Here is a 55361-nt window from a genome sequence, read left to right as displayed (position 1 = left end):
CGGGGGCGGCTGGGTGGTCCGGCACGACGAGTGGCTGCGTACCTCGGTGCCGCGGATCGCGGTGGCCGGCGAGCTGACCGGCGTCGCGGGCGCCGAGCAGGCGGCGGTCGAGGGCCGGCTGGCCGCCCTCGGCGTGCTGTGCGACCTGGGGCTGCTCGACGAGCGTCGGTCCGCCGCGCTGGCCCGCCCGGTGCGCCGGGAACTGCGCCGCCGGCACCGCTTCGTCACCCAGGTACTCGACCGGTTCGCGCCGGACCGGGCGGCCCTGGGCGGCCTCGTCACCGACGACACCGTGCTCTGCCGCTGCGAGGAGGTACGCGTCGGGGACGTGCGCCGCGCGCTGCGGGCCAACCCGCACCTGGGCACCGCGAACGCGGTGAAGCTGGTGACCCGCGCGGGGATGGGTCTGTGCCAGGGCCGGTCCTGCCAGCCGGGCCTGTGTCAGCTCATCTCCACGCTCACCGGTCGCGGGCCGGAGGAGGTCGGGGCGTTCACCGCGCAGGCGCCGGTCAAGCCCGTACCGCTGCGCGCCCTCGCGGTCGGCGAGGCGCCGCGCGGTACGGACTGACCCGCCGACCCGCCGGCCCGCGCCCATGGGCGGCAGTGCATTCGTGAATGTCAATCACTGGATCGGTGGGGCGGGGCGGGCCGGCCGGGCGGACGTACTCGCGGATCATCCGATTTCTCCGCCGGGGACGCTCCACGGGACCACCTCGACGCCCGCGCGTGCGTAGGTTGCCCAGCACATCCGCCTCGCCGAAGAAGGTGGCCATGGGGAACACGCCGCACCCGCACGGCATGCCGCGCCGACGACTGCTGCGCCACGGCGCCGTCATCGCCGCCTCCGTGCCGCCGCTGCTGCTGGCGGGCCCACCCGGCGCGTCGGCGGCCGTGCCCCGGTACGACCCGCAGCAACGGTTCGTCCGTCTGGTGGGCGGCGGGTACGGCGTCATTTTCGCGATCCAGGCCGACGGCGCGTTGTACTGGTACCGGCACACGGGCTGGCAGACCGGCGCGTTCCGGTGGGCGAGCGGGTCGGGCCGCCGGATCGGCTCCGGCTGGCACCAGTTCCGGGCGGTCTTCGGCGGCCTCGACGGCTCGCTCTACGCCGTACGCGGCGACGGCACCATGCACCACTACCGCTACCGGCTGACCAACTCGACGACCGGCGCCGGCACCTGGATCAGCGGCGGGCGGATCGGCGCCGGATTCGAGCGCTACCCCCGACTGTGCGGGTTCCACGGTGCGTTCTACGGGCAGAACGCCGAAGGCGAGCTGTTCCTGCACCAGTACGACCTGGTCGGCAAGGCGTGGACCGTCCAGGGGGCGCGGATCGGCGGCGGCTTCGTCGGCGCCGTGTTGCAGGCCGACACCTCCGGCGTCCTCTACGCCTACCACTACGGCGACCTCCGCTGGCACCGGCACCTCGGCGGCGGCACCTGGGCGGCGGGCTCGGGCCTGCGCATCGGCTCCGGCTTCCGCAACTTCTTCCTCAACGACGGGGTGTGGTTCACCGGCCAGGGATCGCTGTACGCGATCCCGCCGAACGCGGCCAGCGTCCGGCAGACGGGCGTGCTCACGCAGTACCGGTTGACGAACCACACCACCGCCGGCCCCGACCGGCGGGCCGCCTGGATGAACAGCGGTACCGGGAAGAGGGTCGGCTCCGGCTGGACGGTGCAGACCCAGGCCGGCCTCCAGGGCTACGCCAACACGCCGAGCGTGGCGCAGGGCGAGGTGGCGCGGATCGCGGTGTCGACCGGGTTCCCGTCGCTCACCGCGTCGATCGTACGGTTGGCACCCAGTCCCGGCGATCCCGTGGTCGTCTCGCAGCCGCTGCCCGTGACCGGTGGCGTGCAGCCGCTGCCGGTGGGGTTCCTCCGGGTCGGTTGCGGCTGGTCGGACCGGTTGCGGTTCGCGGTCCCCGCCGACTGGCAGCCCGGCCTCTACGCCGCCCGCCTGGAGGGCCCCGACGGGCTGCGCCGGTACGTGCCCTTCCTCGTGCGGCCGACCCGCCCCACCAACCCGATCGCGGTGTTGCTGCCGACCTTCACCTACAACGCCTACAACAGCTGGGGCGGGCACAACCAGTACTGCCCGGACTGGACCGGCCGGCGGCCCCTGTCCGTACGCCGGCCGTCGACGGAGCTGAACGTCGACGACCCCGGCATCCGGGACCACACCCTCTTCTCGGACCTCCTGCTGACCCGCTGGATGTCCCGCCAGGGGCTCGCCTTCGACGTCTACGAGGACGCCGACCTGCACGGCTCCAACGGCTGGCTGACCAGGTACCGGGTGCTCGTGCTGGGCAGCCATCCCGAGTACTGGTCCGACACGATGCGCCAGCGCCTGGTCAACTTCCAGGCCGGCGGCGGCCGGGTCATCTACCCGGGCGGCAACGGCATGTACGAGCGGGTGCAGGTCGACTCCGCCCGTACGGTGGTGACCTACCGTCGCTCCGACGGCAGGCGGGACATCTACACGGAGCTGGGCCTGCCCGCCTCGCAGCTGCTCGGCACCAACTACACCGACGCCGGCACGTACGCCCCGTACCAGGTGCTGCGCGAGCATCCGCTGCTGGCCGGCACCGGCCTGGTGGCCGGCAGCAGGTTCGGCCGCACGGGCTACAACGGCGCCGCCAGCGGTTGGGAGACCGACGGGCTGCGCGGGCTGGCCGGCGAGGCGTCCCCGGCGCAGGTCATCGCCCGGGGCGAGAATCCGGGGGGCGGCGGCGCGACGATGGTCTTCCTGGAACGGCCCGGCGGCGCGCTGGTCTTCAGCGCGTCCTCGGTCTCGTTCGTCGGCGCCCTGGCCGACGATCCGGCGATGTCGACGCTGTTGCGCAACGTCTTCGACCGGATGCTGGCCTCGGCCCCGGCGGTCCGGGCCACCGAGGTCCCGATGCCGCGCACCACCCCCGCACCCGCCATCCCGGAGCCGTCGACGATGGAGTGACCGCGCTCAGAGCCAGCCCGAGCGGCGGAAGAGGCGGTGCAGGGTGAATGCGGCCAGCGCCATCAGGCCGAGCGCGGCGGGGTAGCCGTAGCGCCACTGCAGCTCCGGCATGACGGCGAAGTTCATGCCGTAGATCCCGGCGATGCCGGTCTGGGTGGCGGCGATGGCGGCCCACGCCGCGATCTTGCGCATGTCGTTGTTCTGGTCCACCGCGAGCTGCGCCAACCGGGACTGCAGGATCGAGTTGAGCAGGTCGTCGTATGCGGCGACCCGTTCCACCGCCCGGGTCAGCCGGGCGTCCACGTCGACGAACCACCGGTGCAGGGCACGCGGTGGGTTGTCGGGGCGCTGGTCGAGCAGTGAGCGTAGCGGCGCCTGTAGGGGCTGCACCGCCCGCTTGAACTCGACCACCTCGCGCTTGAGCTGGTAGATGTGCTGGATGTCGGCCGAGCGGTCGCGGGCGAACACCGCTTCCTCGATGCGTTCCAGGTCCCGCTCGACGTGCCCGGCGACTTCCAGGTAGAGGTCGACCATCCGGTCGCAGACGGCGTACGCGACGGCCCACGGGCCCTGCGCGAGCACCGCTTGGCGCTGCTCGACGTCGGCGCGGACGCAGGTGAGCGCGCCCGCGGCGCCGTGCCGCACGGTGATGGCGAAACGGTCGCCGAGCAGCACCATCACGTCGCCAGTGTCGATCACCTCGGAGGTGTCGGTCAGCTCGGCGTGCTCGACGTAACCGGCGGTGCGCAGCACCAGCAGGGTCACGTCGCCGTCGCGGCGCACCGTGGGGCGGTGGCCGTCGGCGAGGGCCTGCTCGACGGTCAGGTCGTCGAGCCCGAAGGTGCGCCCGACCGCCGCCATCACCGTCGGATCCGGCTCGTGCAGGCCCAGCCAGACGAACCCGTCCCGGGCGCGACGGCTGCGGGCGTACGCGTCGGCGTAGTGCGGGCGGCCGGGCTCGCGCCGCCCGTCCACGTAGACCGCACAGTCGACCACGGCGTCGGGATTGGCGCGTCGGGGCTCGGGCTCGCGCTGCCCCGGTACCCGCCGGCCGAGCAGCCGGTCGAACACGGCAGACAGTCTCACCCGTTCTCCCACCCGCAGAACCACCCGTCCGCCCTCCGCCGCGCCGGCAACCGCGCGGACACCGTACTCGCCTCGGGTGGTTCCGGGGTCACGGCACCCGGGTGGCGAACACGACGACGTTGTCGACGTAGCTGCCGGTGTCCCGGTCGAACCGGCCGCCGCAGGTGATCAGCCGCAGGCCGGTGGCGTCGCTGGGCCCGTAGACCAGGTCGGTGGGGAAGCGGTCCTTCGGGTACGACCCGACGCCGTCGACGGCGAACGTGGCGACGCTGGCGTCGGCGCGGGTGACCCGTACGGTGTCGCCGGCCCGCAGTCGGCCGAGGTCGAAGAAGACGGCCGGGCCGGCGGCGGAGTCGACGTGCCCGACGATCACGGCGTTGCCGCTCTCGCCGGGGCTGACGCCGTGGCGGTACCAGCCGGCCAGGGCGGGCCGGTCCAGCGGTGGCACCTCCAGGCGTCCCTCGGCGTCGGCGCCCACCGGGACGATCCGCGCCCGCACGTCGATGGCCGGGATCCGCACGTCCACCGGCTCGGCCCGGTGCAGCGGCGGCACCGCAGGCGCGGAGCGGGCCCGGGTGGGGGCGTCGGCGGCCTCCGGCCGGGGCGGGCGGGGCGGGATCGTCGCCACCCCGGTGGCGATCAGTCCGAGCCCCGTCGTGGCGAGCAGGACGATGACCGTGACCGCCCAGCCGGGCCTGCGCCAGGACACGATCCCACCTCCGTACGCGTTCGCCCGGGTGCCCGCTCCGGTGCGTGACCGGTGCGGGCACCCGTTGCAGGGATGGACGGTTCCAGGATGGACGGCGCGGGGCCGCCGGTCAGAGCGTGGCCGCCGCCATGTGGCGTCGGCGGCGGGCCAGGATCAGGGCGCCGCCCGCGGCGGAGCCGAGCAGGACGCCGCCGGCCGCCAACGCGCCGGTCCCGTCCGTGCCGCCGCGCCCGCCGGCCTGGGCCCCGCCGATCGGGGTGACGGTGAACGTGGCGCTGCCGGCCGCGCTGCCGTCGCCGCAGGTGGCGGCCACCGTGTAGGTGCCCAGGGTGAAGCCGGCGGTGAAGAGTTCGGCGCTCAGCCCGCCCCCGGCCGCCGCCGTGGTGGACCGGACGTTCTGGTCGCGGTCGGGGCCGGTGACGCGGAAGATCGCGTCGCCGGACTTCGGGTTGCAGGTCGTCGCGGTGAGCACGACCGTCCCGCCGACCGGCGTGGTGGCCGGTGACACGACGGTGTCGGCCAGCGCCGCGCCGGGGAGCAGGAGCGTGCCGAGACCCACGCCGAGCGCCGCCGATACGAGAACTGTCTTTGCCTTCATACGCGTCTTCCCTCACTTTTCGTCCGCTGACTGCGTGGGACGTCGTTCGGGTGGCCAACTCCGTGACTAGCACCGGTGTGACCAACCCTAGGAGGGTTGGGGCCCCCATCCGGTGAAAATGAGAAATCTTCGTTGCCGTCACGTGTCCACCCGGGAGGCGGAGGGAGCAGCGGAAATGCCGGCACGGCCCACCCGCGAGGGTTGGCCGTGCCGATGTCACCGGGGGTCGTGCTGTCGGGGCTGGGCCGTCTCGGCCCGTCTCGGGAATCGTGCCCCGCGGCGGGCCGTACGCGTCCGGCCCGCCGCGTTGGCCCGGTCCTGGCCGGTTTGCTCCGGGCGGACGCGTCCGTGCTCCGGGCGGGACGCGCCGCCGGTGCCGGCCCGCGTGCCGGGGCAGGGGTGGGTCAGCCCTGTGCGGTGGCGCTCTCGGGGCGCGGCTCGGGCAGCGGCTCCCCGGTCTCCAGCAGCGACTTGAGGCTGGCCAGGAGCTCCGGCCAGCCGCCGCTGCCGTCGAGCTGGCCGCTGACCGCCCGGTACATCTCGCTGCCCGGGGAGAAGTCCTCGTGGGTGACGGTCAGCTTGACGAACCCGCCGTACGGGGCGATGTCGAAGGTGACCCGGGACCTCCGCTCGCCGAGCCGGGCCGCCAGCTCCTCGTCGGACCAGCCGAAGTACGCGGCGTGCTCCGGCTGGAAGCCGTGCCAGCTGTAGGAGAGCCGGCGGAACGGCTCGGCGACCAGTACGCGTTGGCCGAGGTCGCGGAACTCGCCGCCCGGCTCGTCCTGCCACAGCACGGGGGAGCCGACCCGCCAGTCCGAGCGCAGCGCGACGCCGCCCCAGTAGCGGCGGGTGAACGCCGGTTCGGTCAGCGCGGCCCAGAGCTTCTCCGGGGTGGTGTTGACGTAGGTGGTGTAGACGAAGGTGGGACTGTCCATCGGCTCACGCTCCAGAGCTGTCCGTAGGTCGGCGAGTGCGCGCACCCGCTCGCGGTCGTAGCGGTCGATCCATCGTTCGGCGACGGCGTTGATCGGGACGGGGTTGAGGTAGTGCAGCTTCTCCCGGCCGCGTCGCACGGTGGTCACCAGGTTGGCCGCCGCCAGCACCGCCAGGTGCTTGCTGACCGACTGCCGGGTCATGTCGAGCCCGGCGCACAGCTCGCGCAGGCTCTGCCCGTTGCGCCGGTTGAGGTCGTCGAGGAGTCGGCGCCGACTCGCGTCGGCCAGCGCCCGGAACACGTCGTCCACCCTGCTCACCTCGCACATGCAGCCATCCGGCTGCCTGTCAGGTTAGGCAACCGGACGGATGCATGTCCAGCGTGTCGCCGCCTTCACCCGTCGAAGGCGGCAGGAGCGGTCAGGCCGGGCGGTCGACGTCGTCGTGCAGCAGCCCCACCAGCGCGGAGATGCCCTCCTCGCCGTGGCCCCGGGCGACCGCCTCGTCCAGCAGGTCACGTACCGGTCGCATCAGCCCGGCGTCGACCCCCATGTCCCGGCAGGCTGCCAGCAGGTTGCCGAAGCTGGCGGCCTGCATCCGCAGCGAGGACCCGTCGGCGTCGTGGGTGCCCGAGTCGACGGCCGCCGCCATGGCGGGCAACTCCCCGAGCATGGCGGTCAGCCACCCGGTCGCCATCGGCGCGAACTGGCCCGCCGGCGCGCCGGCCGCGCGGAGCATCGCCGTGGCGTGCAGGAATCCACCGAACATCCCGTACATGGCGGCGAGCAGGGCCAGGTCGTGCAGGGCCGCCCGACCGGGGTCGGTGCCGAGCCAGTGGACGTCGCCGAACGCCGCGAGGGTGTCCCGCCAGTCGAGGAAGGCGTCCTCCGCGCCGCTGTAGAGCACGAACGCGCCGGGCTTGCCGATCATGAACGGAACGGCCATGATGCCGCCGTCGACGTACCTCGCGCCCCGCGCGGTCACCCATTCCGCGAGCCGGCGGGCCTGCGCCGGAGTGCTGTTGGTCAGGTTCACCACCGTCCGGCCGGCCAGGGCCGGCGCCGCCTGCTCGAGCACCCGACGAGTGACGTCGTCGTCGAGGAGGCACACCACGACCAGTTCGCCCGCGGCGGCCGCCTCGGCGGCGGAGCCGGCCACGCCCGCTCCCGCCCCGGCCAGCGCGGCGGAGCGCTCCGGCGACCGGTTCCACACGGTCGTGGGGTGGCCGGCGGCGAGCAGCGCACCGGTCAGGGCCCTCCCCATCGCGCCGAGCCCGAGCACGGAGACGGGTCGGCGGCGTGGGGCGCTCACGCGCCCGTCTCCGCGTACACCCGGACCAGCCGGGAGAAGTCGTCGTCACCGTGCCCGGCGTCCACCGCACGGGCGGCGACGGCGTTGGCCGCCCGTAGCGTGCCGGTGTCGATGCCGTGCCCCTCGGCCGCCTCGACGATGTGCGCCATGGTGGCGGCGGCGGAGGCGATGGTGGAGACGTCGGCGGTGTGGTTCCCGACGTCGATCCGCCCGGCCAGGTCGTCGACGAGGTCGGGCAGCAGGCCCGAGATTCCCTTGGCGTACGGCGCGAGCTCGGTCGCCGTGATCCCCTCCGCCCGGGCCAGGGCGAAGGCGTGCGCGATGCCGCTCATCGCGGTCCAGAAGACGTCGAGCAGCGCCACGTCGTGGGCGGCCGCACGAGCCGGGTCCGGGCCCAGCCAGTCGGCCGAGCCGCCCAGGCTCAGCAGGGTGTCCCGGTGGGCGTGCCAGACCCGTTCGGGCCCGCTGTAGAGCACCAGCGCCTCGGCCCCGCCGATGGTGGGGGCCGGGGTCATGATCGCGCCGTCGAGGTAGTCGACGCCCTGCGTGGCGGCCCAGGCGGCCATCGCCCGGGCCCGCTGCGGGGTGTCGGCGGTCAGGTTCACCAGCGTGCGCCCGGCGAGGGCTTCGACCGCGGGCTCGACGACGGCGCGGACGGCGGCGTAGTCGATGACGCAGGCGAGTACCAGTGGGCTCGCCCGGACCGCCTCCGCCACGGTCGGCGCCCGCCGCGCGCCACGTGCAACGAGGGGATCGGCCCGGGCGGCCGTGCGGTTCCAGACGGTGGTCCGGTGGCCGGCGGCCAGCAGCGCGCCGGCGAGGGCCTGGCCCATCGGCCCGAGGCCCAGCACGGTCACCGGGGACAGGTCGCGGTCGGTCACGGAACTACTCCTTCGTGGATGGGGTGGCCCGGCCCTTGCGCGTGCCGCCGGGCCGGTCCCATCCTGTTTCCGTACGCGCGAAGCATCAAGTACCGACTATTTCCTCAGGTACTTACCTTTTTGTAAGTGAGAGCGGGGCGACGTGAAGAAGCGGACCTACACGTGCGGGCTCGACGCCGCGATCGACGTCGTGGGCGGCAAGTGGAAGGCGCTGATCCTGTGGGAGCTGGACCACGGCCCCCGCCGCTTCGCCGAGGTGCGCCGGGGGATCACCGGGATCAGCGAGAAGATGCTGATCCAGCAACTGCGCGAGATGGAGGCGTACGGCCTCGTGCACCGCGAGGTCTACCGGCAGGTCCCGCCGAAGGTGGAGTATTCGTTGACCGACTTCGGCCGGTCCCTCAACGAGGCGCTGATGCCGCTCGGCGACTGGGGCGAGCGGCACATGGCGACCATCGAGGCCATCCCCCGGGACTGACCGGTCAGGGCAGGGCGGTCGTCGTGTGGAACTGCCGTTCGACGACGGCCAGCAGGGCGGCGTGCGTCTCCGCGTCCGCCGCCACGAGCAGCCCACCCCCCGACCCAGTGTGCAGGGGCTGACCCCGCAGCCCGGTCACCACGCACCCGGCCGCCTGGCACAGGGCGATGCCGGCGGCGAAGTGCACACTGTCGCGTACGTCCCCGTCGGTGACGTAGGCGGCCCGCCGGCCGGCGGCGACCCACGCGACGGCCAGCGTGGTGGAGAGCACCCTGGGCCCGAACCGCGCGGCGAACTCCGCGTCCGCGAGCAGACCGGTCGCCCGGAACCCGGGGGCGTTCGGGAACGGCGGGTCGAGGTTGACGTCCACCAGCCGCGAGAGGGCCGACGGCGTGAGGGGTTCGTCGACGCCGTCGCGACGGACTTGTGCCCGGCCGTTCCCATGCCAGAACACCTCCCCGGCGAACGGATCGGCGACGGCCGCCGCGGTGATCCCGGCCTCGGTGCGCAGCGCCACGTTCACCGCGACCAGCGGGGTGCGCGCCGCGTAGTTCAGCGTGCCGCAGAGGGGGTCGACCAGCCACGTGCGCCCGGCCGAGCGGGAGCCGGTGTGCCCGGTCTCCTCACCCAGTACGGCGTCGCCGGGCCGGGCCCCGCGCAGGATGTCGAGGACGGCCCGTTCCGACTCCAGGTCGGCGGCCGTGGCGAAGTCACCGGGCGACTTGTCGAACCGCCGCAGCGGGCCGCCGAACCGGTCGCGTACCACCTCGGCACCCGCCTGCGCCGCGACGACGGCGGGCTCCGGGTCGGTGAGCACCATGCAGGGCACGGTAGACCAGGCCGGGCCCGGCGGCACGCCCCGACCTCAGGCGGGTCCGTCGGGATCGGTCACCCAGCCGGCGAGCAGCACCAGCCCGGAGGGCCGGTGCACGGCGAGGAAGCCGAAGGGGCGGTCGATGTCGAGGCGTACCCGTCGCTTGCGCGCGGTGACCGGCCGGGGCGCCGAGCCCGCCCGCGTGGAGACGGCGGTCACCGCGGCCGCGCGGAACCCCGTCGCGCCGAACGTCGCCGTCACGCTCTGCCGCGCCTGCGACACGGCCAGCGGGCGGGCGATGCCGGGGAAGTGGTCGCCGTCGCCGACGGCGGTGGCGAGACCGAACAGCGCGGCCCGCGCCAGCAGGTCGTGGTCGGCGCGGACGGTGAAGCCCACGGTGGAGACGAGCAGCTCGGGCCGGTCGTCGTACGCGTCCACGACCTGCTCGTCGACGCCGGGGCCGGCGGCGACGGGCAGCGCGGACGGTGCGCCGATCGCGCCGATCGCGGCCGGCAGCACCTGCGCCGCCCCGCGCCCCGGCGTGCCCAGGGCGAGCACCACGTCGACGTCCTCGGCGCCGCGTACGGTCAGCAGGCTCACCGGGCCGGCGGCGGTGTCGACGGCCCGTAGCGCGTCGAGGTCGTGGCCGATCCGGCTCAGCCCGGCCAGCCGGCGCCCGCGCCACGGCCCGGTGGCCGGCTGGCGCCAGGCGTCGCGGAACGGCTCGGCCCACCCGGTCCGCAGCGACAGGGCGCTGGCCAGGACCATCGCCGTGGCCGGGGTGACCCGCACCGGCATCCGGCGGATCAGGCCGTCGGTGTGCGTGGCTGCCCACTCGTCGAGGGCGGCCTGGTCGTGCGTCGGGTCGCCGGTCAGCTCTCCGCGCATGGCCGCCGGCACCTCGCGCAGCCACCGGTCGGTCAGCGCCAGGTCCCGCCGTGCCCAGGCGGCGAGGGCCAGCCGGGTGGTGGGGGAGCGGTCCAGGTCGACGCGGGCCGGGTCCGGCGCGACCGCGAGCAGCTCGTCGCGGGCCGGGCCGGCGGCGTAACGGGCGAGCAGCGCCAGCAGCGGGTAGACGCCGGCGCCGGAGACGACCGTCTGGCCGCCGTCGAGGGCGGACGTCCAGCGGGCGGTGAGCGCGTTGGTGGCGTCGGTGCTCATGGGGGCGGCGTCCTCCGGGGGCGAGGTGACCGTCGCCCGGCGGCGACCGCTGGCACCCTACCGCCGCCCGCCGCCCGCCGCCCGCCGCCCGCCGCCCGCCGCCCGCCGCCCGCCGCCCGCCGCCCGGCCGGAGGGCCGGAGGGCGGCCGGGCCGGTCGGTGGGGGGACGGCCCGGGCGGTGTGGCAGCGTGGGCGGCGTGAACACCTGCCCACCGCTGGACGTCGACCTGGCGCTGGTCGGTGGCGGCGGCGCCGCGTCGCTGGTCCTCGCGGCCCTGGACCGGCACGGCGTGCGTGACCTGCGGGTCGCCGTCGTCGACCCGGTCCACCGGCGCGGCCAGGACCGGACCTGGGCGTTCTGGGACCGGCCCGGCAGCGACCTGGACCCGCTGCTGGCCGCGAGCTGGCCCCAGGTCGAGGTGGCGACGCCCGCCGGCCGCCGCGTCCTCGACCTCGCCCCCCTGCGGTACGCCATGCTGCGCTCGGGCCCCGTCTACGACCGGGCCGCCGAGGCCGAGCGGCGGCTCGGGGTACGGCGGATCGTGGCACCCGTCGACGCCCTGCACGACGACGGCGATCGCGTGCTGGTGCGTACGGGCGGGGCCGGCCCGACCGTCCGTGCGTCCTGGGTGCTGGACTCCCGGCCCCGGCCGCCCCGGCGACCCGGGCGCACCAACTGGCTCCAGCACTTCCGTGGCTGGTGGCTGGAATCCGACGCGCCGGTCTTCGACCCGGCACGGGCCGTCCTGATGGACTTCCGCACCCCGCAGCCCGCCCGGGGCGTGTCGTTCGGCTACGTCCTGCCGGTCAGCGACCGGTACGCCCTGGTGGAGTACACCGAGTTCGGCCCCGACCTGCTCACCGACGCGGGCTACGACGCGGCCCTGGCGGGCTACCGGGACCTGCTCGGCCTCGACCCGACCGGGCTCACCGTCCGCGAGGTGGAGAACGGGGTGATCCCGATGACCGACGGCCCGTTCGAGGCCCGGCCCTCACCCCGGGTGGTCCGTCTCGGCACGGCCGGTGGCGCCACCCGACCGTCCACCGGCTTCACCTTCTCCGCCATGCACCGCCAGGCCGAGCAGGTCGCCCGTGCCCTCGCCGCCGGCCGCCCGCCGGTGCCCGGCCCCGCGTACCCCCGTCGGCACCGCTGGATGGACGCGGTCGCGCTGCGGGCGCTGGACGCCGGCGGCGTCGGCGGGCCGGACTTCTTCGGTCGGCTCTTCGAGCGCAATCCCGCCGAGCGGGTGCTGCGGTTCCTCGACGGCGCCACCAGCCCGGCGGAGGAGGTGGCGCTGATGAGTTCCACCCGGCTGGTGCCGATGGTCGCCGCCACGGTCGGCGACGCCGCGGCCCGGCTGCGCGACCGCGTCGATCCGGCCCGCCGCTCCGCGACGTGGACGGTCCCGCCACCGGTGGTCGGGGGCCGGGCCGACGCCGACGGCTGAGCGCCCGCCGCCTCAGCCGGCGCGGACGGCGTCGCGGACGAGGACGCGCAGCTCCTCCATCGGGTCGCCGTCGCCCGCGCTGAGCAGCGTCTTCGTCGCGGCCACGGTCAGGCCGAGCTCCGGATAGGCGTACGCGAGGCTGCCGCCGCTGCCCGCGCAGCCGAACGCCCCGTCCGGCTCGACCGCGTATCCCAGGCCGAAGCTCGCCTCCTGGCCGAAGACCCACTCCGTGCCGCGCACCGCCACGGCACCGACCTCCCGCAGCCGCGCGGGCGAGATCAGGCGTACGCCGTCGACCTCGCCGATCAGCGCGGCGAACATCCGGGCCACGGCCCGGGCGGACATCGTGCCGGTGGCCGGGACGTCGGCGCGGAGGAACTCGGGTCGGCTGCCGACGGAGGCGTCCGGCCGGAGACCGGGCGGGGCGACCCGGTCGAAGTTCGGCAGGTTGGCGGCGGCCCAGTCCAGCGTCGCCGACAGGTTGCGGTCGGCGACCGGGGCCAGCCGGTTCAGATCGGCCGCGGGCACCCCGAGGAACAGCTCGCCGGGTACGCCGAGCGGCCCGGCGACGTCCTCGGCGAGCACCCGCGAGATCCGCCGGCCGGTCACCCGCCGGACCACCTCGCCGATCAGCCAGCCGAAGGTCCAGGCGTGGTACGCGAGCACGTCGCCCGGAGCCCGCAGCGGCACGCTGTCGGCGACGATCCCGCACATCCGGTCCCAGTCGCCGGCGTCGGCGACGGTGACGTCGGACGGCAACGCGGGCACGCCCGCCGTGTGGGTCAGCACGTGCCGCAGGGTGACGCCGCCCTTGCCGTGGCGGGCGAACTCCGGCCACACCTCGGCGATGCGCAGGTCGTAGTCGAGCACGCCCCGCTCGGCGAGCACGTGCACCACGGTCGCGGTGAGCCCCTTGCCGGTCGACGCGCTCCAGATCGGCGTGCCGGAGGTCAACGGGCGGCCCGTGGCGCGGTCGGCCACGCCCGCCACCTCGTCCACCACCTGCGTGCCGTGCAGGTACGCGGCCACCTGCACGCCGTCCTCCCGGCCGGCGGCCACCAGCTCGTCGATCCGCGCGCGTACCTCGGCCCGCAGGCCGTCCCAGCTCCCCGTCACGGGAGGCCATCCTGCCAGCGGCCGGATGGCGGATCACACCCATTTTCCGCCGGCCACGCCGCGCCCCCGACAGCGGTGCCGGCGACGCCGATTCGGTAGGTTGCCGCCATGGTGGACGAGACGGCCGGCAGGGTCGTGCAGATCTGGACCGACGGCGCGTGCAGCGGCAACCCCGGCCCCGGCGGGTGGGGCGTGGTGCTGCGCTACGGCGCGCACGAACGGGAGCTGTGCGGGGGCGAGGCGACCCCCACCACCAACAACCGGATGGAGCTGATGGCGGCCATCCAGGCCCTGGAGAGCCTGACCCGCTCCGTCACCGTGGAGCTGCACACCGACAGCACGTACGTGCGCAACGGCATCACGAGCTGGCTGGCGTCGTGGAAGCGCAACGGGTGGCGTACGGCCGCGAAGCAGCCGGTCAAGAACGCCGACCTGTGGCAGCGGCTGGAGGCCGCCTGCGCCCGCCACGAGGTCACCTGGTTGTGGGTGAAGGGGCACAACGGTCACCCGGAGAACGAGCGCGCCGACGCGCTGGCCAACCGGGGCATGACCGAGGCCCGCGCGTCGGCGGTGCCCGCCGGACGCTGACCGGTCCGGCGGGCGGCGGTCAGATCACTCGGTACGGCTCGGGTCGACGGTGCCGGAGACGGCGTCCACGTCGTAGCCCGCGCGGCTGACCTCCCTGGCCGGGCGTCGGTCCTCGGCCGGCAGGTCGGCGAAGTCGTCGCCGGTGTCGTCGGTGGTGTGCAGGGACTCGCCCGGTGGTCGCAGCGACGCCTGCATGGCGGTCGCGCCGTCCGGCTCGTCGGTGGCGGCCTGGTCGAAACGCTTCTGTTCGGTCATGCCGCACTCCTGCCCCCGTGGCCTGCCGCCAAACGCGAGTCCTTCCCGGGCCTGCCGGCTGCACAAGCGCCCGACTGCCGCTCGGCGTCGTGGTGTTCCGCCCCGTGGTTGGTCAGCGTGGCGCGTCCGGGTGGCCCGGCATGGTGGAGCCGCCGCTGGAACTGCCCGACGCGCCGCCCGCCATGCCGGAGCCGTCGTCCTCGGTGACCAGGTCGGGCTTCTGCGTCGTATCGGCCGGCGCCGGGACGTCGGTGTCCGCCTCGACCTGGACCAGCCGGGCCTGGCCGGCCTCGTCCTCGGCGTGCGCCGGGTCGACCGGCAGTTCACCGTCGCGCGCCCGATACCCCACCGCTGCCTCCCCGTCCCGTCCACCGCTCCGTCGAGCCCCCGCCTACCCCCAACCCCCCCACCCGAAACCCACCCGCCCCGAGACGACGGGTCCGCGTTGCAGGCGGGGGCGCACACTCGCTCGTTGGCAGACGAGCTACTCGTTCGCCGGCGTGTCGAGAAGCCCGACCGCCAACCGACCAAGGGGCGGGGCGACCGGGGAGTTCCGAGCCGCGTCAAGAAGGTGACGGGCGGGAACGGCGGGGGGTCAGCGACAGGGGTGACCAGTGGTGGGGGCGGGTACGGCCGTGCGGCAGGGCGGTGTGTCCGTCGCCCCGGGCCGCGTCGAGTTGCGCCTGATGCAGGAACAGGGCCCCCGAGAGGTCCGCGCCGCGCAGGTCGGCCCCGCGCAGGTCGGCGCCGGTGAGGTCGGCCAGGCCGAGGTCGACGCCGCGCAGGTCGGCGCCGATCAGCAGGGCCCCGCGCAGGTTCGCCCGGCGCAGGTCGGCCCGGCGCAGGTCGACGCCGAACAGTTGGGCGCCCCGCCGGTCCGCGCCCGGCCGGCCACCCCGGCTCCGCGCCGCGTCCCCGGCGCGCGACAGCAGCGGGTTGACCCGCCCCCGGTACGCGTCCACGTCGAGCGCCACCAGCGTCTCGGCGGGCTCCCGGGCCAGCCGCTCGGTCTCGCCGAGCGCGACGGACAACTCGCCGCGCAGCGGCTGCGGTGGGCGCGTCGCGAGGGCCTCGGTCAGGTACCAGAGCAGTTCGTGCAGCGGCCGCATCACCGCGAACGTGTCGAACATGAGCGGCGCGGTCTGCGGCGCGTCGCGCCAGTCCCGGCCAGCGAAGGTGGTCTGGGCCACCCGTTGCCCGGCGCCGAAGCAGTCGAAGACGGTGCAGCCGGGAAAGCCCCGGTCGCGCAGGTCGGCGTGGATGCCGCAGCGCGAGTCGGCCCGCAGGTTCGGGCAGGGCTGGCCGGCGGGCTTGTCGATGGCGAAGTCGGCGGACGCGGAGAAGGCCGGTGCGACGCAGCAGAGCCCGAAGCACCGGGCGCAGTCGGCGCGCAGCCCGTCCGCCACCGACGCCGCCTCGGGGGTCTCCGACACGCTGACCGTTCTCCTGCCGTTCGGGGGCTTTCCGCCGGCGGCCTCGCGGGCGGAGGCACCCATTGTCCCGCCCCCGCGAGACCACCGGGCCGCAGGGTGCGCGGCCCACGCCCGGGCGCGGGGGAGCCGCAGCGCACCGGCTGCGCTGCCGGCGGGGGTCACGCCTGCGCTCAGCCCTCCACCGAACGCCAGTCGTGCGATTCCAGCGCGTTGGCCTGCGGGCCCATCATCAGCATGCCGCCGTCGACCGGCCAGGACGCGCCCGTGACGTACGCGGCGGCGGGCGAGGAGAGCAGCGCGACCACGGCGGCCACCTCCCGCGCGTCCCCCGGGCGCCCGACGGGCACCCCGGGGCGTTCCTGCGTGAACGGGTCCACGTCCTCCTGGCCGGTCATCGGGGTGGCGATCTCACCCGGGGCGACCGCGTTGACGGTGATGCCGTCCGCCGCCAGTTCCTGCGCCATCACCCTGGTCAGCAGGCCGAGCCCGCCCTTCGCGGCGCAGTACGCGGCCGAGCCGACCCGGGGCGCGTGCTCGTGCACGCTGGTGATGTTGACGATCCGGCCGCCCAGGCCCGCGGCGCGCATCCGCCGGGCGGCCCGCTGCCCGCACAGGAACGGCCCGTCTAGGTCGACGGAGAGCACCTCGCGCCACTGCTCCCAGCCGGTGTCGACGAACGGTGTGGACGCCCCGGTGCCGGCGTTGTTGACGAGTACGCCAAGGCCGCCGAGGCGGTCGGCCAGCTCGTCGACGACCGCGTCGGCCCCCGGCAGCCGGGTCAGGTCCAGGTGGGCGACCTCGCAGCGCCGGCCGGCGGCGCGTACCTCGGCGGCGGTCCGCTCGGCGCCCCCGGCGTCGCGGTGCCAGGTGACGCCGACGTCGAAGCCGGCCCCGGCGAGGGCGACGGCGCAGGCCCGGCCGATGCCGGAATCGGCGCCCGTGACGATGGCGATCCTCGGGTAGTTCTCGTAACGCGATGGCATGTCGGCGCACTACCCGTTCCATGCGAATGCAACCATGCGTCGATCCCCGTCCATGCAGGGGATTGTCTGCGTCGATGCGCTCTGACATTCTCCACCGTGGACGCTGCCAGCGACGGTCGCCAATCCGGAGGGCCGCACTGTGGTGGCGCCTTTCATCTGCCGGAGGGACCTCGTGAAGCGCAGACGTCGCCATCTGCTCGCAGGACTGGCGGTCGGTGCCCTGGTGGCATCGACCGGTCTCATCGGAATCCACTTCGCCGGCGCCGAGGTGCCGACCCCCGTCGCCGCGGCCGGCGACGGGGAGATGCCGGGGGCGCTCGGCGCCCACATGGAACGGCTGCGCCAAGCCGTGCCGGGCAGCGACGGCATGTCGCCGGACGGGCCCGGCAACGCCGCGCAGCAGGAGTTCCTGGAGCGCGCGTACCCGGCCAACACGATCAGCATCGCCCAGGTCGACCGCTCCAAGTCGGCGTACGCCGCCGCCGAGCGGCGCGCCGGCGGCACCCGCGGCTGGACGAACATCGGCCCGAGCGAGGCCCTCTACCCGTTCACCGAGTTCCGCAACGCCTCCAACTACGTGCCGAACGCGTACGTCGCGGGCGGCCGGGTCACCTCCATCGACATCGCCCCGGACTGCAACGCCCTGCTCTGCCGGGCGTACGTCACGCCGGCCGGCGGCGGCGTCTGGGGCACCCTGAACATCCTCGCGGCCGAGCCCAAGTGGTTCTACCTGGGCGGGCCGCTGGGTATCAACGCGGCCGGCTCGGTCAAGATCGACCGCAACGACAAGACGGGGCTGACCATCTACGTCGGCACCGGTGAGGCCAACACCTGCGCCTCCGGCTGCGTCGCCGGCGTCGGGCTCTACAAGTCGACGAACGGCGGCGTCACCTGGAAGGGACCGCTGGGCAAGGACGCCCTCGCCGGCAAGGGCATCGGCGAGATCACCGTCAAGCCGGGCGACCCGAGAACGCTCTACGTCGCCACCACCACCGCCCTGCGCGGCATGTCCAGCTCCTGCTGCACGGGCGTCACCCGGCCCGTGCCCGACGCCGAGAAGTGGGGCCTCTACAAGTCCACCGACGGCGGCGCGAACTGGAAGTTCATCCACAACGGCTCGGCCGACGCCACCCAGTGCACGGGCAGCGCCGCGGAATACAACAACACGGCCGCCTGCTCGCCGCGCGGCGTGCGCTACGTCAAGCTCGACCCGCGCGACGCGAACACCGTCTACGCCTCCTCGTACGCCCGGGGGGTCTGGCGCTCCGCGGACGCCGGCGCCACCTGGACGCAGATCAAGCCGTCGCTGAACCCGGCGGTCTTCCAGACCCGGGCCGCGATCGACGTGACCGCCCTGCCGAACGGCAAGACCCGCATGTACGTCTACGAGGGCAACCTCGGCAACCCGTACTCGCGGCTGTTCCGCAGCGACGACGTGGCCGGCGACGCCCCCGCGTTCGCCGACCTGACCAGCGCCAACCCGGCCGACCCGGGCTACGCCACCTACAACCAGTGCACCGGCCAGTGCTGGTACGACGTGTTCGTGCACACCCCGGCCGGGCACCCCGACATCGTCTACACGGGCGGCTCGTACGTCTACGGCGAGACCGTCGCCCACAAGCGGGCCGTGGTGCTCTCCACCGACGCCGGCGTCAGCGGCACCGACATGACCTTCGACGGCACCGACGAGGTGCACCCCAACGGCCTGCACCCCGACCAGCACGCCCTGGTCACCAACCCGCGCAACCCGTACCAGTTCTTCGAGGCCAACGACGGCGGCGTGATGCGCTCCAGCGGCCAGTTCGTGGACCGGTCGGCCTGGTGCGACAACCCGGACCGCAACCTGACCACGCAGGCGCAGAAGGACCGCTGCAAGCAGATGCTGTCGAAGATCCCGTCGAAGCTGGACGGCATCAACAAGGGCATGAACACGCTGCAGTTCATCAGCCTCTCGGCCAGCCCGCACGACCACCGGCTGCTGCAGGGCGGCACCCAGGACAACGGCACCTGGGAGAACAAGGGCGAGCGCCGGCGCTGGGTCAACACGATGATCGGTGACGGCGGCGCGTCCGGTTTCGACGTCGGCAGGCCGGAGTTCCGTTTCCACACCTTCTACGACGCCTCGCCCGAGGTGAACTTCGCGGGCGGCGACGTCGGCAGCTGGATCTCGATCTCGGACCCGATCTTCGGGCAGCCGGGCACCCTGTTCTACGCCCCGGTGATCAGCGACCCGAAGGTGAGCGGCACGATGTTCGCCGGCACCTCGCGCACCGTCTACCGGACGAAGACGTTCGGGCTGGGCGACCGGAGCATGGCCGAGGCCAACCGGATCTGCAACACCTGGACCGGCACCTTCGAGGCGCAGTGCGGCGACTTCGCGCCGCTGGGCACGGTCAACCTGACCGACGCCGCGTGGGGCGACCGGGCCGGCGGCGCCGTCTCGGTCGTCGAGCGCGTCGCCTCCGACTCGTCCACGGCGTACGCGGCCACCAGCACCGGCCGGGTGTTCGTGTCCCGCAACGTCGACGCCGAGCCGGCGTCGGCGGTCACCTGGACGCGCATCGACACCGCCGCCACGCCGAACCGCTTCGTCACGAGCGTCCACGTCGACCCGGCCGACCCGGCGCGGGCGTGGGTCTCCTACAGCGGGTTCAACTCGAACACCCCGGCCACCCTGGGGCACGCGTTCGAGGTGCGGCTGGCGGGCGCGGGCGCGACCTGGACCGACCGGTCGTACGACTTCGGCGACCAGCCGATCACCGACCTGGTCCGCGACGACGTCACGGGCACCCTCTACGCGGCCACCGACTTCGGCGTGCTCCGGCTGGCCAAGGGCGGCACGACCTGGGTGAAGGCGGCCCGGGGCATGCCGAACGTGGAGGTCGCCGGGCTGACCATCGTGCCGGGCAAGCGGGTGCTCTACGCCGCCTCGCACGGCCTCGGCGCCTGGCAGCTCACGCTCTGAGGCAGGTGACCATCGGCAACGACACGGTGAGGGGCCGCGCGCGCGGCCCCTCACCGCTGCCCGCGGCGGCCGGCCGCGCCTGGCGCACCCTCGGCGCGGCCTTCGTCCTGCTCGTCTTCGTCCCGCCGCTGCTGCTGCTGGTCTCCGGTTCGCTCACCGAGCCGGGCCTGCCGCCGCCGCCCACCCCGCAGCTCGTACCGGAGCCGGTCTCCACCACCGGCTACCAGCAGGCCGTCGAGCTGGGCGGGCTGCTGCGCGCCTCGCTCAACTCGGTCCTGGTCGCGGTCGTCGCCGTGCCGCTGAGCGTGCTCGTCGCCTCCCTGGCGGGCTTCGCGCTGACCCGGATCGCCCCGCGCGCCACCGGCGTGGTCGTGGCGGCCTCCCTGGTCGCGCTGATGGTGCCGGCCACGGCGCTGCTCGTGCCCCGCTTCGCGATCTTCCGGGCGCTCGGCCTGACCGACACCCTGGTGCCACTGATCGCCCCGGCGCTGCTGGGCACCTCGCCGCTCTACGTCCTGGTCTACCACCTGGCGTTCCGGGCGCTGCCGAGCGACCTCTACGACGCCTGCCTGGTGGCGGACCTCTCGCCGCTGCGCACCTGGTGGCGGGTGGCCCTGCCGCTGGTGCGCCCGGTCACCGCCGGCCTCACCGCGCTGACCTTCGTGCTCACCTGGTCGAACTTCCTCGACCCGCTGGTCTACGTCTACGACCGCGACCTGTTCACCCTGCCGCTGGCGCTGCGCTCCCTGTCGGTGCTGGACCCGACGAACTTCCCGGTGTTCCTGGCCGGCGCGGTGCTGGCCACGGTGCCGGCGCTGGCCGTCTTCGTGCTCGCCCAGCGGCGCTTCCTCCACCACGACGACCCGACGGGACGGGACTGACGATGCGACCGACGACGCGACCGAAGGCGCTGCTCGCGCTGCTGCTCACCGCCGTGCTGGCCGCCACCGGCTGCGGCTCCGGCGCCGGGTCGTCCGCCGATGCTCCGGTGCGGCTGCTGGTCTTCGGCGCCCCCGAGGAACTCGCCGCCTACCGCACCCTCGTCGAGGCGTACGAGAAGGCCCGCCCCGGCGCCGACGTGCAGCTCGTCGAGGCCAGCGACCGCAAGGACCTGCTGGCCCGGCTGGCCACGTCGGTGGCCGGCGGCGCCCCGCCGGATCTGTTCCTGATGAACTACCGCTTCTACGGCCAGTTCGCCGCCAAGGACGTCATCGAGCCGCTGGACGACCGGCTGGCCGCCTCCGAGGCCGTCGACCCGGCCGACTACTACCCGGTGGCCTGGAACGCCTTCCGCTGGCAGGACCGGCAGCTCTGCCTGCCGCAGAACGTCTCCAGCCTGGCCGTCTACTACAACCGCACCCTGTTCACGAAGTACGGCGTGCCCGAGCCGAGGGCCGGCTGGACCTGGAACGACCTGGTCGCCACCGCGACCGCGATGACCCGCGACTCCCGCGGCGTGGTGGTCAAGGCCACCGAGAGCGAGGGCGCGGCGCTGCGCCCGGCCGTGCACGGCCTCGGCGTCGAGCCGTCGATCATCCGGCTCGCCCCGTTCGTCTGGTCCGGCGGCGGCGAGATCGTCGACGATCCGGCGAGGCCGACCCGGCTCACCCTGGACGGCCCGGCAGCCCGGGAGGCGCTGAGGAACCTCGTCGACCTGCGGCTGGCGTACGGGGTGGTGCCCACCGACGAGGAGGTGGAGGCCGAGGACGACGAGTCGCGCTTCGCCAACGGCCGGCTCGCCATGCTGATGAGTTCCCGCCGCTCCACCACCACGTTCCGCTCGATCACCGGCTTCGAGTGGGACGTCGCCCCGCTGCCCGTCTACAAGGAGCAGGTCGGCGTGCTGCACTCCGACGCGTACTGCATGACGCGGGGCGCGAAGCACAAGGACGCCGCGTGGCGGTTCCTGGAGTTCGCCATCGCCGAGGAGGGGCAGCGGATCGTCGCGGCCACCGGCCGTACCGTCCCGTCGCACATCGGGGTGTCGCAGTCCCCGGCGTTCCTCGGCCCCGCCCAGCCGCCACGCAGCGCGAAGGTCTTCCTCGACGCCATCCCCACCGTCCGGGCGCTGCCGACCGTCTCCACCTGGCCGGAGATCGAGGACGTCACCTACGGCATCCTGGAGAACGCCATGCACCGGGGCGACCGGCTCGACGACGTGATCCGCGAACTCGACCGGCAGACCCGCCCGATCTTCGCCCGCGGGGAGCACGGATGAGCGACCCTGGCCTGGCCCTGGCCGGGGTCTCGGCCGCCTACCGGGGCGCGACCGTGCTGCACGAGGTGGACCTGGCCGTCGCCCGGGGCGAGCTGCTGGTGGTGCTCGGCCCGTCGGGCGCCGGCAAGTCGACCGTGCTGCGGGTCGTCGCCGGCCTGGAGCCGGTCACCGCCGGCCGCGTCCGCATCGCCGGCCGCGACGTCACCGCCGAGCGCCCGGGCCGGCGCAACGTGTCGATGGTGTTCCAGTCGTACGCGCTCTTTCCGCACCTGAGCGTCGCCGAGAACATCGCGTTCGGCCTGGAGGTGCGTGACACGCCCCGCGCGGCGGCCCGCGAGCGGGCCCGCGCGGCGGCCGAGACGGTCGGCTGCGCCGGGCTGCTGGACCGGCGGCCCGCGCAGCTCTCCGGCGGCGAACGGCAGCGGGTGGCACTGGCCCGGGCGCTGGTGCGCGAGCCGGACGTGTTCCTGCTCGACGAGCCGCTGTCCAACCTCGACCAGGCGCTGCGGGTGCAGATGCGCGCCGAACTGCGGGCCCTGCACGACCGGCTGGGCGCGACGATGGTGCACGTCACCCACGACCAGACCGAGGCGCTGGTGCTGGCCGACCGGATCGCCGTGCTGCGCGACGGGCGCATCGAGCAGGTCGGCACCCCCGACGAGATCTGGCGCACCCCGGCCACCACCTTCGTGGCCCGCTTCGTCGGATCCCCGGCGATGAACCTGCTCCCGGCCGACGGTCCGCTGCGCCCCGACGGCGCCGCGGCCCCGGGTGCCGACCACGACGGTATGGAGATCGGCTTTCGTCCCGAGGCGGTCGTCCTCGACGCCGCCGTGGGCACGGACGCCACCGTCGAGCGGGTCGAGGTGGTCGGCGAGGACGCGTACGCGTACCTGACCCTCGCCGGCGGGCACCCCGTGGTCGCCCGGGTGCCCGCCGCCCGCCGCCCCGAGCGCGGCGTGCCGGTACGCGTCGGGGTGCGCTGGGCCGACGCGCACGTCTTCCACGCCGGCTCCGGGCGCCGGTACGCCCCGTGACGAGCCCCGACCGTCGCTCGCGCCGGCAGCTGGCGCTGATGCTCACGCCGTACCTGGTGGGGCTGGTGGGCCTGGTGCTGCTGCCCGCCGCCGTCACCCTGGGGCTGGCGTTCACCGAGTACGACCTGCTGCGCCCGCCCCGCTGGGTGGGGCTGGACAATCTCGCGGCGCTGGCCGACGACCCGGTGTTCCGGGTGTCGCTGACCAACTCGCTGGTCTTCGCGCTGGTGGCCGTACCGCTGCGGATGCTGCTCGCCCTCGGCCTGGCGCTGCTGCTGCACCGCCGGGCGCTCGGCGTCGGCAGCGCCCGCACCGCGGCCGTGCTGCCGACCGCGGTGCCGGAGATCGCCTACGGGCTGCTCTGGCTCTGGCTGCTCAACCCCCTCTACGGCCCGATCAACCAGCTGCTGCGCACGGGCGGGGAGAACGGCCTGACGGCGCTGGGGCGCACCCCGCCGCAGTGGCTCACCGACCCCACCGACGCCCGGACGGCGATCATCGGAATGAGCCTGTTCACCATCGGCGAGACCTTCGTAGTGCTGCTGGCCGCCCGCCGCGCGCTGCCCCGCGACGTCTACGAGATGGCGGCGATCGAGGACGCCACCGGCTGGGACGTGTTCCGCCGCGTGACGCTGCCGCTGATGGCGCCCGCGCTGGCGCTGCTGGCGGTGCGCGACGCCATCCAGAGCCTGCACTTCTCCTTCGTGCCGGCGTTCGTGGTGACCGACGGCGGCCCGCCCCCGTACGCCACCACCTACCTGTCGCTGTTCGTCTACCGCACCGGCTTCGAGTACCTGCGCTACGGCTACGCGGCCGCCGCGACCCTGGTGATGATCCTGCTGACCGTGGCGGCGGTGCTGGTGCAGTGGCGGCTGATCCGCCGCTACCGGGCGTTCTACCGGCTCTGAGCACCCCCGATAACCGCGGGCGCCGGCCCCGGGTGTCGTGGCATGATCGCGCACTGCGCCGACGCGGGTGGCGGCGCGCGAGGAGGACGACATGGAGTTCGAGGTACGCCGGATCGGGCCGGAGTCGACCGCCGAGGCGGCCGACGTGCTGGCCGACGCCTTCGACGGGTACCCCTGGATGGCCTGGACGGTGGCGGCCGACCGGCACCGGGAGCGGCTGGCGGCGATGTTCGCCGGCACCGTCGCCGCCGTCGGGCTGCCCTACGGTGACGTCTGGGCGGCGGTGGACCCCGCCGGCCGGCTGGCGGCGGTGGCGGTCTGGCTGCCCCCGGACCGGCCGGTGCCGGACGAGGTCTGGGCCGCCGTCGCGGCCCGCAACGCCGAGCTGGCCGGCGACCGGCAGCCGGCGCTGCACGCCGCCGACGAGGCCTGCGCCGCGCTGCGGTCGGCCGAGCCGGCGTCGCTGCTCGCCACCGTCGGCGTGCGCCGTGCCGACCAGGGCCGGGGGTTGGGCGCCCGGGTGCTGGCGCCCGGCCTGGCCGAGGCCGACCGGGCCGGCCTGCCGGCGGTGCTGGAGACCTCGTCGGAGCCGAACGTGCGCTTCTACCGGCGGCTCGGTTTCGCCGTCACCGGCCAGGCGCGGGTGCCCGACGGCGGGCCCGACGTCTGGGCGATGCGGCGGCCGGCGGCCGGCGAGCGGGTGTAGGGACCGCCGGCCCGGGTAGCCGCCGGGGATGGAGCTGGTGGAGGAGTCGCCGTACCGCTTCCGGATCGACCGGCACGACCCGATGCGGGTGCCGGGGGTGGTGTTCGCGTCCCGGTCGCTGCTGCCCGACGCCGGGGAGGACAGGTCGTTGGAGCAGGTCGCGAACGTCGCCACGCTGCCCGGCATCGTCGACGCCTCGTACGCCATGCCCGACGTGCACTGGGGCTACGGGTTCCCGATCGGCGGCGTGGCCGCCACCGACGTCGCGCGCGGCGGAGTGGTCTCGCCCGGCGGGGTGGGCTTCGACATCTCCTGCGGCGTGCGGCTGCTCGCCGCCGACACCGACCGCGACGGGTTGCGGCCCCGCCTCGACGCGCTGATGGACGGGCTGGGCGAGGCGACCCCGCGCGGCATGGGCAGGGGCGCGGTGTGGCACCTGTCCAACCGCGCGGAACTCGACGCGGTGCTGCGCGGCGGCTCCCGCTACGCCGTCGAGCGCGGCTTCGGCGTGCAGCGGGACCTGGAGCGCTGCGAGGACGCCGGGGCCGTCGGCGACGCCGATCCGGCGCGGGTGAGCGAGCGGGCGATCGAGCGCGGCGCGGGCCAGGTCGGCAGCCTCGGTTCCGGCAACCACTTCCTCGAGGTGCAGGCCGTCGACGAGGTGTACGACGACGCCGTGGCGACCGCCTTCGGGCTGCGCCCCGGCCAGGTCTGCGTGATGATCCACTGCGGGTCCCGGGGGCTGGGCCACCAGATCTGCACCGACTACGTGCGGAAGATGGAGAAGGTGATGGCCCGCCACGGCATCCACGTGCCGGACCGCCAGCTCGCCTGCGCCCCGGTCTCCTCCGCGGAGGGCCGCGCCTACCTGGGCGCGATGGCCGCCGCCGCCAACTACGCCCGGGCCAACCGGCAACTGCTGGCCGACGCCGCCCGCAGGGTCTTCGCCCGGGTCACCGGCAGCCGTCTCGACCTGGTCTACGACATCTCGCACAACCTCGCGAAGATCGAGACGCACGACGTCGACGGCGCGCCGCGCGCGCTGTGCGTGCACCGCAAGGGCGCCACGCGGGCGCTGCCGCCCGGGCACGACGAGCTGCCCGACGACCTGCGGGGCGTGGGCCAGCCGGTGCTGATCCCCGGCTCCATGGGCACCGGCTCGTACGTGCTCACCGGCGTGCCGGGGTCGCCTGCCTTCGCGTCCACCTGCCACGGGGCCGGCCGGGTGCAGAGCCGCAGGCAGGCCGTGCGCTCGGAGCGTGGGCTGGACCCGCGTGTCCAGTTGGAGGCGCAGGACATCGCGGTGCGCGGTGCGTCGCGGCGCGGCCTGGCCGAGGAGATGCCGACGGCGTACAAGGACGTCTCGGCGGTGGTGGCCGCCGCCGAGGGCGCCGGGCTGTGCCGCAAGGTGGCCCGGCTGGTCCCGCTCGGCGTGGTGAAGGGCTGAGCGGGCGACGCGGGGTGGGGCCGGGCGTGGGGCTCACACGTCCAGCGTCACCGCGCAGGACCAGCCCGCGCCGTCGGGGCCGAAGCGCAGCCCGTGCAGGGAGACGGCCTTCGGTACCGCGCCGACCAGCTCGACGGCGTCGGTGTCCGCCGTGCGCCAGCGCACCCGCAGGCCGCCGGCGCCGTCGTCGGCCACGTCGGTGTGCAGCGGCAGCTCACCCGCCGTCTCCATCCGGAAGATCACCTCGTCGAGTACGCCCACCAGCAGGTCCGCGTCGTCGTCGCCGGCCGGCGCGTGGAACTCCCGCCGCGCGCCCGGTCGTGCCCCGCCGGGATCGACGAACGTGTCGACCAGCGCGGCGACCGCCTCGGCGACGCACTCCTGTCGGGTCGGCGCCCACGCCTCGATGCGGACGTCGGCGGTGTGCGGCAGGCGGCGGTGTCCCCGCCCGGATGCTCGCGGCATGCCCCGATCCTCCGGCACGCCGTACGACGGGGGGTCAGTTCAGGCCGAGCCGGGCGATCGGCTCGACGAGTTCGCGTTCCTCGTAGGCGAGGTGGGACAGCAGGGTGTCGCTGAGCAGGTCGACCGCCGCGCGCAGCTCCGCCATCCCGTCGGCGACGGAGACGAACGCGACCAGCGCCCGGTCGACGCGTTCCAGCACGTCGTGGATGGCGTGGTGCTCCTGCTCCAGCCGGTCCAGCACGGGGGCGAGGCGGTCGTCGCCGTGGCGCAGGTGCGGGAAGATGCCCCGGTCCTCCAGCGTGTGGTGGGTGGTGACCACCCGGCAGTACGACTCGCAGTAGGTGCCCAGCGTCCACTTGTTCTGCCGGATGGTCATGGTGTTGATGTGCGAACGGGCCGTGCCCGCGTCGACCAGCCCGGCGCCCACCTGCTCGACGAGGTCGTACAGCCGGGTCAGCTCGGCGCGCAGCCCGTCGTGCACGTCGATGAGGTGCTGGGCGCCGGCCTGGTCGTGCGGGCTGTAGGTGCGCGCCGGGTCGGGCGCGGGGCCGGTGGGGCGCGTGGCCTCGTCCCAGACCCGGATCGCGCTGCGGCGCACGCCGTCGTCGGGCGTGGGGACGACGGCGAGGGGTGCCGCGCCGGCGGGCGGGCGCGCGGCGTCCGGCGGCTGCGCCCCGGCGCCCCCGGGTGCCGCCCGCGCCTCGACGGTCCCGGGCGTCGCCGGGGTCACGGCGGCAGCGGTGCCGCCCGCGCGCTCGCCGGCCACGAGTTCGCGTACGGCCGGGGCGACCTCGGCGGCGAAGCGCCGCAGGTCCTCGGGGTCGTCGCTGCCCAGGATGAAGGTGCTGACCCCGTCGCTGAGCGCGAGGTCGGCCAGCTCCTCCGCCCACTGCTCGGTGGGCCCGTGCAGCGGTCCCCGGCCGACGGGAGCGAAGCGGCCGGTGACGTTGAGCAGGCGGCGCACGTCGGCCGGTTCCCGGCCGGCCTCCCGGGCGTCGTCGATGATCGTGTTGCCCCTGCCGAGGTCGCCGGGTTGCAGGTAGGCCAGCGACGGCAGCCACCCGTCGGCCCGTCGCCCGGTCAACGCCAGCATCCGCGGCTTGTACGCGCCCAGCCAGATGCCCACGTCGTGGGCGGGCGCGGGGCCCCGCTTCGCACCGACCACGCGGTGGAACTCGCCGTCGACGCGTACGCCGCCGCGCGCCTCGACGTCCCAGACCTGGCGGATGACGTCGATCGCCTCGGCCAGGGCCCGTACGCCCTGCCCGGGCGAGAGCCGGCGCCCGCCCATCGCCTCGATGGCCTCCCAGAACGCGCCGGCGCCCAGACCGAGCTCCACCCGGCCGCCGCTGAGCAGGTCGAGGCTCGCCACGGCGCGGGCGAGGACGGCCGGTGGGCGCAGCGGCAGGTTGGTGACGTTGGCGGCCAGCCGCACCGTGCCGGTCCGGGCCGCCACGAAGCTCATCAGCGTCCACGTGTCGAGGAACGCGGGCTGGTAGGGGTGGTCCTGGAAGGTGACCAGGTCGAACCCGACCTGCTCGGCCAGCATGGCGAGGCCCACCACCCGCCCCGGCTCGGCGTTGCCGGGCGTCAGGAACGCCCCGAAGGCCAGCGGGTGACCGTAGTCGCTCATGTCGGCACTCCCTTCCGCTCCGCAGCCTCTCACGCGGCCACCGGCGCCTGCCCGGCGACGCCGCGGGCGGGGGTGGTCCCGAGCCGTCCGGCGGAGTCGCGGGGCCACCGCCGCGGGCCTCCGGGCGTACGGTCGGCGGATGCGGATCACGAAGTTCACCCACTCCTGTGTCCGGCTGGAGCACGACGGCGGCGTGCTGGTCATCGACCCCGGCACCTGGAGCGAGCCGCGCGCCCTGGCCGGCGCGGACGCCGTGCTGGTCACCCACGAGCACACCGACCACGTCGACGTGCTCCGGTTGGCGGGCCTCGGCGTGCCGGTCTTCGTGCCGGCGGACGCCGTGCTGCCCGACCTGGCGCCGCTGCCCGTGACCAGGGTCGCCGCCGGCCAGCGGTTCACCGCCGCCGGCCTCGCCGTGACCGCGCTCGGCGGTCGGCACGCCGCCATCCACGGCGGGCAGCCCGACTGCGTCAACCTGGGCTACCTGGTCGGCGACGCCGTCTACCACCCGGGCGACTCCCTGCACCGGCCGGACCGGCCGGTCGAGACGCTGCTGGTCCCGGCCCAGGCGTCCTGGCTGAAGCTCACCGAGGCGATCGACTTCGCCACCGCCGTGGGGGCCGATCGGGTGTTCCCGATCCACGACGCGCAGCTCAACGAGCGCGGCCTGAGCAGCGTGAACGGCTGGTTCGCCGAGACCGTGCCCGGCTACCGCCACCTGGCGGCGGGGGAGTCCGCCTGACCGGTGACCCACCCAGGGGTGATCTTCACCGACACCGGCCGTGTCGTCCACGGGCGAACTGCTATACGGTCGCGGGGTGAGGGTCGAAGAACACTGGTGGAACGGCGACACGTCGCAGCGTGGGCGTCGGGACGTGTACATCCGTACCGACGGGCAGCGATGGGACGTACAGGTACGGATCGGCGGCGAATCCGGCCGCTCCCGGGTGCAGGAATGCCCCGGTCGGACGTCGGCGGTCATTCTGGCCGGCGCGTGGCGCGGCAACCATCCCGCCTGGCGCGAGGTGTCCGACTGACGGCGACCGCCGGCACCGGGCGGTGACGGCCGGTCACGGTCGGCGTTGGCCGGCTGCTCCCCCCGACGTTGGTTAGGGTGACCACGGCGGGGGGAGCAGCATGAGCGGCGGGACCGTTCCGGTGGTGATGCCGGCCGCGTTCATCGGTCACGGCAGTCCGATGAACGCGCTGGAGCTCAACCGCTACACGCAGGCGTGGCGCGCCTTCGGGCGGGCGGTTTCGCGACCCCGGGCGATCCTGGTGGTGTCGGCGCACTGGTACATCGGCGCCACCGCCGTCACCGCGATGCCCCGGCCGAGGACGATCCACGACTTCTACGGCTTCCCGCAGGAGTTGTTCGACGTCGCCTACCCCGCGCCCGGCCTGCCGGAGCTGGCCGAGGAGGTCGCCGACGTCGTCCATCCCACCTGGGTCGGGGCGGACGTCGACTCGTGGGGGATCGACCACGGCACCTGGTCGGTGCTCACCCACGCGTTTCCCGACGCCGACGTCCCGGTCGTGCAGCTCAGCATCAACGCGTTCAAGGGCCTGGACCACCATCTGGACCTGGGCGCGAGGCTCGCCCCGCTGCGCGAGCGCGGGGTGCTCGTCGTGGCCAGCGGCAACGTGGTGCACAACCTGCGGGGGGTGGATCCGCGCATGCTCGACGAGGGCTTCGACTGGGCGCGGCGGTTCGACGAGGCGGCCAAGGACGTGATGCTCGGCGGGCCGACCGAGGTGGCCGCGCTGGACGCCCACCGCGACTTCGGCCGCGCCGTGCCGACGCCGGACCACTTCATCCCGCTGCTCTACCTGGCCGGCCTCGCCGGCGCGGCCGGCAACGGCGCGCAGGTGCTGGTGGACGGGTACGCGTACGGGTCGCTGTCGATGACCGCCTACACGCTGGGGTTGTCCTGCCGCACCGACGCCCCGCTGGCCGGCGCGCCGGCCCTGCCGACCGACGTGCCGCCCGAGTCGGCCAACATCTGAGGGCAGCCCGGGGGCGTCGCCGCGGTCAGCGGGCCTTGACGACCTCGACCAGCTGGTCCAGCGCGGCGCTCCAGCCCTCGATGAAGCCCATCTCCTCGTGCGACTTCCTCGCCGAGGCGTCGGCGTGGATCGCCGTGGCGGTGTACGTCGTGCCGCCGCCGGTGCCCTCGATCCGGATGATCGCGGTGAACGGGAAGCCGTCGCCGCCGACCTGGGGACGGAAGCCGGGGCCCAGCCCCGAGGTGAAGGCCAGCGTCGAGCCCTCCTCGACGACGAGGATGCAACCGGTGCTCGGGTACTCCTCGCCCTCGGGCGAGCGCATCACGGTGTGGAACCTGCCGCCGGGCCGAAGGTCGATCTCGCAGGCGGAGGTCGACCAGGGCCGGGGGGCGAACCACTTCACGAGCAGCTCGGGCGTCGTCCAGGCCTTCCAGACCAGCTCGGGCGCGACGTCGACGGTGCGCGTCAGGACGAGGTCGAGATCCGGGTCCACGTGCGGGTAGGCGGTCATGTCTGCTGCTCCTTCAGGTCGTACAGAATCGAGTCGAGTTGGTCGAGGCGTCGGGACCACATCGCGCGCTGGCCCGCGAGCCAGCTGTCGACGTGGGCGAGCGACTCGGGGGCGAGCCGGTAGGTGCGCACCCGCCCCTTCTTCTCCGACGTCACCAGGCCGGAGCGCTCCAGGACGCCCAGGTGCTGGGTGAACGAGGGCAGTGCCATGTCGAACGGACGGGCGAGCTCGCTGGTCGTGGCGGGACCCCGACCGAGCCGCTCGACGACCCGGCGGCGGGTGGGGTCCGACAACGCGTGGAACACGCCATCCAGGGCCACGTCGTCGCTGCCGTCCCCGCCGCCCAATTGCTTAGGCATGAGCCTAAGTATGCCCACGCCGTTCACTTAGGTCAAGGCCTAAGTGAAGTCGCCGGCGGCGGCCTCCGACCGGCCGGCGGCGTTCCTCAACGGCCGCGCGTGGGCCATGCTGATGCCATGACCGACGCCGGCACCCCGGAACCGCTCACCCTCAACGTGTACTGCCGGCTCACCGTGGCCGTGACCGACCCGCAGGTGCTCACCGAGTACGCGGTGGCCGACCTGCGGGCCGCCGTCATCGACTGGCCCGCCGAGGAGGAAGACCTCGAGACGGCGGTGGCGGACCTGCGCAACGACATCGTGGTGTCGCTGGCGTCCGTGGTGGACATCAGCCGGATGGTCGAGGGGCTGCCCGGCGTGGCGGCCCGCGGCGGGCTGTGCTGGGCCGAGCCCGGCCCGCCCCGCGAGGCCGTCTGGCGCGCCGAGTAGGGCCGACCGGGCCGGTCGCGGGGCGTCGCTGTGTCGGTCCCGGACACACCGGCGACGCCCGAGGTGTCGGCGGCACTCATGTCCACTGTGCCCGGCGTCACGTTAGCGTCTGCGCACGCCGGCACCACCGCCCCGCTCCCGGACAGGAGAGCGCCATGACCACACCGCTGAGGGCCACCGCCGCCCTCGTCACCGCCCTGCTGCTCGTCCTCACCGCCACCGCCCCCGCCCAGGCCGCCGCCCCCGCCACCAAGGCCCCGGTCGCCGGCACGCTGCGCCCCTACAACGTCTCCGGCGTCTACGTCGCCGGCGTCTCCTCCGGTGGCTACATGGCCACCCAGCTCCACGTCGCCTACTCGTCGCGGATCCGGGGCGCGGCGGTCTTCGCCGCGGGACCGTACTACTGCGCGCAGAACAACGTCGCCCAGGCGCTCGACGGCTGCGGCGACAACGTGTACCCCACGAACGTGTCGGCCCTACAGGCGTACACCCGGACGTGGGCCTCCTACGGCTGGGTCGACCCCGTGGGCAACCTGTCCGGCGATCCCGTGTACGTCTTGCACGGCACCAACGACACCGTGGTCCAGAAGTCCGTCACCGACGACCTGGTCCGGTACTACCAGCACTTCGGTGCCAGCGTGCAGTACGACAGCGGCACCCCGGCCGGCCACGCCTGGGTCACCCCGTACGGGACCCTGGGGTGCGCCACCACGGCGTCGCCGTTCCTCGCCGACTGCGGCACCGACCCGCAGAGCGCCCTGCTGCGCAAACTGCTCGGCAGCGTACGGGCGCCGAACACCGGCCCGCTGGGCGGCAGCCTGATCCGGTTCAGCCAGCACACGTACGCGGTCAACGGCTGGGCCGACGGCCTGAGCATGGCCGCCGACGGGTTCGCCTACGTGCCGGCGTCCTGCGCCGCCGGGCAGTCCTGCCGGCTGCTCGTCGCACTCCACGGCTGCCTCCAGGGCCACGGCGCGGTCGGCACCGCCTTCGTGGACCGGGCGAACCTCAACCAGTACGCCGACACCAACCAGCTGATCGTGCTCTACCCCCAGGCGCGCGCCGTCGCCACGAACCCGAACGGCTGCTGGGACTGGTGGGGCTACCTGGGCGCGACGAACTACCCGATCAAGGGCGGCGCCCAGGTTGAGACGATCATGAACATGGTGCGCCGGCTGGACGGCTGAGCCGCCGCCCGGGCGGGGCCCCGGCGCGGGCCCCGCTCAGGCCGGTGCGTCGCTGCCCACCAGGCGGGCGTCGGCCGCGGCCTGACCCTCGACGTCCCCCGCCTCCTCGCACACGCCCGCCGCGTCCGCCCAGTGCCGCCGGGCCTCCTCGGCGTCGCCGAGGGCCGCCGCCGCGTCGCCCAGGTGCAGCAGCGTCCGCCCCAGCCCGGCCGTCGGCCGCCCCTCGCGCAGCCGCAGGCTCTCGGCCAGCATCCCGTACGCCTGCCGGGCCTGCGCCGGCGTGGCGGCCAGCAGCGCGGCACCCGCGTTGAGCAGCGCGGCGGCCCGGTTCGTGGGGTCGACCACCGTGTCGTACTCGCGCAGCGCCGCGCGCCACGACTGGGTCGCGTCGAGGTGCTCGCCGAGCCCGGCGTGCACCAGCACCAGGTCGGTCAGCGCCGCCGCGTAGCCCCGGGCGTCACCGAGCGCGCGGAAGGCGTTCGCCGCGCGGACCAGGTGGTGGTGCGCGACCTCCAGCTCCCCGCGGGCCAGCCGGGCGGCGCCCAGGCCCAGGTCGGTCAGGGCGTGCCCGGACCGGTCCGCCGCCGAGCGGTGCCGTCGCGACAGCTCCAGGTGCTCCACCGCGTCGTCGAGCTGCCCCAGGTCCAGCAGCACCAGGCCCAGGTTCATCCGCGCCTGCGCGGTGCCCCGCCGGCCCCGCTCCGCCACCGCGAGGCTGAGCGCCGTCGCCGCCCCCTGCGGGTCGTGCCGGCGGCGGCGCAGCACCCCCAGCTCGTTGTGCGCCCACCCGGCGATCTCCGGCCGGTCGTCGGCCGTGGGCGTGGCGAGCACCGTGCGGCACACCTGCGCCCACTCGTCGAGCCGACCGGCGTGGGCGAGCCACCCGCACAGCGCCACCGCCAACCGGAACCACCACCGGCGCACCCGCCGCGGCAGGGTCTCCGCGGCGCCCGCCGGCACCCGCACCACGGCCAGCAGCAGCTCCTGGTGCAGGTCGAACCAGCCGTACGGGTCGTCGTCCAGCGCCAGCGTCGGCTCCCGGTCCGGCGGGCCGACCACCGCGAGGCTCGCCGCGTGCCGCTCGGCCCGCCGCGCCAGGTGCCGGGTGAGTCGCGCCTGCGCGGCGACCCGCCGCCGCGCCGGCTCCGCGTGCCGCAGGTGCATCCGGGCGTACGGGGCCAGCAGCGGGCGCACCTCGTAGCGGTCACCGGGCGCGCCGGTGACGAACCCGCCGGTGGCCAGCTCGTGCAGCAGGGCGGCCACCCGGTCCGGGCGGCGACCGGCGAGCGCCGCGAGCGTCGGCCGGTCCAGCGGCACCGGGCTGAGCGACATCAGTCGCCACAACCGCCGGGCCTCGCCGCCCAGCGCGTGGTACGCGGTGTCCCGCGCGGTCACCAGCAGGGTCGCCGGGGAGGCGGCGACGTGCTGGTGCGGGGGAGTGTCGACGGCGCGGCGCAGCGCGTCGAGCACGTCGCCGTGCCGCCACCCGTGCTGGGCCGTACGCCGACCCAGCTCCGCGACCGTGCGGGGCTGGCGTCCGCAGAGTTCGACGAGGGCGCGTACCGCCGGGTCGGTGCGCGGGTCCGGGCGGTGCGGCCGGGCGACGGGCGCGGTGGCGCCGGCGGCCGCGAACAGCTCGACGGCGTCGTCGGCGTCCGGTTCGGCGAGCCCGTGCGCCACCACCCCGTCCAGCGCGTCCAGCGCCCCCGTGCCGGCCAGCAGCAGGCGGCACGTGCGTGCGGTCGGCGGCAGCAGCGGCCGCACCTGGGCCGGGTCGTCCACGTTGTCCAGCACCACGAGGATCGCCCGGCCGTCGAGCTGGCCGCTCAGCTCGTCGGCGGCGTCGGCGAGGTCGTCGGTGCGCCCCGACGCCGGCGGCCGGGTGCCGAGGATCCGGGCCAGCGCGGTCAGCACCTGCCGGGCGTCGAGCCCACGGCCGCCCCGGCGCAGGTCCAGGTAGTACTGACCGTCGGGGAAGTCGTCCCGGCACAGGTTGGCGGCCTGGACCGCGCAGGCCGACGTGCCGACGGCCCGACGGCCCACCACCGCGACCGCGTGTTCCTTGCGCAACAGCTCGATGATCGCGTCGACGTGCCCGGCGCGCCCGGTGAACCCGGCCGGCCACGGCAGGGTGGGCGCGCCGGCGGCGGGCGTCGCCTCGGTGTCGTCCGGCGCCGCGGCCTGCTGCCGCTGGCGGCGCCACTCCACGATCATCGCGGCGGCGAGGCCGAGCACGATCACCCCGGCGCTGGCGGAGCCGAGCTGGGCGACGGAGAGCTCGGAGAGCAGGTTGCCGGTGACGTTGCCGAGCACCGCGCTGACCGTCCCGCCGACCACGCCGCCGATCGCCAGCAGCAGGCTCAGCCGCCGGGGGCGGCGCCCCGTCACCGCACGCCCCCGGCGACCAGGCCGGCGACCAGCTGGCGGCGGGCCAGCACCACCAGCAGCACCGGCAGGATCGAGGCGATCACCGAGCCCGCGGCGAGCGCCCCGCTGTTGGCCGCGAAGCCCCGGGTCTGCCCGGCGAGGAACAGCCCCAGCGGCAGCGCGCCCGGCCCGCTGAACAGCAGACCCACCACCAGGTCGTTCCACACCTGCACGAACTCCAGCACCGCGACCGCCACCACCGCCGGGCGGTTGTGCCGGGCGAGCAGCCGCAGGGTGCCCCACCAGTGCCGCCCGCCCACCCGGGCCGCCCGCACCTGCTCGGCGGGCAGGTCCGCGAACGCGTTACGCAGCACCAGCACGGCGAACGGCACGCCCAGCGCGACGTGCACCAGCGCCAGGCCGCGCGCCGTGCCCGAGGAGAGCACCACGCCGAGCACCTCGTTGACCGGCCCGGCGATCACCTGCACCGGCACGATGCTGGCGGCCATCAGCAGCAGCCCGGTGGCCTGGGCGGGCGGCCCGGTCAGCCACGCCAGCGGGTACGCGGCGAGCAGCGCGACGCCCAGCACCACGGCGGTGACCACGGTCGCCAGCACCAGCGTGAAGCCCAGCGTGCGCCACAGCTCGGCGCCGGTGAGCAGCTCCTGATAGGAGTCGAGGCTGGGTGGGCTCCACCACCAGCCCCGGGCCGCCGCGTCCACCGTGCCGTGCAGCGAGGTGGCGAGCAGCACCCCGAGGGGCACCAGCCAGGCGACCGCCGCGCCGGCCACCAGCAGCCGGGTGGTCCGGCGCGGTGCCGGCGCCGCCGGCTCGGGCGCGACGGGCACCGGGTCCCGGGGCGGCGGCCACGCCTGCCGCACGAACAGCGCCGCGACCAGCAGGCCGGCGGCCACCGCCGCCAGCCACACCACCCCGAGCGCGGCGCCCTCGCCGGTGGTGGCGCCGTTGGAGGTCTGCCAGACCCGCAGCGCGAGCACCGACGCCTCGTCGCGCACCGAGCCGGGCGTCATCACCAGGATCAGGTCGAACGTCCTGGCGGTGCCGAGCGCCGCCAGGGTGAACACCACCGCCACGGTGCGCAGCAGCAGCGGCCGCCACTGCGCGTCCCAGAGCACGTCGCGGCGGTTGCCGCCGTAGGCGCGTACCGCGTCGGCGAGGCTGGGCGGCACCGCGTCGAGGGCGGCCCGGAACACCAGCACGGCCAGCCCGACCCACGCCCACACGAACGCCGACATCAGCGCCACCGTCACCAGGCGGGGGCCGAGCAGTTGCGGGGCGTCGGCCGCGGACCGGCCGGTCAGCGTCGCGGCGACCAGCGTGGCCAGCCCGCGCTCCGGGTCCGGGTCGTACATCAGCCGGAAGGTGACCCCGGTGACCACCAGCGGCAGCGCGGTCGGCACCACCAGGATGAGGCGGACCAGCCCGCCCTCCTGTGAGCGGCGCGAGGCGGCGGCGAGCAGGTAGCCCAGCACGGTGACCACCGCCGGCACCAGCAGCGCCCAGAGCAGCGTGCGTCCCACCACGGCGCCGGTGCCGGGTGCGGCCAGCGCGGTGCGGAAGTGCTCCGCGCCCACCCACCGGCCGTCGGTGGTGACGCTGGCGTGCAGCGTACGCAGCACCGGCCACGCCACCAGCCCGCCGAGCAGCAGCAGGGCGGGCAGCAGCAGCGCCGAGGTGGCGCCGGCCGCCGGATAGGCCCGCCCGCGCCGGGGCGGCCCGACGTCGTCGAGGACCGCCAGCTCGCCCAGTACGCGGCTCACCGGCCGCCCCCGCTCAAGCGGGCCGCCGCCGCCAGTTGCCCGACGGCCCGGCGGGCGGCCCGGCCCGCGGGGACCTTGTCGGTGACGTCGGCGAAGTAGTCCTGCATGATCCGCCAGATGCCCACCCCGTCGGAGCCGGTGAACGGGCCCGGCAGCCGGTCGGAGAGGTCGAAGCGCACGGCCCCGGCCGTACGCAGCTCGGCGGCGAAGCGGCGGCGGACGGGATCGCGGTAGTCCGCCAGCGGCACGGTGACGTTGGGGGAGAGGTAGCCGCCGGCGCGCAACCACGGCCCGAACGCCGACCCGCCGCTGAGCCAACGCACCAGCTCCGCCCCACGGGCCGAGCCGGCGAACGCCACGGCGGCGTCGCCGCCGACGATCAGCGGGCTGTCGGCCAGCCGGGAACCGGGGAAACGGAAGGTCTCCGGCTGCTCCGGGCCCCGGCGGAACCGGCGGCTGACGTCGTCGACGAAGTCGGCCTCGAAGAGCATCGTCGCCCGCCGGTGGTGCACCACCTGGATGACCGACTCCTCGTACTGGGTGAGCAGGGCCCGGCGGCCGCCACCGGGGAACGCGCCGTCGACGCTCCACAGCTCCGCCAGCCGGTCCAGCGCCGTGTGCACCGACGGGCTGCGCCAGTCGGCCTCGCCGCGGGCCAGCGCCTCGTAGTAGCCGGGCGGCGCCACGTCGGCGAGCACGTTCTCGAACCAGTCGGTGAGCACCCAGCCGTCGGCCGCACCGATGGCCAGCGGGGCCGGGCCGTCGCCCGCGCGGGCCCGCGCGCCGAGCCGCTTGGTGAGCGTCACGAGCTGGTCCCAGGTGCGCGGCGGCGCGGGGAGCATCGACGGGAAGTACCAGAACAGCGACTTGTGGGCCGCCTTCACCCAGACGCCGTAGCGGCGCCCGTCGGCGGAGAGCAGGTCGGCCATGCCGGGCGGGAGGGCGTAGCTGGGGGCCGGGCTCAGCTCGCGCAGCCAGCCGCGCCGGGCGTACTCGACGACCAGCCCCGACCTGGGCAGGATCGCCACGTCGGGGCTGGTGCCGGCCAGTTGGCGGGCGCGCAGGAACGCGTCGATGTCGTTGCCGGCGCTGATCACCTGCACGGCGGTGTCGTAGCCGGCCACGACCTCGCGGAAGCGGGCCAGCTCGCCGCCGCTCCACACGACGGCGACCTGGACCGCCGGCGGCGTGCCCGAGCAGCCCGCGACGGCCGTCGCGGTGGCCCCGGCGGCGGCCCGCAGCAGCGTACGGCGGCCCAGCCGCGCCGCCGGCACGATCCGACCCACCGGCGTCATCCGCCCACCTCGGCGGCGACCGGCACGTCGGGCAGCGCGCCCGGCTCGGCCGTGCAGACCAGCACCGCCACCCCCGGCGTGTCCGGTGGGGTCAGCCGGCCGAGCAGTTCGGTCAGCCGTCCACCCCCGGCCGGCCCGGTCGGCAGGTCGATCACCAGCGCCTCGGGCAGGCAGACCACGGCCCGGGCGAGCGCCACCCGGAACCGCTGCGCCTCCGACAGCAGGTGCGGACGTAGCCCCAGCGTCGGGGCCAGCTCCAGGCGGTCGACCACCGTCGCCGTCCACGCGTCGGCCACCTCGCGTACCCGTTCCCGGCGGCGCTGGCCGTAGGCGATGTTGCGCCGCACGGTCAGGTGCGGCAGCAGCGCGCCGCCGGCCGGCACGTAGGCGATGCGGCGCTGCGGCGGCGGCAGGGCGGTCACCTCGCGGTCGCCGACCAGGACCCGCCCGGCGACCGGCGCGGCCAGCCCGCTCACCACCCGGGCGACGGCGGTGCCGGCGGGTGGGGCCGCGACCAGGGCGGCCGTGGCGCCGGCGGGGACGTCGAGGTCCACGGTGGCGGCGCCCGGCACGGCGACGAGTGCGCACAGTCGTAACGTGGCCATCACCTCCGGTGACCGGGCAGTCGCCCCCAGGGTCGCACAACCGGGCGACAGGTGGTGGCCCCGGAGGACTCTCCGCTGTGGAGTCGTGGCCGGCTCAGGCCGGCGCCTGCCCGCCGCCGCCGTGCCCCGAAGGGCGCGGGGCGTAGAGGGCGGCGAGGTCGGCGGCCGTGGTGGCCATCCGTTCGCGCAGCGCGGTCGGGGTCAGCACCTCCACGTCGGCGCCGAGCCGCAGCAGGTCGCCGTGGGCGTGGGTGAGCGATTCGATCGGAATGACGGCGGTCACCCAGCCAGCGCCGTCGGGCAGCCCGGCGGTCCGGTCCACGGAGGTCGCCACCAGCTCGCTGGCGACCTCCCGGAGCCGCTCCCGGCCCCGCGGGGAGAGCCGGATCGTCGCGTCGTCGCGGTGCAGGTGGGCCCGGAAGCGCACCACGTGCTCCCGCCACCAGGAGGGCAGGTCGAACCCGGCCGGCCGGGTGAACTCCTCGTCCAGGGTGGTCAGGGACAGGATCTGGTTGACCCGGTAGGTGGCAGGACGGTCGCGCCCGGGCCGGCCGGCGACCGTGTACCACCGGCCTCCCTTGAGGACCAGCCCGTAGGGGTCCAGCACCGGGTCGACCTCCCCGGCCCAGCTGCGGTAGCGCACGGCGATCCGGCGTTGCCGCCAGACCGCCTCGGCCACCTCGGCGAGGTGCGGTGAGGCGTCGCCGTCCGCGTACCAGTTGGGGGTGTCCAGGTGGAAGCGTTCCTGGACGCGGGCGGCCCGGTCGGCCAGCTCGGGCGGCAGCGCGGCGTGCAGCTTGAGCTGGAGCGTGGCGACCGCCGCCCCGTAGCCCAGCTCGGCGGCGGGACCGGGCAGCCCGGCGAGGAAGAGCCGCTCCGCCTCCTGCGCGGTCAGCCCGGTCAGCCTCGTCCGCCAGCCGTCGACGAGCTGGTAGCCGCCGGCGTGCCCGGCCTCGCCGTAGAGCGGGATGCCGGCCGCGTGCAGCGACTCGACGTCGCGGTAGACGGTGCGGGTGGAGACCTCCAGCCGCTCGGCGAGCTGCGCGGCGGTCATCCGCCCGTGGGCCTGGAGCAGCATCAGGAGGGAGAGCAGTCGACTGGCCCGCACTCCACTGACAGTAGTTGTCAGGGGAGTGTCCGTACCGTCCCGGCATGGCTTTTCGCGACAAGGAACTTCGGGTGCCGGGACCTCTGACGGTCGCCGGCCGCCAGCTCAAGCGCTACCACGTCGACCAGCCGGGGTGCCGGATCTCCCCGGAGGTGCAACGGGCCGCGTACGCGGTGCTGCCCCGCCTGCTGCCCGCGCGCGACGGCGACGACACGCCGTCGGCCGGCTGGGTGGTGCTGCACCGGGGCGCCGACACGGGGGCGTACCTGCTGGCGTACAGCTGGGTCTGGGACAACGTGGTGGAGGTGCGGATCGCGGCGGCCGGCCAGCCCGCCGTGGGCTGCCCGGACGACGACCCGACGCGCTTCGTGGACCTTGAGCGCCCCTGGGCGGGCTGCGTCTGGGAACTGGGGGTGCTGGAACACGAGCGGGCCGCCTGGGTCCGGCACGTGTTGGCGCCGCAGCGTCCGGACCTGACCGGCTGGCTCGCCGACAGCCACGCCGAAGGGCCGGTGGGGCGCTGATGGGCGACTTCGACTTCCTCGCCGGCACCTGGAACGTGGCAAACCGGCACCTGCGCGAGCGGCATGTCGGCGGCGACGACTGGGACGAGTTCCCCGGGGTCTCCGTGGCCCGCGGCTTCTTCGGCGGCGCCGGCAGCTTCGACGAGATCACCTTCCCCACGCGAGGCTTCTCCGGCGCGACCGTGCGGATCTTCGACCCGGCGGCGGGCAACTGGTCCATCTACTGGATGAGCAGCCGGCGCGGGATGCTGGAGCTGCCGCCGGTGGTGGGTCGGTTCGTCGACGGCGTGGGCACCTTCTTCGCCGACGACGTGGACGAGCAACGCCCGGTGCGGTGCCGGTTCGTGTGGTCCGCGATCACCGCGACCTCCTGCCGATGGGAGCAGGCGTTCTCCACCGACGGCGAGCGCACCTGGGAGACCAACTGGGTGATGGAGTTCACCCGGGCGTCGACGGGCTGACCGGTGCCACCGGCGGGGTGCGAAGTTCAGCCGGCCGGGCGCGGCGGCAGCCCGAGTCGCCGGCACGCCTCGCGGTACATCCGTACCACCTCCTGCCGGACCTGGGCGCGTTCGGTCAGCCGGTGGGCGAACGGCACCCGCACCGGGACCTCGACGTCGTCGACGGCGACGGCGAACTCCATGCCCTCGGCGTCCAGCCCGGTGGCCCGGGCCCGGGTGGCCGCGGGGTGACCGCCGAGCGCGCGGCAGATGAGCAGCGAGTCCTCGGCGTGGTCGTCGTTCATGTGCCGGCAGACGGCGGCGACCACGTCGGCGCCGAACGGGGCGCTCACGCGGCCGCCTCGGCGTCGGTGGCCGGCGCGAGGTGCGACAGGGCGGCGAGGACCTCGGTGTTGTGCCGGTACGCCACGAGCACCTCGGCCCGCAGCGCGGCCCGTCCCGCCTCGCCGAGCGGGAGGTCGTCCAGCCTGGCCCGGTAGGCGTCCTTGTACGCCTTCGGACTCGGGATCCGGTCGAACCGGTAGAACGCCGCCCCGGCGTCCCCGGTCAGCCCGTAGTGCCGGGCGAGCGACCGTCCGATGTGCAGGCCGCCGGAGAGGTCGCCGAGGTAGCGGGTGTAGTGGTGGGCGATGAACCGCTCCGGTGAGCCGGCGCGGACCGCGCCGAGGCGCTCGGCGTAGCAGGCCGTCGCCGGGGTCGGCTCGATCCGCCGGCGCCAGTCGGGACCGAGCAGGAACTCCAGGTCCGCGGCGAGGGCGGGCAGCCGGGTCAGCGCGTCGTCGACGAACGGGCCGGCGAGCGGGTCGTGGCGCATCGTCTCGGCGGCGCCCTCCAGCGCCTCGTAGATCACGTGGTGCTGCATCACGAGCGCGGCGTAGGCGTCGCGGTCCAGGTCACCCGCGACGAGTGCGGAGACGTACCGCTGGGACTCCGCGCCCTGGTGGGCCTCCTTGCTGGCGGCCCGCAGTTCGGCCGAGAACGGGGTGCTGGTCGCGCTCATGTCTCCTCCAGGGTGACGGGAGGCCGGGCCGGTCGCCGCCGTCGGGGAACGATCAACGGTAGCCGGGTGCGGGGTCCGGCACGACCTCGCGTCCCGGCGGGCTCAGGCCGGTGGGGGAGGGGTGCCGCGGTAGATCGCCGCCAGCCAGACGTCGCGCAGCACGTCGACCACGTCGCCCTCGGCCACCGCCGGCCCGTCGCCGGCGAAGGTGGCGTACCAGACGCGCTCGTTCATGGAGTTGAGCGCGATGGCGAGGTCGCGGGCGGGTACGCCGTCGGGGGCCGCCCCGCGCCGCCGCTCGGCCTCGATCGCGGTCTCGATGGCGTGCGCCCAGCGCTCCAGCACCGCGGCCCAGAGCCGGCGCACCTCGGCGTTGGTGCCGCGTACCTGCGCGCAGGCCAGCACCACCGCCCGGTGCGCGCCGAACGTCTCGTGGAAGCGGTGGATCAGCTCCCGCCAGCGTGCCCGGGGATCCTCGGCCAGCCGCTCCAGCACGTCGCCGGCGGCGGCGTCGGCCTCCTCGGTTACCCGGTCCAGCAGCGTGAGCAGCACCGCGTCCTTGGACGGGAAGTAGAAGTAGAAGGTGGGCCGGGAGATGCCCGCGCCGCGCGCCAGGTCGTCGATGGAGATGTCGGCGAAGGCCCGCTCCCGCAGCAGCCGCTCGGCGGTGGACAGGATGGCCGACTCCCGTTCGTCACCGGCGGAGCGCGCCGCGCGCCGTCCGCGCCCGGTGGCGCTCCCGGCGGCCGTACGGGCGGGTGTCATGCCCGGTGACTCTACACCGGATCAACACGGTGTCGATCGAACTCGACAGGGTGTTGACGCGCCTCGACGGCCGTGGCTAGTGTCCGGTGTCACACGGCGGACGGGAGACGAGATGGCCACCGACCACGTCGACGTGCTCATCGTCGGGGCCGGCCTGTCCGGCGTCGGCGCCGCCTGTCACCTGCGCCGCCGCTGCCCCGACAAGACGTACGCGGTGCTGGAGTCCCGCGACGCGATCGGCGGCACCTGGGACCTGTTCCGCTATCCCGGCGTCCGGTCGGACTCCGACATGTTCACCCTCGGCTACTCCTTCAAGCCGTGGACCGACCCGAAGGCCATCGCCGACGGCGACGCCATCCGCGACTACGTCCGCCGCACCGCCGACGAGTACGGCGTCACCGACCACATCCGCTTCCGCCACCGCGTGCTGCGGGCCGACTGGGACAGCGCCAGCGCCCGCTGGACGGTGCACGCCCACCGCGACGACACCGGCGAGACGGTCGTGCTGACCTGCTCCTTCCTGTTCACCTGCGCGGGCTACTACCGCTACGACGCCGGCTACACCCCCGCGCTGCCGGGCGCCGAGCGCTTCGCCGGGCGGCTCGTGCACCCGCAGCACTGGCCCGACGACCTCGACCACACCGGCAAGCGGGTGGTGGTGATCGGCAGCGGCGCCACCGCCGTGACCCTGGTGCCGGCGATGGCCGAACGGGCCGCCCACGTCACGATGCTCCAGCGCTCACCCACGTACGTCCTGGCGCTGTCCTCGCGCGACGTGCTCGCCGACGCGCTGCGGCGCTGGCTGCCGGCGAAGGCCGCGTATCCGGTGGTGCGGTGGAAGAACGTCCTGCTCTCCACCGCCAATTTCCAGCTCAGCCGGCGCGCGCCCGCCCTGGTCCGGCGGCTGCTGCTGCGCGCCGCCCGGGGCCGGCTGCCGGCCGGCTACGACGTCGACCGGCACTTCTCGCCCCGCTACGACCCGTGGGACCAGCGGCTGTGCGTGGTGCCCGACGGCGACCTGTTCACGGCACTGGCGCGGGGGCGCGCGTCGGTCGTCACGGACACCATCGAGACGTTCACCGAGCGGGGCGTCCGCCTCGCCTCCGGCGAGGAACTGGCCGCGGACGTCGTGGTCACCGCCACCGGGCTCAACCTGCTGGCCCTCGGTGGCATGACGCTGAGCGTGGACGGCGCGCGGGTGGACCTGCCCGGCACCGTCGCCTACAAGGGCATGATGCTCTCCGGGGTCCCGAACTTCGCGATGACCATCGGCTACACCAACGCCTCGTGGACGCTCAAGGCCGACCTGGTCGCCACCTACGTCTGCCGGCTGCTGCGGCACCTGGACCGCGCCGGTCAGCAGGTCGTCACCCCGCTGCCGCCCCCCGACGGGGAGCGCGAGCCGATCATCGACCTGACGGCCGGCTACGTGCTGCGCAGCGTCGACGTCCTGCCCAAGCAGGGCACCCGGGCGCCCTGGCGGCTGCACCAGAACTATCCCCGGGACGTCCTGCTGATGCGGCACGGCCGGCTCACCGACCCCGGCGTGCGCTTCTCCCGCGCCGGCACACCGCAAAGGAGGACCGTCCGTGCGTAGGTTCGTCTTCACCGGCGGCACGGCCGTGGTGACCGGCGCCGCCAGCGGGATCGGGGAGGCCCTCGCCCACTCGCTCGCCCGCCGGGGCAGCGACCTGGTGCTGATCGACCGCGACGCCGGCCGGCTCGACGCCGTCGTCGCGGCGGTCCGCGCCGCGTACCCCGACCGGCAGCTCACCGCCCACGTGGTCGACCTGGCCGACGCCGCCGCCACCGCCCGGGTGGCGGAGGAGATCCGGCAGCGGCACCCGGCGGTACGGCTGCTGGTCAACAACGCCGGGGTGGCGCTGGGTGGGCGCTTCGACCAGGTGAGCCTGGACGAGTTCAGCTGGGTCGTCGACGTCAACTTCCGGGCCGTCGTGCAGCTGACCCACGCGCTGCTGCCCACCCTGCGGGCCGAGCCGGGCGCGCACCTGGTCAACATCTCCAGCCTCTTCGGGATCATCGCCCCGGCGGGGCAGACCGCCTACTCGGCCAGCAAGTTCGCCGTCCGGGGCTTCACCGAGGCGCTGCGCCAGGAACTGGCCGGCGAGGGGATCGGGGTGACCTGCGTGCACCCGGGCGGCATCCGCACCCGCATCGCGCAGAACGCCCGGGTGGGCGCCGGCGTGCCCGCCGGGGAGTTCGAGACCGGCCGCCGGCAGTTCGAGCGGCTGCTGACCATCGACCCCGCCACGGCCGCCGAGGTGATCCTGCGCGGCGTGTACCGCCGCCGGGGCCGGGTGCTGATCGGCTGGTCGGCGAAACTGCCCGACCTGCTGGCCCGGGCGGCGCCGGTGTCGTACCAGCGGGTCCTCGCCTTCGGCCTGAACCGGATCGCGGGCGAGTCCACCCGCCGGCTCACCACCGGGCGACCCGCCCCGGCGCAGCGGCAGCCCGAGGCGACCCCGGGGGCCGACCCGGCCGGGGAGCCGGCGTGAGCGCCCCGGCGGGACGCCGGCACGTCACCGTGGACGGCCGGCGGGTGTGCCACCGCGTCGACGGCGACGGGCCACCGGTGCTGCTGCTGCACGGCATCGGCCGCACCCTGCGCGACTTCACCGAGCTGCACGAGCTGCTCGCCGAGCGGTTCCGGGTGCACAGCGTCGACCTGCCCGGCTACGGCGGTTCGTTGCCGATGGCCCGCCCCTGCACCCTGTCGGCGCTGGGCGAGTTCGCCGCGCGCTACCTCGACGCCGTCGGCGTCGAGAAGCCGGTGCACGTGGTCGGCAACTCCCTCGGTGGCGCGGTCGCCATGCGCCTCGCGGCGTCTGAGCCGGCCCGGGTCGGCAGCCTGACGCTGGTCAACAGCGCCGGCTTCGGCCGAGAGGTCACCATCGCGCTGCGGCTGCTGGCGCTGCGCCCGCTGGGCCGACTGCTGCTGCGCCCCACCCGCTGGGCGGCCCGCCGCGCCGAGCGGTCCCTCTTCCACGACCCGGCGCACGCCACCGCCGAACGCGTCGCCCACGCCCTGGCGGTCGCCCGCCAGCCGTACGCCGCCCGGGTCATGCTGGAGACGGCGCGCGACCTCGGCACCCTCCGGGGCGTGAGCCCGCGGTGGCGCGAGGAGCTGCTGGCCGAGGTGCAGCGACTCGACGTGCCCACCCTGGTCGTCTGGGGCGACCGGGACCTGATCCTGCCGGCGACGCACCTCGACGCCGCCCGGTCCCGGCTGCCGAAGGCCCGCACCCACCTGTTCGCCGACTGCGGGCACATGCCGCAGATCGAGTGCGCGGCCGAGTTCCACCGCCTGCTCGTCGACTTCTGGGCCGAGGCCGGCGCGGATCCCGCCGGCAGGTGAGCCGGCGTTGGGACGGGGAAAGCGGGCCGGGTGCCCGAGCTGACCCTGTTCCTCGGCGGCGACGTGATGACCGGCCGGGGCGTGGACGCGATCCTGCCCGCGCCCGGCCCGCCCGAGCTGCGCGAACCGGCGGTACGCGACGCCCGCGCCTACGTCGACCTGGCCCGCGCCGCCAACGGGCCGGTGCCGCGTCCGGCGCCCCCGGCCTGGCCGTGGGGCGAGGCGCTCGACCTGCTCGACGAGGTGCGGCCCGACGCGCGCGTGGTCAACCTGGAGACCGCGGTGACCGGTCGGGGTGAGCACGCACCGGCCAAGGCGATCCACTACCGGATGCACCCGGGAAACCTCGACTGCCTCGCGGCCGCCCGGCTCGACGTCTGCGCCCTGGCCAACAACCACAGCCTCGACTTCGGCCCGGTGGGGCTCACCGACACCCTCGACGCGCTCGCCGCCGCCGGCATCGCCACGGCGGGCGCCGGCCGGGACGCGGCCTCGGCCTGGCGACCCGCCCGGGTACCCCTCGGCGCGGGCGGACGGCTGCTCGTCTGGTCGGTGGCCGCGCCGTCGAGCGGGGTGCCCCCGCCCTGGGCGGCCACCGCCGGGGCGCCCGGGGTGGCGTACCTGCCGGAGGTCTCGGTCGCCTCGGCGGACGCGCTGGCGGCACGGATCGCCGCCGTGGCCGGGCCCGGGGACCGGGTGCTGGTCTCCGTGCACTGGGGCACCAACTGGGGGTACGAGGTGCCGCCCGCGCACGTCGACTTCGCCCACCGGCTCGTCGACGCCGGCGTGGACGTGGTGCACGGCCACTCGTCGCACCATCCGCGCCCCGTCGAGGTGTACCGCGAGCGGCTGATCCTCTACGGCTGCGGCGACCTTCTCGACGACTACGAGGGCATCGGCGGACGGGAGGCGTACCGGCCGTGGCTGCGGCTGCTGTGGCTGCCGACCCTCGACGCGGCCACCGGTGCGCTGCGGCGACTGCGGGCGGCCCCGGTGCGGATGCGCCGGCTGCGGCTGGCGCGGGCCGCGCCCGACGAGGCGCGCTGGCTCGCGGGGCTGCTCGGCGGCTTCGGCCCACCGTTCGTGTCCGGGTGCGCCGTCGACGACGACGGCCTGCTGGCACTGCGAGCGCGCTGACGGGTGGCGCGCGCCACCTCAGGCGGGGGCGCGGGGGTGCGCCGGCGCGACGGGATCCACGATAGATACATGACGCATCCCTCCTCGCCGGGCCGGACGGCCGCGCCCTCCGCCGCCGAGCGGGCCTACCGGCACCTCAAGCGCGAGATCCTGGAGCAGATCCACCCGGGCGGCTCGCTGGTCAGCGAGGGGGAGATCGCCGAGGCCACCGGGGTCTCCCGCACCCCCGTCCGGGAGGCGCTGCTGCGCCTGGAGGCGGAGGGACTGGTCCGGCTCTATCCGAAGCGGGGCGCGCTGATCCGCCCGGTCTCCGCCCGCGAGATCAACGACGTGATCGAGGCGCGGCGGCTGGTCGAACTGCACGCCGCCGAGCGCGTCTGGCCCCGGCGCGCGGCGCTGCGCGGCGACCTCGCCGCCCGGCTGGCCGAGATGCGCGCCGCGCACGCCGCCGGCGACCTCGCCGCGCTCATGCAGGCCGACCGGGCCTTCCACGCGACCGTGGTGGAGGCGGCCGGCAACGAGATCCTCGCCGAGCTGTACCAGCGGCTGCGCGACCGGCAGCTGCGGATGGGCGAGGCCAGCTTCCGGCTCTCGCCCGGCTGGGCCGAGACGGCGCTCACCGAGCACGCCGAGCAGGTCGCGGCGCTCGACTCCGACGACCCCCGGCGGTGGCTCGCCGCCGTCGCCGCGCACATCGACAACGCCGCGGACGTGCTGCGGACCCTGCGGTGAGGGTGCTGACCGCACCGGTCTCCTCGCGCCGGTCGGCGGGCGGCCTCGTCTGGGGCGTCGCCGTGGCCGCGTACGTGGCAGCCGTGTTCCACCGCAGTTCGCTCGGCGTCACCGGCGTCGACGCGACGCACCGCTTCGACGTCAACGCCTCGGCGCTGGCCACCTTCTCCGTCGCCCAGCTCGCCGTGTACGCGGCGATGCAGGTCCCGGTCGGCGTGCTGCTCGACCGGTTCGGGTCCCGCCGGCTGCTCATCGCCGGCGGCGCCCTGATGGTGGCCGGCCAGCTCTGCTTCGCCTTCGCCACCGACGTGCCCCTGGCGATCGCCGCCCGCGTGCTGATCGGGCTCGGCGACGCGATGACCTTCATCAGCGTGCTGCGCATCGTGGCGCTGTGGTTCCCGGGGCGGCGCTACGCGATGATGACCCAGCTCACCGGCACCCTCGGCCAGCTCGGGGCGATCCTCGGCGCCGTACCGCTGGTGGCGCTGCTGCACTCGGCGGGCTGGACCCCCGCCTTCGTGACCGCCGCGGCGGTCGGGGCGAGCGTGCTGCTGATGATCGTCGTCGCCATCCGGGACACCCCGGGCGGGTCGGTCCCGGCCGGTGCGGCACCCACCCTCGCCGGCGTCCGCCGGGAGCTGGCCGCCGCGTGGGCTGCGCCGGGCACCCGCCTGGGGCTCTGGACGCACTTCGTCACCCAGTTCTCCGGCGCCGTGTTCGCCCTGCTCTGGGGGTACCCGTTCCTCGTGCAGGGGCAGGGGCTCAGCCCGACCACGGCGGCGTCGCTGCTCACCCTGATGACGGCCGCCATGCTGCTGACCGGGCCGGTGGTCGCCCACCTGTGCGCCCGGCACCCGTTCCACCGCTCGGTGCTCGTCTTCGCGATCACCGGCGCCACCGCCGCGGTCTGGGCCGTCGTGCTCGCCTGGCCGGGGCGCGCGCCGGGCTGGCTGCTGGTCGTGCTGGTGCTGGTGCTCGCCGTCAACGGCCCGGCCTCGCTCATCGGGTTCGACTACGCGCGCAGCTTCAACCCGGTCAACCGGATCGGCAGCGCCACCGGGGTCGTCAACGTCGGCGGCTTCGTCGCCTCGATCGTGCTGGTGCTGGCCGTGGGCGTCGTGCTCGACCTGGCCACCCCGGCCGAGCGGGCCACCCCGGACCTGGCCGCCTTCCGGTGGGCCTTCGCCGTGCAGTACCTCCTCTGGGCGCTCGGCGCGGTCCAGGTGCTGCGCTACCGCAACGCGGCCCGCCGCGACCTCGCCGCACGGACACCCGCCGCGACGCCGAGCTGACCCGTCGCACCGGCCGCGTGACGCCCACCGCCCTCCCGGGGCGGGGCACGCGACCCGGCGCGGGCGTGTTCGCCCGCCGCCGGCGCGGGACGTCAGCGCCGACGGCGGCCGTGGGTGAGGTCGTCCAGCACCAGGGTCAGGCCGGCCCCGAGCAGCCAGACGTCCTTGGCCAGGCCGATGCCCTGCTGGGTGGGCCGGAGGCTGCCCGCCTCGCGCATCCCCGGCGTGCGCAGGTAGAGCTGCACCAGGCCCGCGCCGAACGCGGCCAGCCCCAGCCCGGCCAGCGCCGACGGGACGAACGGCGCGAGCAGCGCGGCGCCCAGGGCGATCTCGGCCCGCGAGAGCAGCCGGGCGAACCGGTCCGGGTCGAGCCTGCCGAGCTGCGGCACGGCCCCGACAGCCATCGCGTGCACGCCCTGCGCGGCCTCGCCCTCCAGCGACCGCTTGCCCAGCCCCGAGTTGAGGACGAACGCGCCGATGCTGACCCGCAGCGGCAGATGGCTGACCTTCATGGCGCACTCCCGTCCGAGCGTCGAACCGTGCCCCCGCCTACCCGCCGCCACCCGGGATAACCGCCCGGCGGCCCCGGGTCGTCCGCGACGATCGGGGGTAGTTTCGCCCGAGGAACGTGATCGAGGTGCCGCGTCAGCGCACCGACGGACGGCGGCGCGACGCGTCGGCGTGGAGCAGGAGGAACCGTGAGCCAGGAGGTCAGGGGAGTCATCTCCCGCAGCAAGGGCGCGCCGGTCGAGGTGACCACGATCGTGCTGCCCGACCCGGGGCCGGGCGAGGCGATCGTGCGGATCCAGTCCTGCGGGGTCTGCCACACCGACCTGCACTACCGGGAGGGCGGCATCAACGACGACTACCCGTTCCTGCTCGGGCACGAGGCCGCCGGCATCGTCGAGCAGGTCGGGCCGGGCGTCGACGGCGTCGCGCCGGGCGACTTCGTGGTGCTCAACTGGCGGGCCGTCTGCGGGGAGTGCCGGGCCTGCCGCCGGGGCCGCCCGTGGTACTGCTTCGCCACCCACAACGCGGCGCAGAAGATGACCCTCACCGACGGCACCGAGCTCACGCCGGCGCTGGGCATCGGCGCCTTCGCCGAGAAGACCCTGGTCCACGCCGGGCAGTGCACCAAGGTCGACCCGGCGGCCCGGCCCGCCGCCGTCGGTCTGCTCGGCTGCGGCGTGATGGCCGGTCTCGGGGCCGCCATGAACACCGGCGGGGTCACCCGGGGCGACTCGGTGGCCGTGATCGGCTGCGGCGGTGTCGGGGACGCGGCGGTCGCCGGCGCGGCGCTGGCCGGCGCGACGACGATCGTCGCCGTGGACACCGACCCCCGCAAGCTCGACTGGGCCCGGAAGTTCGGCGCCACCCACACCGTCAACGCCCGCGAGGACGACCCGGTCGAGGCGATCCGCGCCGCCACCGGCGGCTTCGGCGCCGACGTCGTGATCGACGCCGTCGGTCGCCCCGAGACCTGGAAGCAGGCCTTCTACGCCCGCGACCTCGCCGGCACCGTCGTGCTGGTGGGCGTACCGACGCCGGAGATGACCGTCGAGGTGCCGCTGCTCGACGTCTTCGGCCGGGGCGGCGCGTTGAAGTCCAGCTGGTACGGCGACTGCCTGCCCAGCCGCGACTTCCCCATGCTCACCGAGCTCTACCTTCAGGGCCGGCTCGACCTGGACGCCTTCGTCACCGAGGAGATCGCCCTGGAGCAGGTCGAGGAGGCGTTCGCCCGCATGCACCGGGGCGACGTGCTGCGCTCGGTGGTGGTGCTCTGATGGCCGCCCGCGTCGACCACGCCGTCACCTCCGGCACGTTCTCCCTCGACGGCCAGACCTTCGACGTGGACAACAACGTGTGGGTCGTCGGCGACGACACCGAGTGCGTCGTCGTCGACGCCCCGCACGATGTCGACGCGATCCTGGCCGCCGTCGGCGACCGGCGGGTGCGGGCGATCCTCGCCACCCACGCGCACGACGACCACGTCCGGGTGGCCCCGGCGCTGGCCCGGGCCACCGGCGCGCCCGTGCTGCTGCACCCGGCCGACCGGGTGCTGTGGGACATGGTGCACCCCGACGAGGCACCTGGCGGGGAGCTGCGCGACGGGCAGACCGTCGAGGTGGCGGGCACCGCGCTGACCGTGCTGCACACGCCCGGGCACAGCCCCGGCGCGTGCAGCTTCCACGCGCCGCAGCTCGGCGTCGTCTTCACCGGCGACACGCTCTTCGCCGGCGGGCCGGGGGCGACGGGACGCTCGTACAGCGACTTCGGCACCATCGTCGCCTCGATCCGGGACCGGCTGCTCACGCTCCCACCGGAGACGGTCGTGCACACCGGGCACGGGGAGAGCACCACCGTCGCGGCGGAGGCTCCCCACCTCGACGAGTGGCTGGCCCGCGGCCACTGAGCGGCCGGCGGGCGTCCCGGGCAGTCGCCGTACGGGCTGCCCGGGACCGCTCGGCGGCCTACCTCCCGGGCCGGGTCACGCCGGGCGGCGCACGTGCATCCGGATGGTCGTGCCGGCGGCGGTCGTGTGTACGCGCACCAGGTCGCACAGCGCCTGCACGATCACCAGCCCCCGGCCGCCGATGCCGTCCGCCGCCGGGGTCAGCCGCCCGGCCAGCGGGTCGGTCAGCGAACCGTCGTCGTGGATCTCGCAGACCAGGTGCTCGACCGTCCGCCACACGCGCAGCACACCGGCGCCGCCGGCGTGCGCGACGCTGTTGGTCGCCAGCTCGGTCACCGCGATCTGAAGGTCGGCCAGCCGGTCCGCGTCCAGCCCCGCGGCCTCCCCGTGCCCGGCCACGAACCGGCGCACGGCGGAGAGCGTGTCCAGCTCGTACGCCAGCGCCGAGACCGGTTCCGTCGGGCTCGACAGGGGCTCGTTGTAGCGGGCCACCACCTCCGCCGGGGCGTAGCGCGGGCTCGGCCGTCGCCCGGCGCCGTCGACGAGCACGGGGTGCGTGGCGCACGCGTCGGCCAGCACGTCGGCGTCGAGCCCGGCGGTGTCGTACGGGCAGAGGATGGTCGCGTCGCGGCCGGCGAAGGCCATGTTGATCAGCGCCTCGTGCTGGGCGCACGCCGGGTACTCCGTGTCGCTGCGCCCGGCCCAGATCGGCTCGCCGATGATGCGCACCCGCCGGCCGGCGTGCTGGTCGATGAACGCCTGCAACACCCACGGGATGATCCGGCCCGGGTTGCGGCCGGCCTGCGTCATGTCCGCCCAGCGCACGGTGTCGGCGGGGCCGACCTCGGCGCGGACCCGCCGCAGGTTGGCGCCCGGCATCGCGACCAGCACCGGCTCCCCGGCGGCGATACCGTCGGTGATGAACGGGACCGTGCCGGCGAGCAGCGCCCGCGGACCGTCGTAGAAGAACCCCTCGTGCACGAAGGCGCCCTGCTCGACCACGGCACCACCAGTCATTCGTCGCCTTCCGGTTGGCGCCCCCCACTGTAATCGTCGGTCCAGATGCCGGCCCACCGGGTGAAACGTCGGCGTGCACCGGGCTCCGCCGAAGACCGCGATCGGGCCGACGCGGGCGTGCCGGCCAGGATGCCACCGAAGCAAAAAGGGGGTGCGTCCCCGCCCACGCATGGGAGACATTCGTCGCCGTGCGACCCACCGCTGAACCGGCCGCCGCGCAGGCGGCACCGGTACTCACCGCCGCCCAGAGCGCCGCCCTCGCGTACGTCCGCGCGGTGGCGCTGCGTGACCGTCCTGCCGCCCTGGCCGCCATCGCCCGGGCGCTCGCCGGCTCCGGCGTCACCCACGGTCCGGAGCTGTTGATCGCGGCGGTCGGCCGGCACGGGCGGCTCACCCTCAACTTCCACCCCGACCGGCTGCTCGCCGACGGGCGTACGGTCGCCGAGGCCCTCGCCGCCGAGGGCGTCTACCGCAGCCAGTTCGAGACGGGCATCTCCAACGGCGGCCTGACCGCCTTCCCCGGCGGTGACCGGGACCGTTGGGAGGAGTCCCTCTTCGGCGGCGCCTACCAGGCACCCGGCGTACCCCTCGCGGACCGGCCGAAGTACGGCGGCCTGAACCTGCTCGACCATCCCGACGGCGCGTGTCCCCGGTTCGGCTCCTGTCACCTGCGGCTGCGTCCGCAGGTGCTCGTGCGGGCCACGTTCTGCTTCGGCGACAGCCACCTCGGCCCCCGGGACCTGGGCACCGTCGACGTCTTCGAGCCGGTGCTGGCGGCCCTGCTGGCCGCCACCGACGACACCGGGATCAGCCTCGGCGTGCCGGGCGACGTGGTGAGCCTGGCCCAGGCCCTGCTGCGCCGCCGGGAGGACGCCGCGTGGACCCCCGGCGCGGCGGGGCGCGCGCTCGACGACTACATCGAGGCCCAGATCCACGGCGAGCTGAGCCTCGCCCGCGACGTGGAGGCGATGGTCGTCGACCCGTCCTTCCGGGGCACCGAGGCCGGGGAGATCCTCGCCGCGCTCGCCCGACGGCACGGCTTCGCCCTGCTCTGGCACGCCGGGTTCGCGCTTCCCGTCGACCGGATAGACGCCGACTTCCGGGGCCCGGCCATCCCGCCGCTGGCCGCCCGGGTGCACGCCGAGTTCGCCCGGCCGGGGGAGCTGGTCGACGCCGCCCTGATCGGCCGGGCGGCGGCCTCGGTGGTCAGGGAGCCGTCCCGCTGGGCCGACCGTGGGCCGACGCACGTGACCCTCCAGCACCTCAAGCAGCTCTGGCACGTCCTGGTCCGCTTCGGCGCCCCGCGCGACGCCTAGGAACGACCCCCCGCGCTGCCGCGCGGTCTGCGGCTCATCGGGATGGGGCGTTGCTGCCCCTGCGTCCGATCCGCGTAGTGACCCCGGTCACAGCCGATTGCGGCCGGCGCATATCCGGAATGACCGACAGGCCCGGCTGGTTGTGTCCCCCGTACCGCCGGAGCCGAAACCCGTCCGGCACGGAAGTTTCCCCTCCAGGAGTGCTCATCCAGGGAGCGCTTCGCCTGACCGAAAGGGCAACCATCGTGAAGTACGACTTCACTCGATGGCTCCCGGCCATCGCGAAGGACCCGACGGACTCGAACCGCAAGATCGCTCTGTCCGTGGTGGGTGTCGCCGCCCTCGGTGGTCTCGCCTTCGGCCCGACGGCCGTGGCCGCGCCGGTCACGTCCGCGCCCCACGAGGGTGCCGTGGCGGCGATCGAGCAGGCCACCGGCAAGAGCCGGCCGGGCGCGGCCGAGGAGTCGGCACTGACCACGGGCGGTACGACCACCAAGCCCTCCGCCGACAAGCCCAGCCGCGAGAAGCTCATCCCGCACGGCGTGCAGGGCGCCCAGTCGCGCATCCCGATCGACGACGCGCAGCTCGCCAACGCCAAGGCCATCATCGAGGAGGCCAAGGAGAGCGGTGTGGGTGAGCGGGGCGCCGTCATCGGCATCGCCACGTCGCTTCAGGAGTCGAAGCTCTACAACCTCGGCCACCTGGGCGTGTACAACGACCACGACTCGCAGGGCCTGTTCCAGCAGCGCCCGTCGTCGGGTTGGGGCTCGCCCGAGCAGATCACCGACCCCGAGTACGCCTCGGAGGCGTTCTACCGGGCGCTCAAGAACGTGGGCGGCTGGCAGGACCTGCCGCTGACCTCCGCCGCGCAGACCGTGCAGGTCTCGGCCTACCCCTTCGCGTACGCGCAGTGGGAGGAGCAGGCGGCGGACATCGTGTCCCAGCTCTGGTGACGATCGCGTGACACCGGCCGGTCCCCGCCCCGGGGGCCGGCCGGTCGCGTCCATGCCGACGACGCCCCGCATCCGGACCACCGCCCATGTGCACCACCCGCCAGGCGACCGCCGCCCCGGCCGCAGCCGGCGCAGCGTCTCGTCGTGGTGGCCAGCGCGAGCCCTGTCGAGCTGCCCCGTCCACGAGACCGCCTTCCAGGTCCGGGCCCGCCACGCCGGCGGGGGACCACCGGTGGAACACCAGGGGTGTCACCGGGGCCGGGAGACACCCCTGGTGTTCCACCGGTGGCCGTCGCCAGCGTCCCTGCTCTCGAATCCGTCCGCTGCGGCTCCGTTTCGGGGCCGGTCTGCGTCCGGGTCCGGGTCTGGGTCCCGTGAGATCTTGGTGGGAGAGTGCCCCTCCAGGGGCGTGAAGCTACCAAGATCTCGGTCGGTCGCGATCATGCCTGGCTGCGTTGTGTGTCCGGTTGTGGCGTAGGCGTGCGGTGGGCTTGGCTGGTCTGGTCCGGGGTGTTCGGTTTGGGGTGTGGTCGGGGGCATCGTGGGGGCGGAATCGTGGCGGGGGTGGGGTGGTTACATGATGCGTACGACCGAGTAG

56 protein-coding genes (1 of these 56 running past the window's edge) are annotated in these 55361 nt (G+C 75.0%); 29 read left to right on the top strand and 27 right to left on the bottom strand.

Translation table 11 applies throughout. From position 1 onward, the window contains the following. Together ACTMS2_RS22555 and ACTMS2_RS22550 are read left to right on the top strand one after the other, a co-directional pair. Positions 1–568, top strand: partial view of an NAD(P)/FAD-dependent oxidoreductase gene (locus ACTMS2_RS22555; RefSeq protein ID WP_441177171.1) — the 3' end only. It extends 899 nt beyond the left edge of the window; only the last 568 of its 1467 coding nucleotides appear in the window; its start codon lies beyond the left edge, outside the window; its stop codon occupies positions 566–568. A 203-nt stretch (positions 569–771) separates the two neighbouring features. Further along, complete coding sequence (locus ACTMS2_RS22550; protein ID WP_441177170.1) at positions 772–2955, top strand: N,N-dimethylformamidase beta subunit family domain-containing protein; 2184 nt, start codon at positions 772–774, stop codon at positions 2953–2955. A gap of 6 nt (positions 2956–2961) precedes the next feature. Here ACTMS2_RS22550 and ACTMS2_RS22545 read toward each other — a convergent pair whose 3' ends face one another. The 6 genes from ACTMS2_RS22545 to ACTMS2_RS22520 form a co-directional block, all read right to left on the bottom strand. Continuing rightward, positions 2962–4041, bottom strand: coding sequence for a magnesium and cobalt transport protein CorA (locus ACTMS2_RS22545; protein WP_441177169.1), 1080 nt, complete (start codon positions 4039–4041; stop codon positions 2962–2964). An 88-nt stretch (positions 4042–4129) separates the two neighbouring features. Further along, the gene (locus ACTMS2_RS22540; protein WP_441177168.1) at positions 4130–4750 is read right to left on the bottom strand and encodes a class F sortase; all 621 of its coding nucleotides are present in this window, start codon (positions 4748–4750) and stop codon (positions 4130–4132) included. A gap of 109 nt (positions 4751–4859) precedes the next feature. Then, complete coding sequence (locus tag ACTMS2_RS22535; RefSeq protein ID WP_441177167.1) at positions 4860–5348, bottom strand: hypothetical protein; 489 nt, start codon at positions 5346–5348, stop codon at positions 4860–4862. A 404-nt stretch (positions 5349–5752) separates the two neighbouring features. Then, the gene (locus ACTMS2_RS22530) at positions 5753–6592 is read right to left on the bottom strand and encodes an ArsR/SmtB family transcription factor (protein WP_441177166.1); all 840 of its coding nucleotides are present in this window, start codon (positions 6590–6592) and stop codon (positions 5753–5755) included. Between the two features lie 109 nt (positions 6593–6701). After that, positions 6702–7592, bottom strand: a complete 891-nt coding sequence (locus tag ACTMS2_RS22525) for an NAD(P)-dependent oxidoreductase (protein WP_441177165.1) — start codon at positions 7590–7592, stop codon at positions 6702–6704. Then, a complete protein-coding gene (locus ACTMS2_RS22520) occupies positions 7589–8473 on the bottom strand; it encodes an NAD(P)-dependent oxidoreductase (protein WP_441177164.1) in 885 nt (294 codons plus the stop codon). Before ACTMS2_RS22520 ends, ACTMS2_RS22525 begins: the two co-directional genes overlap by 4 nt. A gap of 142 nt (positions 8474–8615) precedes the next feature. Here ACTMS2_RS22520 and ACTMS2_RS22515 point away from each other — a divergent pair, with 142 nt between their 5' ends. Next, complete coding sequence (locus tag ACTMS2_RS22515) at positions 8616–8951, top strand: winged helix-turn-helix transcriptional regulator (RefSeq protein ID WP_441177163.1); 336 nt, start codon at positions 8616–8618, stop codon at positions 8949–8951. A 4-nt stretch (positions 8952–8955) separates the two neighbouring features. On the opposite strand, the gene ACTMS2_RS22510 is transcribed toward ACTMS2_RS22515, so the two are convergent. Together ACTMS2_RS22510 and ACTMS2_RS22505 are read right to left on the bottom strand one after the other, a co-directional pair. Further along, positions 8956–9771 (bottom strand): inositol monophosphatase family protein, encoded by an 816-nt coding sequence (locus tag ACTMS2_RS22510; protein ID WP_441177162.1) that lies wholly within the window; start codon positions 9769–9771, stop codon positions 8956–8958. A 45-nt stretch (positions 9772–9816) separates the two neighbouring features. Beyond that, entirely contained in the window at positions 9817–10926 is a 1110-nt protein-coding gene (locus ACTMS2_RS22505) for a serpin family protein (protein ID WP_441177161.1), read from the bottom strand. 197 nt (positions 10927–11123) lie between these two features. On the opposite strand from ACTMS2_RS22505, the gene ACTMS2_RS22500 reads away from it, so the two are divergent. Next, positions 11124–12374, top strand: coding sequence for a lycopene cyclase family protein (locus ACTMS2_RS22500; protein WP_441177160.1), 1251 nt, complete (start codon positions 11124–11126; stop codon positions 12372–12374). A gap of 12 nt (positions 12375–12386) precedes the next feature. Here ACTMS2_RS22500 and ACTMS2_RS22495 read toward each other — a convergent pair whose 3' ends face one another. Further along, on the bottom strand, positions 12387–13490 hold the full coding sequence (locus ACTMS2_RS22495; RefSeq protein ID WP_441177159.1) for a serine hydrolase domain-containing protein: 1104 nt from the start codon (positions 13488–13490) through the stop codon (positions 12387–12389). A 108-nt stretch (positions 13491–13598) separates the two neighbouring features. On the opposite strand from ACTMS2_RS22495, the gene rnhA reads away from it, so the two are divergent. After that, complete coding sequence (gene rnhA, locus ACTMS2_RS22490; RefSeq protein WP_132239639.1) at positions 13599–14078, top strand: ribonuclease HI; 480 nt, start codon at positions 13599–13601, stop codon at positions 14076–14078. A 24-nt stretch (positions 14079–14102) separates the two neighbouring features. Here the strand turns inward: rnhA and ACTMS2_RS22485 are convergent, their stop codons facing one another. The 4 genes from ACTMS2_RS22485 to ACTMS2_RS22470 all read right to left on the bottom strand — a co-directional run bounded on the left by ACTMS2_RS22485 (position 14103) and on the right by ACTMS2_RS22470 (position 16749). Next, the gene (locus ACTMS2_RS22485; RefSeq protein WP_441177158.1) at positions 14103–14333 is read right to left on the bottom strand and encodes a hypothetical protein; all 231 of its coding nucleotides are present in this window, start codon (positions 14331–14333) and stop codon (positions 14103–14105) included. A 112-nt stretch (positions 14334–14445) separates the two neighbouring features. Next, on the bottom strand, positions 14446–14682 hold the full coding sequence (locus ACTMS2_RS22480) for a preprotein translocase YidC (protein ID WP_441177157.1): 237 nt from the start codon (positions 14680–14682) through the stop codon (positions 14446–14448). Positions 14683–14896: 214 nt separating this feature from the next. After that, positions 14897–15766 (bottom strand): pentapeptide repeat-containing protein, encoded by an 870-nt coding sequence (locus tag ACTMS2_RS22475; RefSeq protein WP_441177156.1) that lies wholly within the window; start codon positions 15764–15766, stop codon positions 14897–14899. Between the two features lie 170 nt (positions 15767–15936). Next, a complete protein-coding gene (locus ACTMS2_RS22470) occupies positions 15937–16749 on the bottom strand; it encodes an SDR family oxidoreductase (protein ID WP_441177155.1) in 813 nt (270 codons plus the stop codon). Positions 16750–16921: 172 nt separating this feature from the next. Between ACTMS2_RS22470 and ACTMS2_RS22465 the strand changes: the two genes are divergently transcribed. From ACTMS2_RS22465 to ACTMS2_RS22435, 7 genes are all read left to right on the top strand, one after another. After that, a complete protein-coding gene (locus tag ACTMS2_RS22465; RefSeq protein ID WP_441177154.1) occupies positions 16922–19714 on the top strand; it encodes an exo-alpha-sialidase in 2793 nt (930 codons plus the stop codon). Between the two features lie 26 nt (positions 19715–19740). Further along, on the top strand, positions 19741–20595 hold the full coding sequence (locus ACTMS2_RS22460; protein ID WP_441177238.1) for a carbohydrate ABC transporter permease: 855 nt from the start codon (positions 19741–19743) through the stop codon (positions 20593–20595). 2 nt (positions 20596–20597) lie between these two features. Then, entirely contained in the window at positions 20598–21932 is a 1335-nt protein-coding gene (locus ACTMS2_RS22455) for an ABC transporter substrate-binding protein (RefSeq protein WP_441177153.1), read from the top strand. After that, complete coding sequence (locus tag ACTMS2_RS22450) at positions 21929–22969, top strand: ABC transporter ATP-binding protein (protein WP_441177152.1); 1041 nt, start codon at positions 21929–21931, stop codon at positions 22967–22969. Before ACTMS2_RS22455 ends, ACTMS2_RS22450 begins: the two co-directional genes overlap by 4 nt. A 38-nt stretch (positions 22970–23007) precedes the next feature. Beyond that, a complete protein-coding gene (locus ACTMS2_RS22445) occupies positions 23008–23877 on the top strand; it encodes a carbohydrate ABC transporter permease (protein ID WP_441177237.1) in 870 nt (289 codons plus the stop codon). Positions 23878–23968: 91 nt separating this feature from the next. Next, positions 23969–24583, top strand: coding sequence for a GNAT family N-acetyltransferase (locus ACTMS2_RS22440; RefSeq protein ID WP_441177151.1), 615 nt, complete (start codon positions 23969–23971; stop codon positions 24581–24583). A 28-nt stretch (positions 24584–24611) separates the two neighbouring features. Continuing rightward, positions 24612–26030: an RtcB family protein gene (locus ACTMS2_RS22435; RefSeq protein ID WP_441177150.1), complete on the top strand. Its 1419-nt coding sequence runs from the start codon at positions 24612–24614 to the stop codon at positions 26028–26030. Positions 26031–26063: 33 nt separating this feature from the next. Here ACTMS2_RS22435 and ACTMS2_RS22430 read toward each other — a convergent pair whose 3' ends face one another. Continuing rightward, a complete protein-coding gene (locus tag ACTMS2_RS22430) occupies positions 26064–26495 on the bottom strand; it encodes an archease (RefSeq protein ID WP_441177149.1) in 432 nt (143 codons plus the stop codon). A gap of 34 nt (positions 26496–26529) precedes the next feature. Beyond that, positions 26530–28128 (bottom strand): LLM class flavin-dependent oxidoreductase, encoded by a 1599-nt coding sequence (locus tag ACTMS2_RS22425; protein WP_441177148.1) that lies wholly within the window; start codon positions 28126–28128, stop codon positions 26530–26532. Positions 28129–28267: 139 nt separating this feature from the next. Here ACTMS2_RS22425 and ACTMS2_RS22420 point away from each other — a divergent pair, with 139 nt between their 5' ends. The 3 genes from ACTMS2_RS22420 to ygiD all read left to right on the top strand — a co-directional run bounded on the left by ACTMS2_RS22420 (position 28268) and on the right by ygiD (position 30135). After that, on the top strand, positions 28268–28870 hold the full coding sequence (locus ACTMS2_RS22420) for an MBL fold metallo-hydrolase (protein WP_441177147.1): 603 nt from the start codon (positions 28268–28270) through the stop codon (positions 28868–28870). A 76-nt stretch (positions 28871–28946) separates the two neighbouring features. Further along, positions 28947–29165 (top strand): hypothetical protein, encoded by a 219-nt coding sequence (locus ACTMS2_RS22415; RefSeq protein ID WP_089000245.1) that lies wholly within the window; start codon positions 28947–28949, stop codon positions 29163–29165. A 100-nt stretch (positions 29166–29265) separates the two neighbouring features. Then, positions 29266–30135 (top strand): 4,5-DOPA dioxygenase extradiol, encoded by an 870-nt coding sequence (gene ygiD / locus ACTMS2_RS22410; protein WP_441177146.1) that lies wholly within the window; start codon positions 29266–29268, stop codon positions 30133–30135. 25 nt (positions 30136–30160) lie between these two features. Here the strand turns inward: ygiD and ACTMS2_RS22405 are convergent, their stop codons facing one another. Together ACTMS2_RS22405 and ACTMS2_RS22400 are read right to left on the bottom strand one after the other, a co-directional pair. Continuing rightward, positions 30161–30646: an SRPBCC family protein gene (locus ACTMS2_RS22405; protein ID WP_441177145.1), complete on the bottom strand. Its 486-nt coding sequence runs from the start codon at positions 30644–30646 to the stop codon at positions 30161–30163. Then, on the bottom strand, positions 30643–31005 hold the full coding sequence (locus tag ACTMS2_RS22400) for an ArsR/SmtB family transcription factor (protein ID WP_441177144.1): 363 nt from the start codon (positions 31003–31005) through the stop codon (positions 30643–30645). The genes ACTMS2_RS22405 and ACTMS2_RS22400 overlap by 4 nt, the downstream gene beginning before the upstream one ends. Positions 31006–31122: 117 nt before the next feature. Here ACTMS2_RS22400 and ACTMS2_RS22395 point away from each other — a divergent pair, with 117 nt between their 5' ends. Together ACTMS2_RS22395 and ACTMS2_RS22390 are read left to right on the top strand one after the other, a co-directional pair. Beyond that, entirely contained in the window at positions 31123–31434 is a 312-nt protein-coding gene (locus tag ACTMS2_RS22395) for a hypothetical protein (RefSeq protein ID WP_441177143.1), read from the top strand. Positions 31435–31589: 155 nt separating this feature from the next. Then, positions 31590–32621 (top strand): extracellular catalytic domain type 2 short-chain-length polyhydroxyalkanoate depolymerase, encoded by a 1032-nt coding sequence (locus ACTMS2_RS22390; protein WP_441177142.1) that lies wholly within the window; start codon positions 31590–31592, stop codon positions 32619–32621. A gap of 36 nt (positions 32622–32657) precedes the next feature. Here the strand turns inward: ACTMS2_RS22390 and ACTMS2_RS22385 are convergent, their stop codons facing one another. From ACTMS2_RS22385 to ACTMS2_RS22365, 5 genes are all read right to left on the bottom strand, one after another. Beyond that, complete coding sequence (locus tag ACTMS2_RS22385) at positions 32658–35009, bottom strand: tetratricopeptide repeat protein (protein ID WP_441177141.1); 2352 nt, start codon at positions 35007–35009, stop codon at positions 32658–32660. Continuing rightward, a complete protein-coding gene (locus tag ACTMS2_RS22380; protein ID WP_441177140.1) occupies positions 35006–36769 on the bottom strand; it encodes an ABC transporter permease in 1764 nt (587 codons plus the stop codon). Before ACTMS2_RS22380 ends, ACTMS2_RS22385 begins: the two co-directional genes overlap by 4 nt. After that, positions 36766–38064 carry an extracellular solute-binding protein gene (locus ACTMS2_RS22375; RefSeq protein WP_441177139.1) on the bottom strand — a complete coding sequence of 433 codons (1299 nt, stop codon included), beginning with the start codon at positions 38062–38064 and terminating at the stop codon, positions 36766–36768. The genes ACTMS2_RS22380 and ACTMS2_RS22375 overlap by 4 nt, the downstream gene beginning before the upstream one ends. Continuing rightward, on the bottom strand, positions 38061–38669 hold the full coding sequence (locus ACTMS2_RS22370; RefSeq protein WP_441177138.1) for an ATP-binding cassette domain-containing protein: 609 nt from the start codon (positions 38667–38669) through the stop codon (positions 38061–38063). The genes ACTMS2_RS22375 and ACTMS2_RS22370 overlap by 4 nt, the downstream gene beginning before the upstream one ends. Before the next feature lie 94 nt (positions 38670–38763). Continuing rightward, a complete protein-coding gene (locus tag ACTMS2_RS22365; RefSeq protein ID WP_441177137.1) occupies positions 38764–39777 on the bottom strand; it encodes a helix-turn-helix transcriptional regulator in 1014 nt (337 codons plus the stop codon). Between the two features lie 44 nt (positions 39778–39821). On the opposite strand from ACTMS2_RS22365, the gene ACTMS2_RS22360 reads away from it, so the two are divergent. Further along, a complete protein-coding gene (locus tag ACTMS2_RS22360) occupies positions 39822–40301 on the top strand; it encodes a hypothetical protein (protein ID WP_441177136.1) in 480 nt (159 codons plus the stop codon). Then, the gene (locus ACTMS2_RS22355; RefSeq protein ID WP_441177135.1) at positions 40301–40762 is read left to right on the top strand and encodes a hypothetical protein; all 462 of its coding nucleotides are present in this window, start codon (positions 40301–40303) and stop codon (positions 40760–40762) included. Before ACTMS2_RS22360 ends, ACTMS2_RS22355 begins: the two co-directional genes overlap by 1 nt. 26 nt (positions 40763–40788) lie before the next feature. On the opposite strand, the gene ACTMS2_RS22350 is transcribed toward ACTMS2_RS22355, so the two are convergent. From ACTMS2_RS22350 to ACTMS2_RS22340, 3 genes are all read right to left on the bottom strand, one after another. Next, the gene (locus ACTMS2_RS22350) at positions 40789–41094 is read right to left on the bottom strand and encodes a DUF2470 domain-containing protein (protein ID WP_441177134.1); all 306 of its coding nucleotides are present in this window, start codon (positions 41092–41094) and stop codon (positions 40789–40791) included. Next, positions 41091–41762 carry a heme oxygenase (biliverdin-producing) gene (locus ACTMS2_RS22345; RefSeq protein WP_441177133.1) on the bottom strand — a complete coding sequence of 224 codons (672 nt, stop codon included), beginning with the start codon at positions 41760–41762 and terminating at the stop codon, positions 41091–41093. Before ACTMS2_RS22345 ends, ACTMS2_RS22350 begins: the two co-directional genes overlap by 4 nt. Before the next feature lie 102 nt (positions 41763–41864). Further along, on the bottom strand, positions 41865–42527 hold the full coding sequence (locus ACTMS2_RS22340) for a TetR/AcrR family transcriptional regulator (protein WP_441177132.1): 663 nt from the start codon (positions 42525–42527) through the stop codon (positions 41865–41867). Between the two features lie 112 nt (positions 42528–42639). On the opposite strand from ACTMS2_RS22340, the gene ACTMS2_RS22335 reads away from it, so the two are divergent. From ACTMS2_RS22335 to ACTMS2_RS22310, 6 genes are all read left to right on the top strand, one after another. Continuing rightward, complete coding sequence (locus tag ACTMS2_RS22335) at positions 42640–44124, top strand: flavin-containing monooxygenase (protein ID WP_441177131.1); 1485 nt, start codon at positions 42640–42642, stop codon at positions 44122–44124. Next, positions 44117–45043, top strand: coding sequence for an SDR family NAD(P)-dependent oxidoreductase (locus ACTMS2_RS22330; protein WP_441177130.1), 927 nt, complete (start codon positions 44117–44119; stop codon positions 45041–45043). The genes ACTMS2_RS22335 and ACTMS2_RS22330 overlap by 8 nt, the downstream gene beginning before the upstream one ends. Further along, the gene (locus ACTMS2_RS22325; protein ID WP_441177129.1) at positions 45040–45903 is read left to right on the top strand and encodes an alpha/beta fold hydrolase; all 864 of its coding nucleotides are present in this window, start codon (positions 45040–45042) and stop codon (positions 45901–45903) included. Before ACTMS2_RS22330 ends, ACTMS2_RS22325 begins: the two co-directional genes overlap by 4 nt. A 30-nt stretch (positions 45904–45933) precedes the next feature. Continuing rightward, on the top strand, positions 45934–47040 hold the full coding sequence (locus ACTMS2_RS22320; protein ID WP_441177128.1) for a CapA family protein: 1107 nt from the start codon (positions 45934–45936) through the stop codon (positions 47038–47040). A 69-nt stretch (positions 47041–47109) separates the two neighbouring features. Next, positions 47110–47772 (top strand): GntR family transcriptional regulator, encoded by a 663-nt coding sequence (locus tag ACTMS2_RS22315; RefSeq protein ID WP_101409955.1) that lies wholly within the window; start codon positions 47110–47112, stop codon positions 47770–47772. Positions 47773–47774: 2 nt separating this feature from the next. After that, on the top strand, positions 47775–49064 hold the full coding sequence (locus tag ACTMS2_RS22310) for an MFS transporter (protein WP_441177127.1): 1290 nt from the start codon (positions 47775–47777) through the stop codon (positions 49062–49064). Positions 49065–49156: 92 nt separating this feature from the next. On the opposite strand, the gene ACTMS2_RS22305 is transcribed toward ACTMS2_RS22310, so the two are convergent. Further along, the gene (locus ACTMS2_RS22305) at positions 49157–49576 is read right to left on the bottom strand and encodes a hypothetical protein (RefSeq protein ID WP_441177126.1); all 420 of its coding nucleotides are present in this window, start codon (positions 49574–49576) and stop codon (positions 49157–49159) included. Between the two features lie 186 nt (positions 49577–49762). On the opposite strand from ACTMS2_RS22305, the gene ACTMS2_RS22300 reads away from it, so the two are divergent. Next, positions 49763–50848, top strand: a complete 1086-nt coding sequence (locus tag ACTMS2_RS22300) for an S-(hydroxymethyl)mycothiol dehydrogenase (protein ID WP_441177125.1) — start codon at positions 49763–49765, stop codon at positions 50846–50848. Continuing rightward, on the top strand, positions 50848–51477 hold the full coding sequence (locus ACTMS2_RS22295) for an MBL fold metallo-hydrolase (protein WP_441177124.1): 630 nt from the start codon (positions 50848–50850) through the stop codon (positions 51475–51477). The genes ACTMS2_RS22300 and ACTMS2_RS22295 overlap by 1 nt, the downstream gene beginning before the upstream one ends. 75 nt (positions 51478–51552) lie before the next feature. Here ACTMS2_RS22295 and ACTMS2_RS22290 read toward each other — a convergent pair whose 3' ends face one another. After that, positions 51553–52494 carry an anti-sigma factor RsbA family regulatory protein gene (locus tag ACTMS2_RS22290; RefSeq protein WP_441177123.1) on the bottom strand — a complete coding sequence of 314 codons (942 nt, stop codon included), beginning with the start codon at positions 52492–52494 and terminating at the stop codon, positions 51553–51555. Between the two features lie 188 nt (positions 52495–52682). Here ACTMS2_RS22290 and ACTMS2_RS22285 point away from each other — a divergent pair, with 188 nt between their 5' ends. Next, the gene (locus ACTMS2_RS22285) at positions 52683–53810 is read left to right on the top strand and encodes a DUF3626 domain-containing protein (RefSeq protein ID WP_441177122.1); all 1128 of its coding nucleotides are present in this window, start codon (positions 52683–52685) and stop codon (positions 53808–53810) included. A gap of 245 nt (positions 53811–54055) precedes the next feature. Beyond that, positions 54056–54763 (top strand): hypothetical protein, encoded by a 708-nt coding sequence (locus ACTMS2_RS22280; RefSeq protein ID WP_441177121.1) that lies wholly within the window; start codon positions 54056–54058, stop codon positions 54761–54763. Positions 54764–55361 lie beyond the last annotated feature (598 nt).

This window comes from Micromonospora sp. SD12 (genome assembly GCF_052068495.1).
Lineage (GTDB): Bacteria > Actinomycetota > Actinomycetes > Mycobacteriales > Micromonosporaceae > Micromonospora > Micromonospora echinofusca.
This window is presented reverse-complemented; position numbering and strand designations above follow the sequence as displayed.

Bases quoted from the DNA above. Each gene is read 5' to 3' on its own strand.
- ACTMS2_RS22450 (WP_441177152.1), top strand. From the start codon at position 21,929: ATGAGCGACCCTGGCCTGGCCCTGGCCGGGGTCTCGGCCGCCTACCGG.
- ACTMS2_RS22405 (WP_441177145.1), bottom strand. From the start codon at position 30,646: ATGACCGCCTACCCGCACGTGGACCCGGATCTCGACCTCGTCCTGACG.
- ACTMS2_RS22470 (WP_441177155.1), bottom strand. From the start codon at position 16,749: ATGCCATCGCGTTACGAGAACTACCCGAGGATCGCCATCGTCACGGGC.
- ACTMS2_RS22375 (WP_441177139.1), bottom strand. From the start codon at position 38,064: ATGACGCCGGTGGGTCGGATCGTGCCGGCGGCGCGGCTGGGCCGCCGT.
- ACTMS2_RS22360 (WP_441177136.1), top strand. From the start codon at position 39,822: ATGGCTTTTCGCGACAAGGAACTTCGGGTGCCGGGACCTCTGACGGTC.
- ACTMS2_RS22425 (WP_441177148.1), bottom strand. From the start codon at position 28,128: ATGAGCGACTACGGTCACCCGCTGGCCTTCGGGGCGTTCCTGACGCCC.
- ACTMS2_RS22440 (WP_441177151.1), top strand. From the start codon at position 23,969: ATGGAGTTCGAGGTACGCCGGATCGGGCCGGAGTCGACCGCCGAGGCG.
- ACTMS2_RS22335 (WP_441177131.1), top strand. From the start codon at position 42,640: ATGGCCACCGACCACGTCGACGTGCTCATCGTCGGGGCCGGCCTGTCC.
- ACTMS2_RS22400 (WP_441177144.1), bottom strand. From the start codon at position 31,005: ATGCCTAAGCAATTGGGCGGCGGGGACGGCAGCGACGACGTGGCCCTG.
- ACTMS2_RS22355 (WP_441177135.1), top strand. From the start codon at position 40,301: ATGGGCGACTTCGACTTCCTCGCCGGCACCTGGAACGTGGCAAACCGG.
- ACTMS2_RS22455 (WP_441177153.1), top strand. From the start codon at position 20,598: ATGCGACCGACGACGCGACCGAAGGCGCTGCTCGCGCTGCTGCTCACC.
- ACTMS2_RS22445 (WP_441177237.1), top strand. From the start codon at position 23,008: ATGCTCACGCCGTACCTGGTGGGGCTGGTGGGCCTGGTGCTGCTGCCC.
- ACTMS2_RS22485 (WP_441177158.1), bottom strand. From the start codon at position 14,333: ATGACCGAACAGAAGCGTTTCGACCAGGCCGCCACCGACGAGCCGGAC.
- ACTMS2_RS22510 (WP_441177162.1), bottom strand. From the start codon at position 9,771: ATGGTGCTCACCGACCCGGAGCCCGCCGTCGTCGCGGCGCAGGCGGGT.
- ACTMS2_RS22505 (WP_441177161.1), bottom strand. From the start codon at position 10,926: ATGAGCACCGACGCCACCAACGCGCTCACCGCCCGCTGGACGTCCGCC.
- ACTMS2_RS22305 (WP_441177126.1), bottom strand. From the start codon at position 49,576: ATGAAGGTCAGCCATCTGCCGCTGCGGGTCAGCATCGGCGCGTTCGTC.
- ACTMS2_RS22340 (WP_441177132.1), bottom strand. From the start codon at position 42,527: ATGACACCCGCCCGTACGGCCGCCGGGAGCGCCACCGGGCGCGGACGG.
- ACTMS2_RS22315 (WP_101409955.1), top strand. From the start codon at position 47,110: ATGACGCATCCCTCCTCGCCGGGCCGGACGGCCGCGCCCTCCGCCGCC.
- ACTMS2_RS22290 (WP_441177123.1), bottom strand. From the start codon at position 52,494: ATGACTGGTGGTGCCGTGGTCGAGCAGGGCGCCTTCGTGCACGAGGGG.
- ygiD (WP_441177146.1), top strand. From the start codon at position 29,266: ATGAGCGGCGGGACCGTTCCGGTGGTGATGCCGGCCGCGTTCATCGGT.
- ACTMS2_RS22535 (WP_441177167.1), bottom strand. From the start codon at position 5,348: ATGAAGGCAAAGACAGTTCTCGTATCGGCGGCGCTCGGCGTGGGTCTC.
- ACTMS2_RS22345 (WP_441177133.1), bottom strand. From the start codon at position 41,762: ATGAGCGCGACCAGCACCCCGTTCTCGGCCGAACTGCGGGCCGCCAGC.
- ACTMS2_RS22395 (WP_441177143.1), top strand. From the start codon at position 31,123: ATGACCGACGCCGGCACCCCGGAACCGCTCACCCTCAACGTGTACTGC.
- ACTMS2_RS22430 (WP_441177149.1), bottom strand. From the start codon at position 26,495: ATGCCGCGAGCATCCGGGCGGGGACACCGCCGCCTGCCGCACACCGCC.
- ACTMS2_RS22435 (WP_441177150.1), top strand. From the start codon at position 24,612: ATGGAGCTGGTGGAGGAGTCGCCGTACCGCTTCCGGATCGACCGGCAC.
- ACTMS2_RS22420 (WP_441177147.1), top strand. From the start codon at position 28,268: ATGCGGATCACGAAGTTCACCCACTCCTGTGTCCGGCTGGAGCACGAC.
- ACTMS2_RS22370 (WP_441177138.1), bottom strand. From the start codon at position 38,669: ATGGCCACGTTACGACTGTGCGCACTCGTCGCCGTGCCGGGCGCCGCC.
- rnhA (WP_132239639.1), top strand. From the start codon at position 13,599: ATGGTGGACGAGACGGCCGGCAGGGTCGTGCAGATCTGGACCGACGGC.
- ACTMS2_RS22295 (WP_441177124.1), top strand. From the start codon at position 50,848: ATGGCCGCCCGCGTCGACCACGCCGTCACCTCCGGCACGTTCTCCCTC.
- ACTMS2_RS22550 (WP_441177170.1), top strand. From the start codon at position 772: ATGGGGAACACGCCGCACCCGCACGGCATGCCGCGCCGACGACTGCTG.
- ACTMS2_RS22390 (WP_441177142.1), top strand. From the start codon at position 31,590: ATGACCACACCGCTGAGGGCCACCGCCGCCCTCGTCACCGCCCTGCTG.